Here is a 53,807-nt window from a genome sequence, read left to right on the forward strand (position 1 = left end):
GGGGGGCGCTGCCCCCCGGGGCCTGTGGCCCTCCCCCCGGGATACTTGAGCCAATGCGAAAGCAGGCAGGGCTTCCTATTGGCTCGAACAGTTCGAGACGTCGCTCAGTGGCGGGGCAGAGCCTCTTTCGCCTTTCAGGCGTTGGCGGCGAGGAGGCGGATCCGCTCGACCATCGCCCGCACGCCGTTCGAACGCTGGGCCGAGAGATGTCGGTCGAGGCCGAGGCGCGACAGCTCCGCCGTGGCGTCCACCTTCAGCACGTCCTGCGCGCTGAGGCCCGCGTAAAGGGCATGCAGCACCGCGATCAGGCCGCGCACGATCATCGCGTCGCTCTCGCCCTCGAAATCGAACCGCGCGGCGGGGCCCTCGCCGGTGAGGCGCGGCACCAGCCAGACCTGGCTCGCGCAGCCCTCGACCTTGGTCGCGGGCACCCGCAGCGCCTCGTCGAGCGCGGGCATCGCCTTGCCCAGTTCGATCACGTGGCGATAGCGGTCTTCCCAGTCGTCGAGGAAGTCGAAGGTCTCGGCGATCTCTTCGAAGGCGGGGCTGGCCATCGCATCTCTCCTGCAGGCGGTCTTGCCCCCGACTAGCGCCCGGGCGCGGCTGCGTCCAGCCCGCCTGGGGCCTGTCTCGGTCATGGGTTCCCTTTTCAAGCGGTTGCGGATCGGCTACCCAATGGGCCAAAGCCCGAGGAGAGCCGATGACCACCTTCAGGACCCTGACCATTGCCGTCGCCTGCGCCGGCCTCCTCACCGGCTGCGGCAGCCGGCTGAACCCGATGAACTGGTTCGGCGGCAGCCGCAGCGAGGCCGTGACCACCGCGCCGGCCGCGCCCGTCGACGGACGCCCGCTGGTGCAGCAGGTCACGAAGCTCGAGGTGCTGCTCGCCTCGCCCGCCGGGGCCATCGTCTCGGCCACCGGCCTGCCGGCGACTCAAGGTTACTGGAACGTGGACCTCGTGGCCGAGCCGCTGGGCGCCGACGGGGTGCTGACCTACCGCTTCGTCGTGGCGCCGCCGACGGAGGCCCGCCGCGTCTCGACCCCGCAATCGCGCGAGGTCACCGCCGGGGCCTTCATCAGCGGCAAGGATCTGGAGCGCGTCCGCCAGGTCGTGGTGATCGGCCAGACCAACCGGATGACCAGCGCGCGCTGATCCGCACGCCAGCACCGGTGCCGGGCAACCGGGGCCGCGACCGGCCCCGGAAGTGCATCAGATGGAAAGCACCCGGACCGCGCCGCCGATCGCCGACAGCGCGACCTCGCCGCGGCAGAGCCTGAGCGCGTCATCACCGAAGACCTCGGCCCGCCAGCCGGTCATCGCCGGGCCGGCGCGCTCGCCGGCGGCGATGGCGTCAAGCTCGGACGCGGTGGCGATCAGCTTCGGCGCGACGCCGGTCTCTTCGGCCTTGGCCTTCAGAAGCACCCGCAGCAGGTCCGCCAGCGCGCCGTTCACCTGCAGCTGCTCGCGGTTTTCCGGCACCTTCGGCAGATCCGCCTGCGGACACTCCTGCCCGGCCTTCACCGCGGCAAGGATGCCATCGGCGATGTCACCCCGGCGCGCCTCGCGCAAGAGCAGCCGCGAGCGGCCCAGATCCTCGAGAGTGGCGGGCTTGGTCGATGCCAGCTCGAGCAGCGCGTCATCCTTGTAGACCCGGCTGCGCGGGATGTTCTTCGCCTGGGCGTAGCTCTCGCGGAAGCGGGCCAGTTCCCGCACGATGCCGAGGAACCGCCCCGAGGTGGTGCGGGTCTTCACCTTCTCCCAGGCGGTGGCCGGGTCGGTTTCATAGGTTGCCGGGTTCAGCAGGGTACCCAGCTCTTCCTCGACCCAAGTGGTCCGGCCGGTCTTGCGGATTTCCTTCGACAGGAATTCGTAGATCACCCGCAGGTGGGTCACGTCGGCGATGGCATAGGTCTTCTGCGCATCGGTCAGCGGCCGGCGCGACCAGTCGGTGAAGCGCGAGGTCTTGTCGAGGTTCTCGCGCGCGATCTTGCGCACCAGCGTCTCGTAGCCGACCTGTTCGCCGAAGCCGCAGACCATGGCCGCGACCTGGGTGTCGAAGAGCGGCACCGGGAAGACCTTGCCCTCGACCCAGAAGATCTCGAGATCCTGGCGGGCCGCGTGGAACACCTTCACGGTGCCCTCGTGGCGGAAGAGGTCGTAGAGCGGTTCGAGCGAGAGCCTGTCGCCGCCCGCGATCGGGTCGACCAGCACCGCCTCGCCCGACTTTCCGGGCAGCGCCAGCTGGATCAGGCAGAGCTTCGACCAATAGGTCCGCTCGCGCAGGAACTCGGTATCGACGGTGACGTAGGCTTCGGCCTTCGCGGCCTCGCAGAACCGGGCGAGGTCCTCGGTCGTGGTGATCGTTTGCATCCGGGCTTTCGCTGTCAGGTGCGGGGTCATCCCGCAGGATATCCATCCCTCTTAGGAGCGGAATTGACCGAAGGGAAGCAAAACGCGCCATTTCCCGTCCCGACGGCGCACGGAGCGTGACGTTCCGGTCGGGCACCGGTCGCAGCGCGGCCGCGGTTGCGCGGCCCGGACCGAGCGGCTAAGCCTCGGGCGACGTCGCCGGGACTGCAGGCGCGCGTGCCCCCGCCCCGCGGCTTCCAGCGACAGGACTGCCCCGTTGACCCGATCCCCCTCCGCGCCGGCCCCTATCCCCCAGAGCGGCACCGCGCAGAGCGTCCCGCCGCCCGGCCGGGCCCTGCGCCGCGGGCTGTGGATCGTGGGGCTGCTGCTTGTCGCGCTGTTCGTGATCCGGATCCTGCCGAACCTTGGCGGCGGCACCTTCCAGAGCCGCGACGAATACCTGACGCTGGACCGCACCTACAGCATGCTGAGCACCGGCGACTGGACCACGGTCTGGACCAACCACGAGCCCAGCTTCCGCAAGCCGCCGCTGCAGTACTGGGCCGGGGCCGCTCTGCTGGCCGCGGGACTGGACCGCGAAGTGGCGCTGCGGGCGATGCCGCTGCTCTACGGGCTGGGGATGCTGGGGCTGACCGGGCTGCTGGCGGCGCGGATGGCGCGCGACCTGCTGCCGGCGCGGCGCTGCTGGCTGGTCGGGGTGGCGGCCATGGTGATGCTGTGCGGCTCGCGCGGGTTCTGGCGCTATTCCACCGAAGCGATGCTGGACGCGGGCACCGGCTTCTGGCTGGTGGCGACGGCGACCGCCTTCCTGTCGGCACTGCACCGGCCGGCCCGGATCTGGCTGGTGGTGCTTTGCGTGCTGCTGGGGGCGCTGCAGAAGGCGCCGGTGGCGGGACTGCTGGCGCTGGCGGGGCTGGTTGCCGCCGCCGTCGACCGCCGCGTCGGCAACACACCCGACCTGCCGCTGCTGCGTCCCAGGGCGCGCGCGACGTTCTCGGCCGCGCTGATCTGCCTCGTGCCCGCGACGCTGATCTGGCCGATCCTGCAGGTGGGCGTCCACGGGTTTGACGCCTTCCGCCTGCTGGTGATGGACGAGATGGTCGGCCGCTTCGCCCCCGAGGTCGAGGCCGCGGCCGGCGATGTCGACTGGCCGACATGGGTGATCCATGACAGCGCATTGCTCTGGCTGCCGGGGCTGGCGGCGCTGGCCGCGCTGCCCTTCTGGCTGCGCAGCGTCGGCGCCCGGATGATCTGGATCTGGGGGCTGTGCTTCTTCCTGGCCCTGACCTTCGCGCGGGGCGAGACCTATGCGCGCTACCTGCTCAGCGTCTCGCCCTTCGTGGCGGTGGCACTGGCGCTGAGCCTGTTCCGTCTGCTGCGGTTTGAAGGGCGCGCCTTTGCGGCGGCCGCCACGATCGGGCTGCTTGCACCCGGCCTACCCAGCGCAGAGGTCGGTCACAGCGATCGCCGCCGGCTTGCCGCCGAACAGGCGCTGACCCTTTTCGCGGCCACCGCCGCGCCCGAAGACAGGCTGCTGGCCTGCCAGACGTCCAGCCGGGCGCGCGAGGTGCTGATCACCGGTGCCGTGGGCTTCTTCGGCAGCGCCGGCCAGCCGGTCGGCATCTTCCGCGACCCGGGCGATCTGGCCGACTACGTGCAGGACACCCCGCCCGGCACCGTCCTGCGCGGCATCTGCCTGGAACACGACATGGCGCAGATCCGCGCCCTCAGGCCCGACCTGACCGAAACCCGCGACGGCGAATTCGTGCTGTGGAGCGCCCCCGCCCGGCCCTGAGGCCCGCGGAGGCGCTGACTGTTCAGGCCAGGACCTTGAGGTCGGCCGCGTCGAAGCCCTCGACCGCGGCGCCGGCCTTGACCTTCGCCACCCAGTCTGCGTCCGAGATCAGCGCCCGTCCGACGGCGATCAGGTCGAACTCGTCGCGCGCCATCCGCTCGAGCAGGTTGTCGAGCTTGCCCGCGCCCGAATTCTCGCCCTTGAAGGCGCCGCCGAAATCGCTGTCGAGCCCGACCGAGCCGACCGAGATCGTCGTCGCGCCGGTCAGCTTCTTGACCCAGCCCGCGAAGTTCAGCCCGGCCTCGCCGTCAAGCTCGGGGAACTCGGGCACCCAGAAGCGGCGCTGCGAGGCGTGGATCACGTCGACCCCGGCCTCGACCAGCGGCGCGAGCCAGGCGGTCATCTCGTCGGGGGTGTGCGCCAGCCGCGCGGCATAGTCCTGCTGCTTCCACTGGCTGACGCGCAGGATCAGCGGATAGTCGGGCCCCAGCGCCGCGCGCACCGCCTTCACGATATCGGCCGCGAAGCGCGAACGCTCGGCGATGGTCGCCCCGCCCCAGCGGTCGTCGCGCAGGTTGGTGCCGTCCCAGAAGAACTGGTCGATCAGGTAGCCGTGGGCCCCGTGCAGCTCGACCACGTCGAAGCCCAGCTCTTTCGCCGCCTTGGCCGATTTGGCGAAGGCCGCGATCGTGTCGGCGATGTCTTCATCGCTCATCGCGCGGCCGCGCGGATCGCCGGGCCCGACGAGACCCGAGGGGCTTTCGACCTCGCCCGGTTCCCAGGCGCCGGCGCGGGTCGAGCCGGTGTGCCAGATCTGCGGACCCATTCGGCCGCCGGCGGCATGGACGGCGTCGATGACCTGTTTCCAGCCGTCAAGTGCTGCGCCATGGAAGAAGGGAATGCCCGGCATGTTGCGCGAGGCCGGGCGGTCGATCACCGTGCCCTCGGACAGGATCAGGCCGACGCCACCGGCCGCGCGGCGGCGGTAGTATTCGGTCTGCGCCGCGCCCGGCAGGCCGTTCTCGGCGAAACCACGGGTCATCGGCGCCATGACGATGCGGTTCTTCAGCGTCACGCCCTTCAGGGTCAGGGGGCGGAACAGCACTTCGCTGGCGGAAAGATCGTGGAACGTATCCAGCATGGGAGGGGCCTCTTTCGTTGGGGAGGATTGCCTTTGGGCCTAAGAGGTATATTTTGGAGACCTGGTGTCAATGAGGCACCGAAACCGCACCAGGTCACCCCGAGGTAACCCCATGAAGGATCTTTCCGGACGCTGCGAGGTCGAGCATTTCTCGGTCGACTGCCCCTGCCGGCTGCTGTTCGACCAGATCGCGGACAAGTGGTCGATGATGATCCTGAGCGTGCTCGACGCCGGGCCCCAGCGCTTCAATGAAGTGAAGCGGCGGCTCGAGGGCGTGTCGCAGAAATCGCTGACCCAGACGCTGCGCAAGCTGGAACGCAACGGGCTGATCGAGCGGCGGGTGATCGCCTCGTCGCCCGTGGCGGTCGAATACGCGATGAGCGAGCTTGGCCAGACGCTGCTGCCGCCGTTCCGCGCGCTCTATGTCTGGACCAAGGAGATGTTCCCGCAGGTCGAGGCCGCCCGCGCCGCCTTTGACGCCAAGGCGGCCTGACAGGCGCAGGCCAGCACAGGCCGTCCCTTTCACCCTGCCCTGTTCACGCGGTCCAGCCCGGCGATCAGCTTTTCCAGCAGCGCAACCAGCTGCGCCGCCTCGGCGGGGGTGAACTCTGCCAGCACCTCGCGGTTGCCGTTCAGCTGGGTTTCGATGGCCTCGGGCAGCCGCGCCCTTGCAGCCTCGGTCAGGCTGACGGTGCTGCTGCGCCCGTCGGCGGGATCGGGGGCGCGGGTGATTAGCCCGTCGCGCTCCATCCGCGCCAGCATCTGCGCCATCGGCGGCTGTTCCACCCTTGCGAAGCGCGCAAGGTCGCGCTGGGTCTGCGCCCGCCCCTCGGCCAGCGCCACCAGCACCGGCAGATGCCCGACGCCGAAGCCGAGCGGCTTCAGCCGCGCCTCGCTGAGCCGCGCGAAAGCCCGCGCCGCGAGGCTGATCAGATGCCCCGGTGTGGTCAGAACCTGCATCGATCCCCCTGCTTCTGCCCTTGTCGAAGATTTATATATGGGCATATGTAATTTGATGCCAGCCGGAATCGCCCTGCGCAGGAGCCCCACACACGATGAACCTCATGGAAGACAGGATCGCGCTGCTGCGCCGGATCTACGCCGCCTTCAACGCCCGTGACATCGACGCGGTGATGCGCGAACTGGCACCCGATGTGCTTTGGGCCAATGCGATGGAGGGCGGACACGAGGCCGGACAACCGGCGGTGCGCGCGTATTGGACGCGGCAATAGGCGATGGTGCGCCCGACGGTGACGCCGGTCGGGTTCACCACGCGTGGGGACGACGTGGTGGTGGCAGAGGTCGTGCAGGAAATCCGCGATCTGGACGGGCAGCCGATCGCCGCGCTTCTGGCCTGAAGGACAAGACCGTGGGCCATGTCTTCACCTTCGCGGGCGCGCAGGTCGCCCGCTTCGATGTCGAGGATCCGGGTTAGGCCAGCACCGGCGTCCGGTCGCCCGCAGCATAGCGGCGCAGCACCGCCGGATAGAGCAGATGCTCTTCCACAAGCACCCTTGCGGCCAGCGTGTCGGCGGTGTCTCCCATCAGCACCGGCACCCGCGCCTGCCCGAGGATTGGCCCGGCGTCGAGTTCGGCGGTCACCTCGTGCACGGTGCAGCCGGCCTCGGCATCGCCGGCCTCAAGCGCGCGGGCATGGGTGTGCAGCCCCGGATATTTCGGCAGGAGCGAGGGGTGGATGTTCAGCATCCGCCCTTCGAAGTGCCGCGTAAAGTCGGGCGTCAGGATCCGCATGAAGCCCGCAAGGCACAGGATGTCGGGCTTGGCCGCAAGGATCGGCTCCAGCAGCGCTGCCTCGAAGGCGGCGCGGTCGCGACCGAAGGGCCGGTGGCTGACCGCGGCCGTGGGCACGCCCATCGCCGCCGCCTTCGCCAGCCCCGAGGCTTCGGGATCGTTCGAGGCGACCAGCACGGCGCGGCCCGGGTGATCGCCGGTCATGCTCTCGACCAGCTTCACCATGTTCGAACCGCTCCCCGAGATCAGGATCGCGACGCGCTTCATAGGGGCGGTCACGGTCAGAGGATCCGGCCCGTGTAGCGCACGCCCGAGCCGGCGGTGACGGTGCCCAGCGTGAAGACCTGCTCGCCGGCGTCCGCGAACAGCGCCTTGAGGGCGTCCGCGCGGTCGGCGGCGACCACGGCGATCATGCCGATGCCCGAGTTGAAGGTCTTCAGCAGTTCCGCCTCTTCCATCCCGGCCGTCTCGGCCAGCCAGCGGAAGACCGGCGGCAGCTGCCAGGCGGTCAGGTCGATGCTGGCCCCCAACCCTTCGGGCAGGACCCGCGGCAGGTTCTCGGTCAGGCCGCCGCCGGTGATATGCGCGAGGCCATGCACGCCGCCCGCGCGGATCGCGGCGAGGCATTGCTTGACGTAAAGCCGGGTCGGCGCCAGCAGCGCATCGCCCAGTGCACCCTCGCTGAACGGCGAGGGCGCGTCCCAGCCGAGGCCGGCCAGCTCGACCACCTTGCGCACCAGCGAATAGCCGTTCGAATGCACCCCGTTCGAGCCGAGCCCGATCAACACGTCCCCCTCGGTCACGCCCTCGGGCAGCGCGGTGCCGCGCTCCATCGCGCCGACCGCGAAGCCGGCAAGGTCGAAGTCGCCGCCGTGATACATGCCCGGCATCTCGGCGGTCTCGCCGCCCACCAGCGCGCATCCCGACTGTTCGCAGCCCAGGGCGATGCCCTCGATGATCTTGGTCGCCTGGTCCACGTCCAGCTTGCCGGTCGCGAAATAGTCGAGGAACAGCAGCGGCTCGGCCCCCTGGCAGACGAGGTCGTTCACGCACATCGCGACAAGGTCGATGCCGATCGTGTCGACCCGCCCGGTGTCGATGGCGATCCGCAGCTTGGTACCGACGCCGTCGGTCGCGGCCACAAGGATCGGGTCGTTGTAGCCTGCGGCCTTGAGATCGAAGAGCGCGCCGAACCCGCCAAGACCCGAGACGGTGCCCGAGCGGTTGGTGCGTTTCGCCGCCGGTTTGATCCGTTCGACCAGCGCGTTGCCTGCGTCGATGTCCACGCCCGCTGCCGCATAGGTCAGCCCGTTCTTGCCGCCGCTCATCGCCCGGTCCCCGCTGGTCTGTCGTGCCATCCGCGCCCCATGCGCGCGGCCGTCGGGGACCCGATAGCCGAAGTCGCGCCGCGCCGCAACGTGCGGGCGGTGTTGGGCAGGTTCCCGCCATGCGCCCAAATTAAAGTGAACGGAAAGGTACAGCCGCGGGGAACGCATTCCGGCGCGCTGGTGTTGTCTGGACATACGACGCAACGAAGCGAAAGGAAACCGAAATGAACGGCTTCAAGAAAACCGCCCTCGTCGCCACCGCTCTGTCGCTGACCCTCGGCGGCGCCGCCTTCGCGCAGGAAAACGTGGCCCCGGCCAAGGCCGAAAAGCAGCAGACCCAGACCGAGATGAAGGTCGACGCCACCACCGGCGCCCCGACCGCAGTCACCGGCGCTGCCGTCCGCGCGGGTTCGGGTGCGATGGCCGGCTGGCCGGTCTATGGCTCGGACGGCGTGCAGGTCGGCACCGTGGTCGATGCCGCGCTCGAGCCGGACGACAGCCTGAAGTATGTCGTCTTTGCGATGGAAGACGGCCGTCAGGTGCAGATGACCGCGGAATCGGTCGCCCGCATCAGCGAGAACAGCCTCGAGGTGCTGGTGCCGTCGGCCCAGATCGCCGCTGCGGCCCAGTCGGGCTACACCGCGATGACCGCCTCTATGCCCGAGGCGCTGAAGGCCGACCCGGTTCCTGCGGTGACCAACGAAACCCAGGAAGACGGCATGGCCCCGGCGAGCAACTGATCGCCCGATCCATCCCTGCAAACGCCCCGGCGCACTCCGCGCCGGGGCGTTTCGCATTTGCGCGGCCCATCCGCGACTTGATCGCGCGGCCGGAACATCCTAACCATCCGGACGGCCGGGCCTGTAGCTCAATGGTTAGAGCAGGGCGCTCATAACGCCTTGGTTGGGGGTTCGAGTCCCTCCGGGCCTACCACTTCCCCGCCGGTGACGTTTGTTTTCAAGTGGTTAAGCTTCATTTTGTCAAACCTCTCTTGCGGGTTTGACAATTTCCGTTCTGTCTTCGTCCGCGTCGAGCTGTTTTTGGACTGCCTGCCGGGCCAGCTTCAGTCTGTCCGCCGAGTCGATGTAGGTCTGCACTTCCTTCAGATTACGGTGGCCTGAAATGGCCATGATTTGCGGCCCGCTGCATCCCGCTTCGGCCAGTCGGCGGCAGGCGGACTTGCGCAGCCCATGCGCGGCCAGCCCCAGCGGCAGGCCCGCTTCCGTCACGCGGTCACGAAACCAGTTGCCGAAACCGGCCACGGCGAAGGGCTTCCCATACTCGGTCAACAGGAACGTCATGTTCTTGACCGGCAGGGCGTCCAGAGACGCCCGCAGGACCGGGTGCAGGGGGATTTCCAGCTCTGTCCCTGTCTTGGACTGGCGAAGCCGCAAAACGCCGTCCCTGAGTTGCTGACGACCCATGCGCACCACGTCCGAACGCCGCTGGCCCGTATAGAGCAACAGGTCGAGTGCGAGCCGCGCCCGGCTGCCCGTCGGGTGGCGGGCATAGAAGGCTTCGATATGCTCTTCATCCCAAGACTGGTAGCCGGAAGAGCCTGTCCGCAGCTTCCTGATGCCAAGGCTCGGATCGTCGGGGCGCATTCCCGCGTCAATGGCATGGCGCATCAGAATCTTGATGGTCTTCAGCCAATTGTTCGCCACTGCCGGGCGCTCTGCCAGGTTGGCGATGATCGCCTTGACGTGTTCCCGCTTCAGCTTGGCCACGATCTTTTCGCCATGCTGTTCCCGGAACGGTTCGATGGTGCTGCGATAGGTGCGTTGCGTGATGGGCTTCAGGTTCCGGTATTCCGAAGAGCGGTAGTAGCTCGCCACTAGAGCCGCCACGGTGCCGGGAACGGTCTTCGCGGCCCCTGCCCCAAGGTTGTTCGGCTCGCCCTTCGCTGCGGCCTCATAGGCAGCCATGAATTCGGGACTCCACGGCAGGCCCGGCAACGCCACGCGGTCAAAGCCGGGGCGGCGGAAATACCAGCGGGGGCTTCCGTGCCGGTCAAGAAAGCCTTGGCAATACTTGGGTGGCTTACGCATCATCTCAGCACCTCATCCCAGCCGCCGTCGTCATGGTCATGTTGGGCCGGGTCTTCGCCACCCGGCAAAGCTTCAAAGGCGCGGTCCACCGCTCGAACGTCCCAGACATTGCGACCATAGATGCGCTTGGGGCCGGGCATACGCCCCTCCGCCACCAGACGGTCAAAAGTACTGGGGCTGACCCCAATAAGATCCGCCGCCTCTTTACGATTCAGCCCCCGCCGCGTGGGCGGCGGAAGGGCGCCGTGAGGTGTGGCGACGGCCTTAGTCATTGGCTCAGAACACCCCGTTCAGACGCACGGTGACGGTGCCCGACGGGTTGCCCGCCCCCGCGACGGCCACACCGATCTTGGTGTTGCCGCTGGTGGTGCTGGTCAGCAGCTTGGCGGTATCGTCCCAATAGACGGCAGCCCCGACGGCAAACACGTCGGTCGAGACCTTGGGCAGATCGAAGACGCCGACGGTCACAAGGTCCACGTCGGCCCCGGACAGGGCGTCACCAGCGGCAACGCCGAAGATCAGGCCCGACATTGCCCCGCCGCCGCTGGCGACGTTGTAGGGCGCGGCAATGGTCAGGTTCTCGCCCTTCTGTACATAATTTTTCACGGTCAGAGTCCTTTCAAAGTTCTGAAGAGGATGGTGGAAGCGGGGCGCTTGGACGCCGCCGCGATTTCCGCATCAAGCGCCGCCAGCGCCCGCGCCATCTCGGCATCGCTCTTGTAGGTCACAAGCTCGCCGTTCTGGTCGCGGAAGGTCATGACGCCGCCCGCTCTTGCCCTGAAGAGCATGTCACGGGCGGCGGTCAGCTCTACCAGCGTGAGGGCCATATCAGGCCCCCGGATTCAGGTAAGCACCGCGCCAATCCACGGCCCCGCAGCCGAAGTCTAAGACCACGCGGAATTCCATGCCCAGCACATCCCAGCCTTCGCGGGATGCCATCTGCGGCCCTTGGGCGGAGGACAGGTAAGCGTATTCCAGCACGGGTAGAACGGCGGGGTCCGCGAAGAGGTAGAAGGACTCGTCGGTGATGCGCGGTTCCACCAGCAAGGTCAGCTTGCCGCTGAAGGCGTTCACGTCTGCCACGGTGGCGGCATAGATCGAAGCCAAGACCTGTTCCGCCGTGGTTTCCAGCTCCGGCCCCACAACAAGGAAGCGCGGGGTCGCGTTGATCGGGGTCACGCCGTCCAGCCCCTTCATGCCGCGCATGGCCCTGCGGGCCGCGTCCAGCGCCGCAACGTCCAAGGCAGCCCCGGTGGCAAGGTTGCCGTGGGTGGCGTGGAAGAGGGCCAGCCCGTCTTCGCCCATGACCGGATTGGACAAGAGCTTGGTCAGCAGCAAGTTGGCTTCGGTTTCCGCCGCCATGCGGCCCGCCGTCGCGCCCCAGTCGCGGAAGGCCCCCAGATCGTCATTAATGAGGGCCTTGCGGCTGATAGCGAATTGGGTGGCGTAAGTGTCTAGCGAATAGGACTCCTTGGCCTCGCCACGCGTGTTGGACTTGATCTCGCCCGACTCGCTGACCTTTTCGAGCAACCCCACGTCCGACAGCTTCAGCGTGGACAGGGCGCGGAAGTCGGGCGCGGTGGCCTGCCGGGCCAAAGTGGTCTTGATCGGGCTTTGCGCTGTCTGATACCCGGCCATCAGGGTCCGGTTGCCCGTGCCCGTCAGCAGGTTCGGGAAGTCGCTGGTAGTGTGCATCGCCGCCCGGAAAAGCTGGTCTGCATCCATCCCCCGCGTCGAGACGCCCGTGGCCTCCACTGCGGCGCGGGCGTGATCGCGCAGCGTGTCCCCCATGTAGGGGGCAGCTTCCGGCTTGGGTGCCGTGCCCGATACGCGGGCATAGAGGGCATCGGCGCGACGCTGCATGGCGGTGGCCGGGTCATCTTGGGTGGCCACGGTGCGGATGCGGGGGGTCTGCCGGGCGCGGGCCTGAAGAGCTTCAGCAGCAGCCGCCCGACCGTCTTCGCGGATTTCGTCGTCGGTCAATTCGTCTTCCGCCGCAGCCATGCGGGCCTGCCACTCTTCGGGCAAGTTGTGGGCGGCGGCGACACGCTGGATTAGCGCGGCGCGGGGATCGTCTTGGTTATCCTTGGGCATGGGATCGCTCCTGAAGGTTGCGCCGGGATCGGCAGGGATCGGAACGGCAGAGACTTCGGAAATTGCCCAAGCCGCCGCCGTCCGAACGCGGGCCTTGGTCGCGGGATCGAAGGAGTCGGCCCAGCGGGTGACGCGGTAGCCGATGGAAACGCCCTTCAAGGTGCCTTCCTGAATCCGGGTGATGATCGAGGCGGCGTCGGTTGCGCTGGACAGGCGGATGGTGGCCACAAGGCTTCCGCCTTCCATGCGATGCGCGATAATCACGCCAATCACGTCGCGCGCAGAGCCTTGGCGGTGCCCGTCCAACACGGGCGAGCCGTTAAGGCCGGACAGATCCAGTGCGGCGGGGTCCAGCCGTTCGGTGTAAGGCCCCCTGGAGTCCCGGCGGGTGACGCTCGCGAAGGTGCTAACCACGGCTTCAACGGTCATCGCATCTGCATTGAATGAGTCGGGCGTGAAGCTGGCCCGACGGATCATCAGGTCATCGAGCGGCATTGCTGCCCCCTTTCGGTTTGAACGTGTCAGCGGCAATCTCGGCGTCGAGGTCTTCCAGCGCCCAGCCGCGCGCCGCCACCAGCTTGCGGCGGCTGGTCAACCCGGCGTTCATTTCTGCCACGTCGGCCTGAACCTGCTTGGCAGGGTCAACCTGCGTAAAGGCCGGGGGCAGCCATTCGCAGGCCAGATAATCGCGCGGGCTCGCCTCGAAATCCGGGGCTGCAAGCTCTCCCGAGAGGACGCCCCACGTCACCACGCGCCGCCAGATCGGGCGCAAGAGCTGGGGCACCAGAATTCCGTATTGGATTTGCTCCACCCGTTGACGGAAGGGCAGAAGCCCCGCCCGCAGGCTGGAATAGTTGGCCCCGGTCAAGTCACCCGACAGAAGGTGTTCGGGCAGGCCAAGCCCGGCGGCGAGCTGTTGCAGGTTAAGGCGCAGAAAGGCGGCAACCTCTTGGGTCTGGCCGGGGGAGTTGAATTTTATGTCAACGCCGGTCGGCAGGCGCTTCAGGGTGCCCGGTTCAAGGCCGGTTTCCAGAATGCCGCCCGCCTCTTCGCCCGTGTAAGGCTCGCCCGCCGTACCGTTCTGGTCGATCAGGAAGCCCGCGTGCATCGCGGCAATCTTGACGCCCATGAGCAGGGCATCGCAGAGCTGGTCGAATTCGGACGCGGGCAGGATGACCGGGGCCAGCCAAGACACGCCCCGGACCTGCCCGGCGGCAAGCGGTTTGAAGACGTGAAGAATCTGGTCCGCCGGAATACGGACGGGCGGCGCGTGGGTCGCAAAAAGGTCATGGGGCCGCGACGGCAGGACGTGGTAGGCCACCCGCTGCCCGTCTTGGTCGAATTCCACGCCTTGGACGATCACCCCGCCGTCGCTCAACTCACGGGTCATCGACTCGTCCACCAGCTCCGGCGGGATCAGACGAACCTTGGGGCCGTCTTCGGTTTCGATGACCTGAAGGAAGGCTTCGCCGTCAATCACAAGGCCCCGCGCCACGTCGGCTTGCTGGCCGTAGGCGTCGGTTCGGCCATCCGCGTCCGCCTCTTCCGTCCAGCGCCCCCACAGATCGGATTGGGCCTTGCGGATGGTGGCATCGGAATGCTTTGGGGTCGGAACGATGCCCGCGCCGATCAAGGCCCCTGCCCAGTTGACCACGGCCTGCGAAAGCCAAGGATTGTTGTTCGCCAGATACCGCGCGCGGGTCCGAACGCTCGCCCCCGCCCCGGCAACCTCACTGTTGATCCTGCCGAACGTGCCCATGCCCCAGCCGCGCCGCCCGCCCGCCGCGCCGTCGAAGCGGCGGACAGCCCTGGCCTTCGCGGGCCGGGTGAAGATGCGGGTCAGCGTCTGGCCGAAGGGGAAAGCCATGTCAGTCGCTCAGCTCTTCCAGCAACTCCGCAATGAGACGCGAAGCCGGGATGACAAAGGCGGCGTCCATCGGCTGCGCCAGTCCCGAGTCCGCCAGAATAACTTCAGCTTCCGCCTTGGCCTTCGCGTCGATCATCGACTCGTCGGCTGCCCAGTCCATCCGCGTTCGGGTCGTGCCATCGCGCCGCAGTTCGATAACGAGATTAAACGCTTCACCCGCCTTCGCCCGCTCAATGGCTTCATCAATCGGGCGCAGGACTTTCCAGCCGCCGGGAATCTTGACCCGACGGCCTTGGCCTGTCTGGGGCTGTTGAAGAAACTGGGCAGCGATTTCCAGCTTCGCCCGATCAAGCCCGAACGCTGCGGCCTTATGGACCAGCCGAAGGGCACAGATGGTCTCAAGGGCGAAGTGATCGGTGCGCCCGTCCCTTTCGACAGGCGGAAAGTAGGTCCGCTGCGTCAGGTTGCGCAGCGTCTTGTCGAGTGTCGGCACACGATCTTTCGGCAAGCGGTCGATCTTTGCGAAGGCATCAGTTGCTTCACGGATGGCGAACATACACGGGCTCCTAGATTGCTTATCGACTCAATAACTCATCTGGAGTTGACTTGGCAAGCTCTTTCGAGCATCTTCCGACTCACAGCGATGGACACGCTGTTCCTTCGGGGCGAAGCCCCATCGGGCCACCACGCCTCCCGGCTGGTGTGGTGGCCCGACCAACCTCAAGCGAGAACAAATGATGCAGGTGAGACTGGATGTGCGGCAATGCCGCAAGCTGCCGCTTGAACGGCGGGCGAAGACCTTCGAGTTGATCGCCGGTCAGCTCATGCGCGAATACACGATCCGAACCGGCATCGAAGTCCCGCAGGACATGGACTTGGAAGTTGTCGAGGCGTTCGCGGAAGGCAATCCCACGTTCGCCAAAGTCTACGAAAAGATCATGGAAGTCCGGGAAGCCCTTCTGGGATTCTAGCGGCGAAGGGGGATGTTGGACACGCGGACTTTCTTGCTCGCGTCGTCAACGCCCGCGTCGGTAAGCTTCTGGACCAAGGCATCCCAAATGGGCCAAGGGTATTGAGTCGGCCCGATTATCACTTCCTCTAGTAACTCTGGCAGGGTCGCGCCAAGGAAGTCTTCTTCCGGGTAGTTATTCAATTCGAGCTTGAAAACCCTTTGCGGAACGCCGGAAATTGTTAGGACTTCCGACTTCAGCTTGTCTGACTTCTTTCCGGTTAGGGAGAAGTTGGGGGAAAATATAATCCTCCATTCTTTCTCTTCCCAGAATCCCGGATGCTTGGTCGATAGAGCGGCGAAGTGCAATGCCGAATTCATATAAAACGCTATGTTCTCCGCCCCTAAACGGGGCAACATAGCCTTGTATTTCTCAAGGCCCGAAATGACCTCCAAGAATAGTGGCTTGAAAGTCTCTTGGTCGGCGTAAAGCACAGGACTGGTATAAGCCTGCAAGGCATCGCTTTCCGCGAGAAACGGCGTGCTATTGAAGACGAAAGCGACGTTGGTGTTCCCCCCGTATGCGCGCCACATAGAAAGCCGCCCATACAAGTCTTCCCTGCTGTTGCTGTCGCTGTTGCCGTGGCTGTCGCTGTTGCCGTGCTCGCTTATGGCAATCATGAACGTATCAAGGCTCCGAACCCGCTCGCCTGCCAGATACCGTTCGAGAATCTTTTCCGTCAATCCGGCCTCAACGCCATCCAGAACGCCGACAAGCCGCGACCGAAGTTCTTCATCGTTGAACGCGCCAACAATACAATTGTTGCCGTGCTGGACTTCAGAGAAGTCATTCATCAAGTTTGTATTTCTGAGATATATGCAATTCCCATCGATAATTCGGATTGCGTTTTCCGCGCTCGTATAGTGAACGAATTTCGTGCCATTAGCGCGGAGTTTATCCATCTTCCGTGAGGCATACGGAAAGAAGGTTTCACGAACGATCTTTGAAATTTCTTCTTGGGAAAAGCCGCTCATTGGGTCCGCCTATTATTTTTCCAACCACTTTGACTTGATAACTGCCGGGGATTTCTTCGGCAAGGTTACTCTGGTCAGTTCCTCTTCACGGCGGTCCAAATTCAGCCCGACAAGCTGCCGCGCTGCCAGCGCATAAACCGTCGCGTCCAGCGTCTCGGCTCGCTTGCCAGGAATCCGCTCGAAACGCCGCTGGGGCTGGCCCTTGTAGTAACGGACCACGCGGCGTTCGCTGGTCAGTTGCTCAAAGAAGATCGGGGCAAGGTCGGAAGAGAACCGGAAGGCCCCGCCTCTGGACAGCCGGTTGAAGAGCTGCGCCTTGATCGCATCCACGCCCACAAGGAAGAGCGGCGCGCCCTTCATGCTGGACCGTTGCAGGAAGGGCCGCGCCATGCCCGACACGCCCTTGCCGCTGACCACGCGCCGCCCAAACCGCGACCGGGTGAAGCCGTGGACAAGATCGGCGTGGCCCCCGTCGCCCGAGTCGATCACGGTGGCATCGCAGGTCAGGATACCGCCCGTCGGGTGCCGCCAGATGGTCTTCAGGGCGTCGTCCAACTCGGCCCAAGTGGGATCGGCTTCAATCGCCCCCCAGATCACGCTATGGCCCAGAATGAAGACTGCATCGCCTTTGCCATGGCCAAGGAAGACCAGTTCAAGCCGGTCGTCTTGGCAGTCCACCCCCGCCGTGATGACCAGCACTTCCGGCGGGATGCGGTCGGGCAGCCCGAATGGCTCGCGCTTTGCTGCCAACTCATGTTCGTCAAGATCGTCCTGGGCTTCGCGCCACGCCTCGCCCAAGACCAGATTGACGAAGGTCTGAAGGGTGGACGGGTTGTCCTTCGCCCGGATGAATTCCGCAGCCAGCGTGGCCCAAGAGGCGTTGGCATGAGGGCTGACAAGGGCGTTGATCCTGAAGCCCGCATGGCCCCGGACATGGGGCATGGTGGCCCGCCAGCGGCCTTCCGCCACCAGCGCCGCCTTGTGCCGCTCTGCCACGACAGAACCGCAGCAAGGGCAGGCCCAAGCCGCCTCTTCCGGCCTGCCGTCCGGCCAAGTGATGTTCGCCCATAGGACTTCGGAAAAGCCGCCGCAGTCCGGGCAGGGAATTTCAAAGATGCGCTGGTCAGACTCGGCATATAGGCGGCTGACAGGGCCGAAGTCGAAAATCGGGGTGCTGCCCGCGATGATCTTCCGATCCGGGAAGGCCAGCGTCCGCATTTCGGCCAGCTTGATCGGGTCGCCTTCCTGCCCGATCTCGAAACCGTCGATTTCGTCCAGAAGCAGAATCTTGGCATTGTGCCGCCGCAGGTTCCGGGGGCTTTTCGCGGCCACCAGCTTCAGGCTGCCCCCGGCGAACCGCTTGGACATGAGAGTCGAGCGGCCCGTTTCGTCGGCCTCAGGATCAAGGATGCCCCGCAGGACCGGGGAAGCGTCAAAGGTGCCTTCAATGTCGCCCACGGCATAGTCGCGGCAATCGTCCTGCGTCGGCAGGACGGCCAAGATCGGGCACGGCTGATTGGCGACATAGTTGCCGATGACGGCGGTCAACAGGCTGGTGTAGCCGATCCGGGCAGATTTCTGGACGGTGATCCGGCTGATTTCCGGGTCGTCAATCGCATCGCAGATTCCGCGCTGATAAGTCCAGAGCCGGACCTTGCCCGGCAGAGCCGACACGGTGGCGGGGAAATGGACGGTCGACTCGATCCAGTCGGCCAATGGCAGGACCGGCGGTGGCTTCAGGGCTGCCAGCGCGCGGCGGCGGGTCAGGGTCAGGGCATTATTCATGGCTGGCCAGCTCCTCTAGGACGGCGCGAACCTCGCGGTCGATTGTGGCCACGTCATGCGGGGTCAGGTGGCCAAGGCGGCTTGCCGCCCGCGACGGCAGGGCCAGAAGCGCGGCGCGAACGTCCCGCAAAACGCCCGCCCAAGCCTTCTCCACGTCCGCTAGCGGGGCCAGCTCGCCCTTGGCCTTCAGGTTCGCGGTTTCCAGCTTCTCGGCTGTGGCACGGGCAAGGCGGATTTTCTCGGCGTTCAGTTCGGGGTTGTTCGCCAAGGCGCTGTTGCCCTTGCTGACCTTCAGGTCGGCCACATAGGCCCGGACAGCCGGGCGCAGATCGAAGAGCTTGTCCGGGCGGCGGGGAATGCGGCCTTCCCGTGCCAAGGTGTTGATCCGGGGGGCGGTGGTACCCAGCCATCCGGCCACCGTGTCGGCGGTCACGGGGCAATCGTGGGGGCTGCCCGCCAGCTCTTCGATTTCTGCCAGCTCATGGGCGGGGATCATGCGTCAAATCCTTCGGTAAATCGAATTCCCGAAGGAAAACCGAATTTGGGGATTTCGATTTTTTGTGTCGGGGGTGATATGCCGGGGCTCCGCGCCCCCCGCAGTCCAACAGCCGGGCAAGGACCCACGCCCGCCCGGCTGACCTTGCATCTGGTCTTGCCAAGCCATGCTTCGGACAGCACGGCAGAGGGCAGGCATCCCATCCGGAATCTCGGAACGCCCCTAAAGGGGCGATTCCGGATTTTCCGGGTTATGGGGGTGGTTTTCCCCCGGAAGGAATCCGGAAGATTCCGAGTTTTTCCGAGATTCCGGCTGGTCGGTTCACCCTTCATCATCACCCCCAAGTGCATCGCTGAATCGTTCCATGGGATCGTCGGGCAGATGGTATGCACCCCCGCTGAAGTGCAACTTGCCCTTGGCCACCAGCCCCTTCAGGGCGATTTCCATGGTTCGCCGCCTATTGTCGGGCACGTCGGATTGCGAGACGCGCCGCCCGTCAATGCAAGCCTTCCGCAATTCGGCTTCGGGCAGAGACGAGTCCGCCGTCAATTCGCGGAAGTGGCCCATGACCGCCTCTTCGCCACGGGTCAGCTTGGGCAAAGCCTTGGTAGTGGCGTGCAGATCGTCTTCCGCAATCGCCGCCGTGATCGGGTCGCCGTCTTCGTCCACCCCGACGTTTCGCGTCCCGATGCTGAAGGCAATGGACAGGGCCGTGGGGCCGTTCCGGTTCTTGGACAGCTCGCAGGCCACGGTGTCTTCGCCGCGTTCGCGGGTCAGGGCAATCGACACGTCCAGCGCCCCGTTCAAGAGGCTATGGCCACGGGGCAGCCTGTCGCCTGCCTTGGTGTCATGGTGGATCAGGATGACCGCCGCGCCCCACTTGGTCAGGGACCGCGCCGCCGCCACAACCTGCCCCATGCCTTCCGCCGTGTTCTCCTCCAAGCCGGGGAAGGCCACGGCCAGCGTGTCAATGATGACCAGAGCCGGGCGGCAAGCCTTCACGGCAGCCCGCAATTCGGCCAGCTCGCCCTTCTTGGAAAGCAAGTCGGACACGCCCGAAACAAGGTGGAAGGCATCCGCTTCGCCGTGGTCTTGGCGAAGAGCTGACAGCCGCCCGCGCATCCCGTGCCCGTCTTCCACGGCCACATAGAACACGCCGCCTTGCCGGGTCCGCCGTCCGAAGACTTCGGCCCCTTGCGCGACGGCATAGCCCAAGCGCGGGGCCAGAAGGCTTTTGCCTGCCCCCGGTGCCCCGACAATGGCGGCAACGTCGCCTTGGGCCAGAAGCCCCTTGATGACGTAGGGACGGGCGGGCAGCGTGTCGCATTCGGCGGGGGTCAGGAAGGTCAGCCGGGATGCCGCGCCGCCCGCTTGGTCGGCAGTCGGGGCATCGGACGCCACGCCTAACAGAGCCTCAATTTCGGCCAGCTCGGCTTCGTCCGGGCCGGTGAAGAGGGCCAGCTTCCGTTCCAAGTCAAACTGGCGGTGCAGCTCGGCCACGGTGGCATTCTTCCAGCCATGGCGTTCGGCGTCGGTGACGATGGTCCAGCCCGTCACGCCGCCGTCGGGCTTGAAGGAGTCCCAGGCGGCATCGGTCGCGCCGGGTTCATAGCCCGGCCATTGGCCCGACCAACCGTGCCAAGCCTCGCGCCCGTCTTCGTCGCCGTCCGTTTCACAATGCAGGGCCATGCCGATCTTCAGCCATGCGTCCCGGCTGGCGTATTCGTCGCCGTCATTGGGCAGCGCCATGAGGGCTTCGCGCATGACATGGAAGGGCAGACCCGTCGGCTCCCCTTGGCCCGGTTCCTTGGCCTTCCGACGCGGCTTCAGGGCTTCGGGCAAGGCCAGTGGATCATCGACCAAACTGCCCGACAGAAGGCGATATGAGCCGCCCGCATGGGTCGCGCCGGGTGCAGCGATGTAGCCGCCTTCGCCTCGCACATCAACGCCAACGGGCAGCCCGACGGCGCTGTTGCCCATACCCTCGTCCCACCGGAAGATCGCGTGACGCCCGCCCGAAGGCGTGGCCACCATGGTCGGCGAGAGGGCTTCAGGATCGAAGCCGATGGCCCGAAGGCCAGCGAAGCCGTCCTTGCCGTTCTTCTGGTCAATGTCCAACGTCAGAAGGCGCGTTCGCGGCCCCATCGGAATGCCCGGCATGGCGTCGGGCCATTTGCCGAACCAGCGACGGATTTGGGCTTCGTCGGTTGTGGCCCGGTTCTGCCAGTCTTTGATGCAGGGCTTCTTGCGGGGGTCTATTCCGGGCAGCGGATTGGGCACCAGACGGAAGGGAAAGACAGGGATGCCCTTACGCGCCAAATCAAGGGCGGCTTGAAGATTTTCTTTGTTTGTTATAGGTTTGGCTTGCGACACAGCTGGTTCCTTTGTCGTGCGAAGACAGGCCCCCGGTGGTGATGACACTGGGGGTTTCGCATTTGCGGGGACTGGCGGATCAGGGCGGCGAGACGCCACCCGTCAGCGGGCGCTTCAGGGCAAAAGGGTTTGACAGACACGGAAAAAAGCCTTGGAAAACATTGGCTAAATCCCGGGCGGGTTGACACTCTAAGGTGCTGAAATCACGAAAGGCCCGGAGTCCCTCCGGGCCTACCAACGGACTGGACATGCCGTTCGCTTTCAGAACGTTGATCCGGACGTGCCCCACGAAGAGGAATGGCGTGGGGCACTTTGCCGTGAAAGCCCCGCACCGGATCACCCGAGGGAACGCGTGACCGCCTCCAATCCCCGGATCGTTTCGTCATACGAGTCGAGCGCCTTGGGGTGCTCCTCTCGCTGACGGATGTAGAAGCGCAGCCAGGCGTCCAACTGCTCGAGGGGATAGGTGTTCGACCAGATCTTGCCGGTCAGCGTGAAGGTGCCGGCCGCGGCATCGTGAGTGACTTGCATGGCACATCCCATAGTGCCTTCGCGGTCGGCAAGCAACGCGCCCCACATGTGCGGATCGGTGATCGGGCACGCCCCCAGCGCCCGTGACCTCTGCGCCGCGATCCGCTGCGAAAGCGCCAACGCGATGCGGCGGTTCAGCCTGTGCTTGCGCCATGGCCGATGCGGCGCGTTGGAGATCGCCAGCATTTCAGCGGCAGACTCGAACGCGGCGCTGCTGACATCACCGCCCCGTGCTGACGACCCCAGCCTCGATCCGCGCAGGCCGACGCACGAAAAAGCCCGCCCAGATCTCTCCGGGCGGGCCCTCCGACGCAAGCGTCGTTCCGGGTCACATCTGCTTCTTGGCCTCGGCGGCCGTCATGCCGATGTTGATCTGCTCTTCCGGCACGAAGTTCGGCGGGACCACGAGCGAGAAGATGCCCCCGCCCATCGCTTCGGTGCGGGTGATGTAAATGCGCTCGCGGTTGCCGGCTTCGGGTGCGACGCTGCCGACGACGCCCACGACCTCGCCGTCCGAGGTGACGACGGTCTTGTCCATGAGCGGGTTGCCCTGAGTGGTCATGGCCGGCATCTCGGTGGCTTCCGACTGCGCGTCGCGCACGAAGCCGCCGGCGTCGTCGCTGCCGTCTGCGGTCGTCTTCGAGGGCGTGGACGGCGAGGGCATGGTGGTCGCGTCCGACTGGGCGTCACGGACGAAACCGGTCGGATCATCGCTGCCGTCGGCGGTGGTTTTCGATTGGGCATAGGCGCCGCCCGCCATCAGCGAGAGCGCCGCGGCACCTGCCAGGAATTTGTTCGCGAACTTCATTTGGGGTCCTCCTCAATCCAAACTGGCCGGGCACGCGCGCCTCGGGTGGGTCGCGCCCGGCTTCGGAAAAGAAACAATCTGACCGCATCATTCGGTCCGTGCTTCAGGCCCCAGTCCCCCTGCGCGCTGACGCGCGGACCTTCCGTGCCTGATGCGCGTTGGGGAATCGCTCAATACTTGACCCAACCGCCTTCGATCCGCGTCCCACGGTCATCGACAGCTGCGCCGGCGACATCGGGGCCAGCACCGGGATCGAGCTGGCCCTCGGCCGCAGCGCCGGTTGTTGGCATCGATCACTCTGCTGCCGCGCTTGCGCTGCCCGGGGCGACAAACCTCAGCCTCTGCACCTCGACAGGAACATCTGCGGCGTCGAATACGCGGGCTGGTCAAGGGTCACCTCGTCGGGCTGCGCTCGGCCAGCCCGGACGGCAAACACCTCTTCGGGGCCAAAGACAGCGCGGTCCGCGCAGGGCTGGCTCGCATCCGTCACCGCGCATCTTGAAGACGGACGCCTTGGGCAAAACCGGTGCCGCGCCACTGCGCGGCGGGCTCTGAACGGAAGCTGCGGGCCCTGCCCCGTCACAGGGACAAGCCCCCCGAACAGGCGGGCTCATTTCGCACCCTGCCAAATGAGTCCTTGCTTTATGCGGCGCAAGCGCCCATGTGTCTGGGGCTGACGTTTCTTCTCTTCGTAATGCTGTCGCCGCTGACACGGTTCCGGTTGATCGACTTGGATCGACCTTTGCCGGGCTGTCGCGATCCTGCGGACAGCATTATCACAGGAGACCACGGATATGGCCAATGGCACCGTGAAATGGTTCAACACCGAAAAAGGCTTCGGCTTCATCCAGCCGGAAGATGGCCGCAAGGACATCTTCGTCCACATCTCGGCCGTGGAACGCGCCGGGATCAGCCGTCTCAATGACGGCCAGGCCGTGACCTTCGACATCGAGACCGGCCGCGACGGGCGTGAATCGGCGTCCAATCTGGCGCTCGCGTGAAGACGACACTGGAAGACCTGCTCGCAGGTCTTCCGGCTCAGGAGGGAAACGGCGGGCAGCCCCTGGGCACCGACGTTTCCGCCTCGAAGTCGAAGGCGTCGACTTCCGTGACGCAACTGGACCGGACGACGGCCAATGTCCGGCGCGTGCTCGATGACGAGGCGCTGCTGAGAACCGAGAAGACCGCGAAGCTCAAGGCCGCCCGCGAAAAACGCGATGCGGGCCGCAAGGGCTGAAAACGCCCGCGTGCCTATCGACGATACGGCCCGCACCGCAGTGTCCACCATGTCCGTGCGGGCATCCCGCAACGACATGAGGAGACGGCCATGGGATATTCCACGCCGAAGAAGCAGCTGGATCTCAAGGAATTCCTGAGCACTCCGGCGAAGAAGAAGCCTTACGTGCGCAAGTTTGCGGCCACCAAGCCCAAGGCAGAGGCCGCCGCGCCCGATACGTCCGAAGACACGGCGTCCTGAAGGGCCCTGCTTCGGCATCACGACGTGATCGGCACCGTTCCCGACCGGAGGCGGCGCGCCCGCCAAAGGGCGAAGTCGCGGCACAGGCCGCGCACAGACAGAAGATCCCCCGAACCGAGAGGTCTTGCGCAGTCAGCCCGAAGGGGTCGTCGCGCCACAAACGGTTCGGGCGGGATCACCACACAAAGGATATGACCATGATGGAAGTCCAATGGGGCCTCCCTCTCAACCTGCATCAGCCGCTCGAGGGCGAACCCGAGCGGTTCAGCACGATCGAGAAGGCGCGCTACTGGCTGCGCCGCAGATGGCCGGTCTCCGACACGGCGCGCAAGGTCGCGCTCGAGAAGGTCGAAGCTGCCATGGAGTGCATGAGCCCGGTCGAGGACGCCCGCCGCGCCTTCTGCGTTGCCGCGCTTTCCGCAGGTTTCGTGCCCAGCATCGACGCCTGAGAGACCGGGCGACGGTGTGGCGGGGGCGCTGATGACACCGTTCGCCGCTGTCGCCCCGCTGCCGATCCAAGTCGCGACCATCCTGCGCGGTTGGTCGAACGGCGGCTTCCGGCAAGGCCGCTCTGCGCAGATCCGCTGAGCCAGCCTGATCCGCTGCTTGACTCACTGACCCCCACCACACGAGGTTGACTGGGCGTGGGGCACCCGCGCCCTGAAAAGATCAGCACATCTGCGAAGCGGCGCGGCATTCCGCGTCTGCAACTTTCCGAACGCGGCTTCACTCCAAGGGCTGCGCCGCGGTTCGCGCCGCAGGTGCGCATGGCCTGATGGGTCTGCCCGGTGGAACGCGCGAGGCCGATGCATCCCTGAACCCGGCTTGTGGTCTGAGCGCCGACGTCCCGCCCCGGTTAGGGGCCAGACCGTGGACGACGACGAGGCGCGTCTGCCACGCCGGACAGCCCGTCTTGGCCGCTACGGCTGGCGGCTGCGATCCGGATCAACGCGGTCAGGTTCGCAGCATCAGTAGCGCCCCCGGCCGCTCCGCACAGGGGCGCACTCAGGCGGCGTCGCGGGGATCCTTCTTGGGCCCTTCGGCGAGGTTGCGCCAGCTTTCGTCGCTCTGTTCCTCTGTCTCCGGACGCCGGCTCCATTGCGCCAGAAGGTCCTCTTCCGCAGCCTGATCCGTGGCCCTCTCCGACCGCCGCACGCCGATCGCACTGCGCAGGCGCAGAAGCCGGGTCTGAAGCTGGGCCAGCGCCGCGCCAAGCTCGAGCGCGTCGCGCGACGTGCGGCTGGCCAGCGGATAGTCGATCTCGCCCACCGCCAGCTTGCGGGCGCTGGCGACAAGCTGTTCGATCGGGCGCGTCGTCCGGCGGATGATCAGGACGAGAACAAGCACCATGGCCAGCCCGATCCCGATCAGGGCCAGCACCGTCTGCGTCGCCGTCATTCCCGGCACCGCGGCCGAGATCTGCGCCGGCGACCGGACGATCAGGCTCCAATGCAGCGGCAGGTCCTCTCCGAACACTCCGGGCACCGAGGCGTTGAACAGTTCCTCGCCGTTCTGATGGCTGTAGCCGTAGTCGCGCGAGATCCCGCGCGCGGCGGTGGCGATGGCTTGGGACGAGGGCGGGGCCGTGCTGTGCAGCGCCGCCTGCGCCGGCACCTCGCCCGACCGCGTGACAAGGAAGCTGTCGAGCCCGAGATCGGCAGACGTCTCGACCAGCATTTTCTGAAGCCAGGACAGCCGCAGCTTGTAGACCACGACGCCGGTCAGGAAGCCGTCCGCGTCATAGATGCCGCGGGACATGTCGAGCACCGGCTCCGGATTGTCCCCGAAGCGATGCCGGTGGACATCGCTCAACGAGGGGCGCGTGATCGCCGCCTTGAACCAGTCCTCGTCGCTGACATCGCGTCCCTCGCCCACGCGGTGCGAACCGGCCAGAAGCCAGCCGTGCACGTCTGCGACCCCGGCCCAGGCGATCTGCCCGCCAGAGGCGACCACGGCATCGGTGAAGTTCTGCAACCCCGAGGACGAGTTGATGCGCACGTTCTTCGACACCGCGTCGAGACTGGACCATTCGCGCATCATGGCGTTGCGCAGGACCAGCGCCACCGCCTCGCCGCCGCGGATCGTGGCCTCGGCGCGCGCGGCGCGCAGGAACCCGTCCTGGTAGCGGGCCACCACGATGGCCCCCGCCCCCAGGGCACCGGCCACCACGCAGAGGATGCCGATGATCAGCACCATGCTCAGCGAGAGCCCTCCGGATTTCCTGCGAAACATGATCAAAGCTCCACTCGTCGACGCCTTTACACTCGTTCAGGAAACGGAAATCACTGTGGAAAAAATGTGGCGAGAACCGGGCCGCGCCCGTCCGCACAACCTTTCCGGTCCTGACGCGCGTCCGCCTTCGACGTCCCGGCTGCATCCATCCGCCCCGGCGGGCCCGCGCAGGCATCGGCTTCGCAATCGGAAGCCGACGCTCTGCGAAGGCTGCGGCAAAACGGCCGGAGGACCAAGGACCAGCGGACCCGTTCGCGACGGACTGGCCGCGGTCTCGAGTTACCCATCCGGCCACGTCGTGACCGGCCTGCGCGGGGCATCCGGCACTCCTTCATCCGTGCCGCGCCGAGAGACTGGCCCCCTCACAGCAGGACCGCCAAGCCGGTGCGCCTGCCGATGATGTGGGACCGGGCGGGTCACGAGACCGCCGCCCCCCGGCTGTCATCGCATCGTCGCTTTGGCCGATGTCGGGCGGGGCCGTGCGCGCCGACATCTAACCACCCTTCATCGGGCTGCGCGCGAAGGCGCGCCTTCGCGCGGCCGACCATCGCCAGGGCAGCGAACGGTCGCGGAGGATTCTGGGGGCCGTGCCGTCTCACCCTTCGGCGACAACGCGGCGCAGTCATCGGCTGGGGCGCGCGGTTATCCTGCCAGTCAGCGCCGCGACCGCGCAACAAGCGACCGCAGCGGGTGTGCGGGCCGCCATTCGCAAATCGACACGTCCATACGACCGAACCGGTGCGCGGGCCCAAATGCAGAAGGCGCCGCACGAACGTGCAGCGCCTTCCGGGAATGATGGTGGGTGATAAGGGATTTGAACCCCTGACATCTTCGATGTGAACGAAGCGCTCTACCACTGAGCTAATCACCCGGTGGCGGTGCTGATACCGGCTGTCGCGGCACAGCGCAAGGGGGGTGTTGCGCAGATTTTCACCCTGCCCCGGCGGAAGCCGGAGCCGCCACAAAAAACGGGCGCGGCCTGCGCCGCGCCCGTCCCTCTCATCCGATCAAGGCGCTCAGTGCGCCGTCGCGCTCGGGCCCTGCGGCTGGGCAGCGGCGCGGGCCGCGGCGGCGGCCTCTTCGGCCGCCTCGTCCCAATCGATCGGCTCGGGCTGGCGCACCAGCGCGCGGGCCAGAACCTCGCGCACATGGGTCACCGGCACCAGCTCCAGCCCCTGCTTCACCGAGTCGGGGATCTCGGCCAGGTCCTTCTCGTTCTCCTCGGGGATGAACACCGTCTTGATGCCGCCCCGAAGCGCCGCGAGAAGCTTCTCCTTCAGCCCGCCGATCGCCATCGCATTGCCGCGCAGCGACACCTCGCCGGTCATGGCGATGTCCTTGCGCACCGGGATGCCGGTCAGCACCGAGACGATCGAGGTCACCATCGCCAGCCCCGCCGAGGGGCCGTCCTTCGGGGTCGCCCCGTCCGGCACGTGGACGTGGATGTCGATCGCGTCGAACTTCGGCGGCTTCACCCCGATCGAGGGCGCGATGGACCGAACGTAGCTCGAGGCCGCGTCGATCGATTCCTTCATCACGTCCCCAAGCTTGCCGGTGGTCTTCATCCGGCCCTTGCCCGGCAGCTTCAGCGCCTCGATCTGCAGCAGGTCGCCGCCCACCGAGGTCCAGGCCAGACCGGTGACGACACCGACCTGATCCTCTTTCTCGGCCAGGCCATAGCGGTGCCGCTTGACGCCAAGGAACTCCTCGAGCGTCTCGGGCGTGACCACGACCTTGTCGGTCTCCTTCTTCAGGATCTTGGTCACGGCCTTGCGCGCCAGTTTCGCCATCTCGCGCTCGAGGTTCCGCACCCCGGCCTCGCGGGTATAGCTGCGGATGACCTCGTCCAGCGCCGCATCGGTGATCGCGAACTCGCCCTTCTTCAGGCCGTGGTTCTTGATCTGCTTCGGCAGCAGGTGCTGCTTGGCGATCTCGCGCTTCTCTTCCTCGGTGTAGCCGGCCAGAGAGATGATCTCCATCCGGTCGAGAAGCGGCCCCGGCATGTTGTAGCTGTTGGCCGTGGTCAGGAACATCACGTTCGACAGGTCGTATTCCACCTCGAGATAGTGGTCCACGAAGGTCGCGTTCTGTTCCGGGTCCAGCACCTCGAGCATCGCCGAAGCCGGGTCGCCGCGGAAGTCCTGACCCATCTTGTCGATCTCGTCGAGAAGGATCAGCGGGTTGGTGGTCTTCGCTTTCTTCAGCGCCTGGATGATCTTGCCGGGCATCGAGCCAATGTAGGTCCGACGGTGGCCGCGGATCTCCGACTCGTCCCGGACACCGCCGAGCGAGATGCGGATGAACTCGCGCCCCGTGGCCTTCGCCACGCTGCGACCGAGCGAGGTTTTACCGACGCCCGGAGGACCGACGAGGCAGAGGATCGGGCCCTTCAGCTTGGTCGAGCGCGCCTGCACGGCCAGATACTCGACGATGCGCTCCTTGACCTTCTCAAGCCCGAAGTGGTCGTGGTTCAGCACGTCCTCGGCCAGTTTCAGGTCCTTCTTGACCTTCGACTTCACGCCCCAGGGCAGCGACAGCATCCAGTCGAGGTAGTTGCGCACGACCGTGGCCTCGGCCGACATCGGCGACATCGACTTCAGCTTCTTCAGCTCGGCCTGCGCCTTGTCGGCGGCCTCCTTGCTGAACTTGGTTTTGGCGATCTTCTCCTCGAGCTCGGCGATCTCGTTCTGGCCATCCTCGCCATCGCCCAGCTCGCGCTGGATCGCCTTCATCTGCTCGTTCAGGTAGTACTCGCGCTGGGTCTTCTCCATCTGCGACTTGACGCGGGTCTTGATCTTCTTCTCGACCTGAAGGACCGACATCTCGCCCTGCATCAGGCCATAGACCTTCTCCAGCCGCTCGGCCACGTCGAGCGTCTCCAGCAGGTCCTGCTTCTGGCCCACGTCGATGCCCAGATGCCCGGCCGACACGTCGGCCAGCTTCGCGGGATCGCGCGCCTCGGACACGGCGGTCAGCGCCTCTTCGGGGATGTTCTTCTTGACCTTGGCATAGCGTTCGAATTCCTCGGCGACAGAGCGCACGAGGGCCTTGACCGCGGCCGGATCGCCGTCGGTCTCGCTCAGCAGTTCGGCCTTGGCCTCGAAATACTGGTCGTTGGGCAGGAACTCGGTGATCTTCACGCGGGCGCGGCCTTCGACCAGCACCTTCACGGTGCCGTCGGGCAGCTTCAGCAGTTGCAGCACGGCGGCAAGCACGCCGGTGCGATAGATGCCCTCTGCGGTCGGATCATCGATCGCCGGGTCGATCTGCGACGACAGCAGGATCTGCTTGTCATCGGCCATGACCTCCTCGAGCGCCCGCACCGATTTCTCGCGGCCCACGAACAGCGGGACCACCATGTGCGGGAAGACCACGATATCGCGCAGCGGCAACACGGGGTAGCTGGTGGCAAGGGGTTCGTTCATGCTCATTCCTCTCTGGCAGGAGGGCATCCGGTCCCGTTCGTCGGCGACCACCGGCCCTCCCCGTCTGTCCGGCTCTTCTGAACCATCCGGTCCAATATCTGGGGGGTGCGGACCCCCGTTTCAACAGGACCCGGGCACGGGTTGACGGCCAGAGTAGCGCCGCGCCGGGGCCAAGGGCAAGCAGGACCGAGGTACGGGGCACACGCCCGCGCAGGGCCGGGCCGTTTGGGCACAATTTCTGTCCATGCAGTCAAATGTGATCGCCGTGGCGCGAAATCCCTCTTGGTGGTGACGCCACGGTGCTGATAGAAAATCTCCCGCGCCTGTGGGGCGGGTGCGTGAATCACGGGGTTGGCGGACGTCTGTCCGCCGGAGGGGAAACCATGCGCGCCACGCCCGGCCCGCGTGAGGCGGAACGCCTTGCGCAGCTTACCGAGTTCGCCGTGCTCGACACGCCGGCCGAACGGGATTTCGACGAACTCGCCGCCCTTGCGGGCGAAATCTGCGGCTGTCCGATCGCCCTCGTGTCGCTGGTGGCCGAGGGCCGCCAGTGGTTCAAGGCGCATCAGGGCCTCGATGTCAGCGAGACCGATCTTGACCGCTCGGTCTGCGCCCATGCGATTCTGGGCGATGGCCTGCTGCAGATCCCGGACACCACACTCGATCCCCGCACCGTCGACAACCCGCTGTGCGGGCCCGAGCTTGGCATGCGATTCTACGCGGGCCAGCCGCTGGTCACCCCCGAGGGGCTTGCCCTGGGCACGCTCTGCGTCCTCGACACCGCCCCGCGCGAGCTGACCGAGTTTCAGGCCCGGGCGCTGGGCGTGCTGTCGCGGCAGGTGATGGCGCAGCTGGAACTGCGCCGGTCGCTGGCGATGAAGACGATGATGGCCCGCGAGGTCGATCACCGAGTGAAGAACTCGCTGCAGCAGATCTCGTCGCTGATGCGCCTGCAGGAGAACGCGGCCGAGCCCGAGGCCCGCGCCGCCATCGCCGCCGCGCGCGGCCGCGTCGGCGCGGTCGCCCGCGTCCACGCTGAAATGCAGCGCAGCGGCACCGGTCTTCTGCCGCTGGGCGATTTCCTCGACCACCTGATCGCCGATGTCGGTGAAAGCATCGGCGGCCGGGTGACGCTGTCGGTGCAGGGACCGAATGTCTCGGTGCCGGTGGCGCTGGCCTCGGCGCTGGCGATCATCGTCAACGAATTCGTGGCGAACTCGGTCAAGCACGGCTTCCCGGGCGACCGCTCGGGCCGGGTCAGCATCGACTGGGCGACGACGCCCGAGGGCGGGATCGGCTTCACCTTCGCCGATGACGGCGTGGGCCACGAAGGATCGAAGCCCGGCCTCGGCAGCCGCCTGATGCTGGCCTCGGCCATGCAGCTGGGCGCGGCCTACGAGACCGACAGCCGCCCCGGCACCGGCACCTCGGTGCGGTTGCACCTGCCGGCCTCGGCCTTGGTGGCAGTCCGCGCCGCCTGACGCCACGGCGTTCGCAGACTGCCCTGCGGGCGCCGCATGGCCGCCATGCGCGGCACGCCGCAGTGCGGAAATCGTGGATTGCCGCCCTGCGGAGCCGCGCCTAGCGTCCGCCCCGACGACGAGGTCGGGAGGACGACATGGCGATCCACGAACGCATCCGCAACCACGCCCTGCGCGACAGGGTGGTGACCGCCGAGGCCGCGGCCGCGCTGATCCAAGACGGCATGGTGGTGGGGATGTCGGGCTTCACCCGGGCCGGCGAGGCCAAGGCGGTGCCGCTGGCGCTGGCCGCCCGCGCACGGGCCGAGCCGCTGAAGATCACGCTGATGACCGGCGCCTCGCTCGGCAATGACATCGACCGGCTTCTGACCGAGGCCGGCGCGCTGGCCCGCCGGATGCCCTTCCAGTCGGACGCAGGCCTGCGCCGCGCGATCAACGCGGGCGAGGTGATGTTCATCGACCAGCACCTTTCGGAAACGGTCGAGCAACTGCGCTCGCGCCAGATCGCGCCGGTGGACATCGCCGTGGTCGAGGCGGTGGCGATCCTGCCCGACGGCGGCATCGTGCCCACCACCTCGGTCGGCAATTCGGCCTCTTTCGCGATCCTGGCGGAAAAGGTCATCGTCGAGATCAACCTGAGCCAGCCGATGTGGCTGGAGGGCCTGCACGACATCTACATCCCGCAGCGCCGCCCGGCGCGGATGCCGATCCCGGTCGTTTCGACCGACAGCCGCGTGGGCCTGCCCTACATCCCGATCCCGGCCGAGAAGATCGCCGCGATCGTGGTGACGCAGAATGCCGACAGCTCCTCGACCGTGCTGCCGCCCGATGCCGAGACCGCGGCCATCGCCGGCCACCTGACCGAACTGCTGAAGCACGAGGTCCGGCAGGGCCGGCTCGACGAGACGCTGGCGCCGCTGCAGGCCGGGATCGGCACCATCGCCAACGCGGTGATGCACGGGCTGATCGACAGCCCGTTCCACGACCTGCGCATGTATTCCGAGGTGCTGCAGGATTCGACCTTCGAGCTGTTCGACGCGGGCAAGCTCGGCTTCGCCTCGGGCGCCTCGATGACGCTGTCGGCACCCTGCCAGCAGCGGGTGATGGCCGATTTCGGGCGCTACAAGAACCGGCTGATCCTGCGCCCGCAAGAGATCTCGAACCACCCCGAGGTGATCCGGAGGCTGGGCATCATCGCCGTGAACACCGCGCTGGAGTTCGACCTTTATGGCAACGTGAACTCGACCCATGTCGCGGGCACGCGGATGATGAACGGAATCGGCGGCTCTGGCGATTTCGCGCGCAATGCCTGGCTTTCGGTCTTCGTGACGAAATCCGTGGCCAAGGCCGGGGCGATCTCTTCGGTGGTCCCCTTCGTCAGCCACGTCGACCATACCGAGCATGACGTCGACATCCTGGTGACCGAACAGGGCCTGGCCGACCTGCGCGGGCTTGCACCGCGCGAACGTGCGCCGCTGATCATCGCCAATTGCGTGCATCCCGACTATCGCGACATGGCGCGCGACTATCTCGACCGGGCGACGGCGCGGGGCGGCCATACCCCGCACCTGATCGAAGAGGCGCTGGGCTGGCACCAGCGGCTCGAGGCGACCGGGTCGATGCGCGGCTGACCGCCGCAACAGGCGCCGGCGCGGAACCCCGCGCCACAAGCCGCCGTTGCCCCATATGCCTCCCCCTCCCGCCTCGCTTGCCGAACCTTCGCCCACCGCAGCCCCCGGGGGCCTCACGGCGCTGATCGACCGTCTGCGCGGCCTTTGCCGCCACGAGCGGGTCACCGTCGCGGGCGTGCTCGACGCGCTCGGCCATGCCTCGTTCACGCCGGCGCTGCTGGTCCCGGCGCTCGTGGTGCTGTCGCCGGCCTCGGGCATCCCGCTTCTGTCGTCGGTCTGCGGGCTGACCATCGCGCTGATCGCGGCGCAGATGCTGGTGGGCAAGCGCAGCCTCTGGCTGCCGGGGATGCTGCGACGCCGGGCCGTACCCGGCGCGCGTCTGGGCGCGGCGCTCGACTGGCTGGACCGGCCGGCCCGCGCATTCGATCGCTGGACGGCGCGGCGGCTGACGGTGCTCGTGCGGCCGCCGTTTTCCTGGGTGCTGCTGCTGGCCTGCCTGATCTGCGGACTGGCGATGCCGGCGCTGGAGCTGGTGCCCTTCACCTCGTCGATCCTGGGCGCCGCGGTCAGCCTGATGGCGCTGGCGCTGCTGGTGGGCGACGGGCTGCTGGCGCTGTGCGGGATCGCGGCCATCGCGGGGGCGGTGACGCTGGGCGTCCGGCTGGTGGCACTCGGGGTCTGAGGGCCGAACCGAACCCGGCCCCGGGGCGCTGCCCCGGACCCCGGAGTATTTCAACCAATGAGAAAGGGTCAGAGCGGCTCGATGTCGCCCTCGGCGCGCAGGGCGTGGAACTCGGCGACGAAGGCCTGCAGGCGGCCCTCGGCGATGGCGGCGCGCAGGCCCGCCATCAGCTCCTGATAGTAATGCAGGTTGTGCCAGGTCAGCAACATCCCCGCAATCATCTCGCCGGCGCGGTAGACATGGTGCAGGTAGGCGCGGCTGTAGCCGGTGCAGGCCGGGCAGGTGCAGGCCGCGTCGAGCGGGCGCGGGTCGTCGGCGTGCCGCGCGTTCTTCAGGTTCACCTGACCGCGGCGGGTCCAGGCCTGCCCGGTGCGGCCAGACCGCGAGGGCAGGACGCAGTCCATCATGTCGATGCCGCGCTCGACCGCGCCGACGATATCGTCGGGCTTGCCCACGCCCATCAGGTAGCGCGGCTTGTCCGCGGGCAGCATCCCGGGCGCGTAGTCGAGCACGCCGAACATCGCCTCCTGCCCCTCGCCAACCGCCAGGCCGCCGACCGCGTAGCCGTCGAAGCCGATCGCCTTCAGCGCCTCGGCGCTCTCGCCGCGCAGCGCTTCCGTCACCCCGCCCTGCATGATCCCGAAGAGAGCATGACCGGGGCGGTCGCCGAAGGCATCGCGCGAGCGCTGCGCCCAGCGCATCGACAGGCGCATCGACTTCGCGACCTCGTCCTCCGTCGCGGGCAGCGCCGGGCATTCGTCGAAGGCCATGACGATGTCGGAGCCCAGCAGCTTCTGGATCTCCATGCTGCGCTCGGGCGTCAGGTGGTGCTTCGAGCCGTCGACATGGCTGGCGAAGGTCACGCCCTCTTCGGTGAGCTTGCGAAGCCCCGCGAGGCTCATCACCTGAAAGCCGCCCGAGTCGGTCAGGATCGGGCGTTCCCAGTTCATGAAACGGTGCAGCCCGCCAAGCCGTGCCACCCGTTCCGCACCGGGGCGCAGCATCAGGTGATAGGTGTTGCCCAGAAGGATGTCGGCCCCGGTCGCGCGGACGCTTTCGGGCAGCATCGCCTTCACCGTCGCGGCGGTGCCCACCGGCATGAATGCCGGGGTGCGGATCTCGCCGCGCGGGGTCGAGATCACGCCGGTGCGGGCGCGCCCGTCGGTCGCATCGAGGCGAAAGCTGAAACGGTCGGTCATGTCGGTTCCCTCGGGCAGAGCCGCGCCCTTCTAGGACCCGACGGCGCACAAGGGAAGACCGGTGGAGCGGGGCTCTGCCCCGCACCCCGGGATATTTGCACCAATGCGAAAGACGGAAGGGCCCTCAGAACCCCAGCGCCATCCCGTCCTTGCGGCTGTCCGATCCGCCATGCAGCACGCCCGCCGCGTCGATCCGGATCGCCTGGCTGCCGCCAATGGGCGAGGTCGCGACCTTCACCACATGGCCGCGCGCCGCGAGATCGGCGCGGACCTCCTCGGGTACGCCGGGCTCGACCTCGAGCACGCCGCCGAAGCAGAAGCTGCGCGGCGCGTCCATCGCCGCCTGCAGGTCCATGCCGCGGTCGAAGACGTTCGAGAGGAACTGCGCATGGCCCGAGGCCTGGTATTGCCCGCCCATCACCCCGAAGGGCATCACCGCGCGCCCGTCCTTCACCGCCATGCCGGGGATGATCGTGTGCATCGGGCGCCGCGATGGGCCGATCGCGTTCGGATGCCCCTCGATCAGCCGGAACGAGGCGCCGCGCGAATGGAAGAGCACCCCCGAGACCGGGTCGAGCCGGCCCGAGCCGAAGGCATGGAAGATCGAGTTGATGAACGAGATCGCATTGCCCTCGTCATCGACGACAGTGAGATAGACGGTGTCCTTGTGCTCGGGCTCGTCCCAGAGCGCAGGCGGCAGCGCCCGGTCCATGCGGATCCGCGCCCGCAGCGCGCCGATCACCTCGTCGGACAAGAGCTTTTCGGCCAGGCCCTCGCAGGCGGCGGGATCGGCGATCAGCGCGTCGCGGTGGTGATAGCCAAGCTTGCCGGCCTCGGCATGCAGGTGCAGACGGTCGGCCAGCGGCACCTCGGGGCCGAGATCGAAGCCCTCGAGCACCTTCAGGATCACCAGCGCCGCGAGCCCCTGCCCGTTCGGCGGGCATTCGTAGATGTCATGCCCGCCGTAAGAGGCATGGATCGGGTCGGTCCAGAAGGCGGCATCGGTGGCGGCGGCGAAATCCGCCGCGGTGTGCAGCCCGCCCAGCGCGGCCAGCCGGTCGGCCATCGCCTGCCCGGTCGCGCCTTCGTAGAAGGCTGCGGCGCCGCCCGCCGCGATCTCGCGCAGCCGTGCGGCCAGCAGCGGCTGGCGGATCACCTCGCCGGCCTGCGGCGCGCGGCCTTCGGGCAGGAAGACCTGCGCGGCCGCCTCATCCGCGGCGACGATCCCGGTGTTGCCCGCCCAGTCCTGCGCCACCCGCGGCGTCACCGGGAAGCCGTCCTCGGCATAGCCGATCGCGCGTTCGAAAAGCTGCGCCAGCGGCAGCGTGCCGTGGTCGCGGTGCAGCAGGCACCAGGCCGAGATCGCCCCCGGCACCGTCACCGAATGGGGCGAGCCCTGCGGGATCTCGTCTTCCAGCCCCGCCGCCTTCAGCGCCGCGACCGTCGCGGCCGCGGGCGCGCGGCCCGAGCCGTTCAACGCCTTCACCGCTCCGCCGGCGGGCGCATAGAGCGCGAAGCAGTCGCCGCCGATCCCGGTCATCAGCGGATCGACCACGCATTGCACCGCCACCGCCGCCAGCGCCGCGTCGACCGCCTTGCCGCCCTGCGCGAGGATCTCGATCCCGGCCGCGGTCGACAGCGGATGCGAGGTGGCGATCATCGCCTTGGACGCCAGCGTCTCGGGGCGGCGGGCAGAGAAGAAATCGTGCATGAAGGGCCTCGGTCCGGGAACGGTCCCCGCCCCCTCCCTCGGGCGCGGCTCGACCGGGCGGGGTGCGTGCCCCGCCGGCCGCGATCCTGCCCCAGCCGGGCCCCCGGTGCAAATCCCCGACCCCGCGTCATCCTCGACGCTTGCGCGCTTGGCCGGGCCCCGTTCCGGCGCAGACGCGATCAGCCCCGTTCGAGGATCAGCTCGATCGGCGCGATGATGCCCTCGGCCAGCGCCGCGATCATGTTGCCCACCTTGACCGGCGCCTCGGGGCCCAGAAGGCTGCCCAGACCGGGCGGCGCCGAGCGTCCCTCGGCCTTCGCGGCCTCGAGCTCGCGCTTCATCCGGGCGAAGAACAGCTTCGCGGCCTCGGCCCGGTTGTCGGCCGCGACGACCGTGAACCCCGCATCCTCGGCCAGCGTCCGGTAGGCCACCGGCGTGTCGAGGAACGATGTCTCGGGGCCGGCAGCCCAGGGCACCGGGAAGGCGGGCTGCGCGGCCCCCATGCGCATGACCTCGTAGACCACGAAGCGCCCGCGCGGCTTCAGCACGCGCGCCGCCTCGGACATCACGCCGGCCTTGTCGGCGATGTTCATGCCGACATGGAACATCATCGCCGCGTCGAAGCTCGCCGCCTCGAACGGCAGCGCCGTCGCGCTGCCCAGCACGAAGCGCGTCCGCTCGCCCAGACCCGCAAGCTCCGACAGCGCCTCGGCCACCTCGCGATAGGCCGGCGTCAGGTCGACCCCCGTCACCAGCGCCCCCGTCTCCTCGGCGACGTGCCGCGCCGGGCCGCCCACCCCCGACCCGAGGTCGAGCACCCGCTGCCCCGGCCCGACCATCAGCTCGGGGATCAGACGCTCGGTCGCCTCGGCGCCGTTGATGTGGAATTCGTCCACCGCGCGCAGCCGTGCCGCCGACAGGCTGCCCGGGCGCCGGTCGGTGATGCCAAGGCTGGCCAGCATCCGCTCCAGCAGGCCCTCGATTGTGTAATGGGACGTGATCTCCGATACGCTCGCCATGGCCGCCTCCTCCGTGCGACAGATCCGGGCGCATGCTACCACAGGCGCAGGCCGATGCGACCACCCGCGAAGGGGCACGCCTCCCGCGACCGGCCCGAGGCGGGCACCCGCCCCCACGCCTCGCCGCCCGTGCGCAGGCGAATTCCCTGCCGGAAGCCGACGGACTCCTGCCCTTTCCTCCTTGGAAGGGCTGGCGTATAACCCCGGCCCAGAACGGCAGAGCCCGCGCGCAGAGCGGGTCGCATCACCCGAGGACGGCATGACCAAGAACCCCAACGAACAGGACGTGGCCTTCATCCAGGCACTCGCGGAGCTTCTGAACAAGAACGAGCTCACGGAACTCGCCGTGATGCGCGAGTATGGCGAGCATGACAGCCTCGAAGTTCGCGTGGTCAAGCAGCCGGCCGTCGCGGCCCCGGTCTACATGGCCGCGCCCGCCGGTGCCCCGATGGCCGCCGCCCCTGCCGCAGCGCCCGCCGCCGCCGCCGCCGCCGCCGCCGCTGCCGCCGCACCGGCCGCCGCCCCCGAGGACCCGGCCAAGCACCCCGGCGCCGTGACCTCGCCGATGGTCGGCACCGCCTATCTGGCGGCCGAGCCGGGCGCCACGCCCTTCGTCACGGTCGGCACCACGGTGACCGAGGGCCAGACGGTCCTGATCGTCGAGGCGATGAAGACCATGAACCACATCCCCGCGCCCAAGGCCGGCACGGTGAAGCGGATCCTCGTCGAGGACGGCACCCCCGTCGAATACGGCGCCCCCCTGATGATCATCGAGTGAGGGCAGCCTCGTGTTCGAGAAGATCCTGATCGCCAACCGTGGCGAGATCGCGCTCCGCGTGATCCGGGCCGCCCGCGAGATGGGCATCAAGTCGGTCGCGGTGCATTCCACCGCCGACTCGGATGCGATGCATGTCCGCATGGCCGACGAATCCGTCTGCATCGGCCCGCCGTCGTCGTCGCAAAGCTACCTGTCGATCCCGGCCATCATCTCGGCCTGCGAGATCACCGGGGCCGAGGCGATCCACCCGGGCTACGGCTTCCTGTCGGAAAACGCGAGCTTCGTGCAGGCGCTGGAAGACCATGACATCGCCTTCATCGGCCCGACGGCCGAGCATATCCGCATCATGGGCGACAAGATCACCGCCAAGGACACGATGAAACGCCTTGGCGTGCCTTGCGTCCCCGGCTCGGACGGCGGCGTGCCGACGGTCGAGGATGCGAAGGTCGTCGCGGCCGAGATCGGCTATCCGGTGATCATTAAGGCCACCGCCGGCGGCGGCGGCCGCGGCATGAAGGTCGCCAAGACCGAGGCCGATCTGGAAGTGGCCTTCCGCACCGCGCGCTCGGAATCCAAGGCCGCCTTCGGCAACGACGAGGTCTATATCGAGAAATACCTGCAGCGCCCGCGGCACATCGAGATCCAGGTCTTCGGCGACGGCAAGGGCAATGCGGTGCATCTGGGCGAACGCGACTGCTCGCTGCAGCGGCGTCACCAGAAGGTGTTCGAGGAAGCCCCGGGCCCGGTGATCACGCCCGAACTGCGCGCGCAGATCGGCAAGACCTGCGCCGAGGCGGTGGCGGCGATCAACTACATCGGCGCCGGCACCATCGAATTCCTCTACGAGGACGGCGAGTTCTACTTCATCGAGATGAACACCCGCCTGCAGGTGGAACATCCGGTGACCGAGGCGATCTTCGGCGTCGACCTGGTGCGCGAACAGATCCGCGTCGCCGCCGGCCTGCCGATGTCCTTCGGCCAGGACGATCTGACGATCAACGGCCACGCGATCGAGGTGCGGATCAACGCCGAGCGTCTGCCGAACTTCGCGCCCTGCCCGGGCCGCGTGAACGTCTTCCACGCGCCGGGTGGTCTGGGCGTCCGGATGGATTCGGCCCTTTACGCCGGCTATGCGATTCCGCCCTATTATGACAGCCTGATCGGCAAGCTCATCGTGCATGGCCGCGACCGGCCCGAGGCGCTGGCGCGTCTCAAGCGCGCGCTAGGCGAGCTGATCGTCGATGGCGTGGACACCACGGTGCCGCTGTTCCACGCGCTGCTGGAGGAGCCTGACATCCTGAACGGCGACTACTCGATCCACTGGCTCGAAAAGTGGCTGGCAGAGGCTTTCGCCTGAGCCCGCCCCTTGGGGCCAGACAGAAAACCGGGCGGGCCGCGGCATGAGCGGCCTGCCCTTCGCTCTCCGCGTGCTGTCGCTCTATGCGCAGGGCACCTTCCCGATGGCGCAAAGCCGCGATGACGGCGACCTGCATGTCATCGACCCAAAGGTCCGCGGCATCCTTCCCCTCGACGGTTTCCACATCTCGCGCTCGCTCGCCCGCCGCCTGCGCCGGGGCGAGTTCACCGCCACCACCGACACCGCCTTCGAAGAGGTGGTGACGCTCTGCGCCGACCGCGACGAAACCTGGATCAACGGCACCCTGCGCGAGGTCTACACCACCGCCCATCGCCTCGGCCGCGCCCATTCTGTCGAGGTCTGGAAAGAGGGGCGCCTCGTCGGCGGCAGCTTCGGCATCAGCCAGGGCGGCGCCTTTTTCGCGGAATCGATGTTCTCGCGCTCGACCGACGCGTCGAAGGCGGCCCTCGCCTGGCTGACCGCACGGCTCGCCAGCCGCGGCTACGCGCTCTGCGACACCCAGTTCCTGACGCCGCACCTGTTGAGCCTCGGCGGGATCGAGATCACCCGCACCGACTTCCGCGCCCGCCTTGCCGACGCCCTGTCGCTCGACGTGACCTTCGGCCCCGCAGGCCCACTCTGCGCATCGCAAAGCCTCTTGCCTCCGCCAGCCCCCTGAAGGGCTTCGGTCTTCGTCTTGGCAAAAATACTCCGGGGGAGTCGTCCGTCAGGGCGACGGGGGCAGCGCCCCCATGACCGTCGCAAGCCTCAGCGCGCGCAGGTCAGCGCCCAGACATCGTATCGGGCATTGTCCATCGCCGAAAGCGCCGGGCTCGCCGCGACCATCCAGCCGTTGAACACCACCTCGCCGCGCTCGCGGATCGTCAGATGCGCATAGGCGTTCGAGGCGGGATCGTTCACCGGATAGCGGCAATCGCTGAGCGAAACTTGCAGGCGGAACAGGTCGGCGGTGGCCCCCACCCGCAGCGGCAGGTCCTGCGTCTCGCCCGTCACCCGGTCGAGCCCGCGCAGGATCGCGGCCGGGGCCGAGGCGACGGCACTGGCCGCGCGGCTGTCGGTCGAGCTTTCGGGAGCCAGCGCCTCGGGCGTCGAGGGCACGTCGGGCAGCGCCTCGCCGTCCTGCAGGATGCTTTCGCCGGTACCGTCCGCCGAGTCCGGCTCTGCCGGGGCGTCCTGCGCCAGCACAGGCCCGGACAGCATCGGCCCGGCCAGCAGCGTCGTCACGGCAAGGGCAAGACCGGCAGCGCGCAGCATCACTGCGAGGCTCCCTCCGCGGCCGCCCCTTCGGAGCCGCCGTTGCCTGAGCCCCCCACGAAGCGCATCAGCAGCGACATCAGGCTGACGGCGCCCTGGGTATCGGTGATCTCGCCGCCGGGTTCGATGTTCATCGGGCTGCCGCCCGGCACGATCTCGACATAGGCGCCGCCCAGCAGACCGTCCTGCGACACGAGGATCGCGCTGTCGTCGGGCAGCTGGATGTTGCTCTGGATCGCGACGGTGGCATCGGCGAAGAAGGTCTGCGGGTTCAGCACGATCTTGGTGATCTCGCCCACCGCGACACCCGACATCCGCACTTCCGACCCCGGCGCGATGCCCTGCAGCGACCGGAACGAGGCCTTCAGGTCATAGGTGCCGCCGGTCTTGCCAAGGCTTGCGCCGACGCCCGCCCAGACCGCGAAGGCCGCGGCCGCCAGCAGCACCACACCGCCGGTGACGACTTCTGCCCGAGTGTCCGCCATGCGCTTATTCCGGCTGCCAGGCTTCGTAGTCGCGCCGCTCGAGCAGCTCGGGCCGCTTCAGCGAGCCCGGCGGCACATAGGCGCCCAGCGTGCCGGTCAGGTTCTCGACATGCGGCTGTTCCCAGGCCTTGTGGGCCAGCGGCGCCTGGCTCGGCGTCTGGTCCCAGGTGTGGTGCAGCCAGCCGTGCCAGTCGGGGGCGATGCGGCTGCCCTCGATCTCGCCGTTGTAGATCACCCAGCGCTTCTTGCCGTCCTTGGACTGGTAATAGACGTTGCCCTGCTCGTCCTCGCCGACCTTCTGGCCGAAGCGGCGGGTGAAGAGCTGCGTGCCGATCGTCTGGCTGTTCCACCAGGTGGCCGCGCGAAGCAGGAACGACATGGGCAATCCTCCGAAGACCTTGCGCCCCTTATACAAGAGCGGATCGCGAGGTCCAGTGCCAAGCCCGTGTGGCAGGCACCGGCCACCGCGAAACCGCCGCGATGCAGGGCCCACGGGGCCCGCCGCGCCCAGTTCCGGGCATCGAAAAGCGGATGGCCGGCAGGCCCCCCGCGTGCCACAATGTCCTCGCGGGAATTCCCCCGCGCGTTCGTTGTGTGATTTTCAGGAGCATTCGATGCATATTTCCGCCAGCGCCGCCGTCGCGCTGCTGATCTCCCTTGCCGCCGCCACCACTGCCTCGGCCGCCTGCGATGGCGGGCTGGGCCGTGGCTGGGCCTCGGGCAAGGGCGATGGCAAGTTCACCATGGTCGCCGCCGACAAGAGCTGCCCGATCAGCTACCCCGCCTTCATCTACGACACCAGGAAGGTGCCCGCGACCGAGATGAAACTGACCCGCGCGCCGAAGTCGGGCAAGCTGAGCCTCAGCGCCAGCGGACCGGTCTACACCCCCAATGCAGGCTTCAAGGGTGCCGACAAGTTCTGCATTCGCAACACCGCCAAGGGCGAGAAAGGGTCGCTCTCGGGCTGCGTCACCGTCACCGTGAACTGACACCGTGAACTGACACCTTGAACTGACCGGCCCCCGAAACGGACCGGGGCGCCCGAAGGCGCCCCGCTCTTGTTTCGGTTCCGCAGGCAGCCGGTCAGCCGGCCGAGGCGGTTTCCTTCTTGCGGCCCTCGGTGTGGACCAGAAGCGGCTTGGCCGAACCATCGACCGCCTCTTCCTTGACCACGACCTCGCTCACGCCATCCAGACCCGGCAGCTCGAACATCGTGTCCAGCAGGATGTCCTCCATGATCGAGCGCAGGCCACGGGCACCGGTCTTGCGCTTGATCGCGCGCTTGGCGATCGCGGTCAGCGCGTCGTCGGTGAAGGTCAGCTTCACGCCCTCGATGTCGAAGAGCCGCTGGTATTGCTTGACCAGCGCGTTCTTCGGCTCGGTCAGGATGGTGACCAGCGCGGACTCGTCCAGATCGGTCAGCGTCGCCAGAACCGGCAGACGGCCGACGAATTCCGGGATCAGGCCGAACTTCAGCAGGTCTTCCGGCTCCAGCTCCTTGAACAGCTCGCCCACGCCGCGCGCATCCGGGTCCTTGACCTCGGCGCCGAAGCCCATGCCCGAGCCCTTGTTGCGCTGGGCGATGATCCGGTCGAGACCCGCGAAGGCGCCGCCACAGATGAACAGGATGTTCGTGGTGTCCACCTGCAGGAATTCCTGCTGCGGATGCTTGCGGCCACCCTGCGGCGGCACCGACGCCACGGTGCCTTCCATGATCTTCAGCAGAGCCTGCTGCACGCCCTCGCCCGACACGTCGCGGGTGATCGAGGGGTTGTCCGACTTGCGGGTGATCTTGTCGACCTCGTCGATATAGACGATGCCGCGCTGCGCCCGCTCGACGTTGTATTCCGAGGCCTGCAGCAGCTTCAGGATGATGTTTTCCACATCCTCGCCGACATAGCCGGCTTCGGTCAGCGTCGTCGCATCGGCCATGGTGAAGGGCACGTCGAGGATGCGGGCCAGCGTCTGCGCAAGCAGCGTCTTGCCGCAGCCGGTCGGACCGATCAGCAGGATGTTCGACTTCGCCAGCTCGATATCCGCCGCCTTCGACGAGTGATTGAGCCGCTTGTAGTGGTTGTGGACCGCGACCGAGAGCACGCGCTTGGCATGTTCCTGGCCGATCACGTAATCGTCCAGCACCTTGCAGATGTCCCGCGGCGTCGGCACGCCGTCGGTCGATTTCAGACCTGCGGATTTCGTCTCTTCACGGATGATGTCCATGCAGAGCTCGACGCATTCGTCGCAGATGAACACGGTCGGACCCGCGATCAGCTTGCGAACCTCGTGCTGGCTCTTGCCGCAGAACGAGCAGTAGAGCGTGTTCTTGCTGTCGCTGCCGGAATTGTTCGCCATTCGCTTTCCTCTGCGGCCTGCCCCGGGGGGCGAACCCTCGGTGCCTGTCCCGGACCTGTCGGGGGCCTTTCGGCCCAAAGACTAGGCCAGCCCCCCCGTCATCTCAATGTCAAAAACGCGGCGCTTCGGCGGCTGTGGCCGCAGCGCCGCGAAACGTTACTTCTTCTCTTCGACCTTGCCGCGATCGGCGAGGATGTCGTCGATCAGGCCCCAGCCCTTGGCTTCCTCGGCCGACATGAAGTTGTCGCGCTCGAGCGCCGCCTCGACCGTGGCATAGTCGTTGCCGGTGTGCTTCACGTAGATCTCGTTCAGCCGGCGCTTCAGCTTCTCGGTCTCGCGGGCGTGGATCATGATGTCCGTCGCCTGGCCCTGGTAGCCGCCCGAGGGCTGGTGCACCATGACGCGGCTGTTGGGCAGGCTGAAGCGCATGCCCTTCTCACCAGCGGTCAGCAGCAGCGAGCCCATCGAGGCCGCCTGGCCGATCACCAGGGTCGAGACCTTGGGCCGGATGTACTGCATCGTGTCGTAGATCGACAGGCCCGAGGTGACGACGCCACCGGGGCTGTTGATGTACATCGAGATTTCCTTCGAGGGGTTCTCCGCCTCGAGGAACAGCAGCTGCGCGCAGATCAGCGTCGACATGCCGTCGTGCACGGGGCCCGACAGGAAGATGATCCGCTCCTTCAGGAGCCGCGAATAGATGTCATAGGCGCGCTCGCCGCGGCTGGTCTGTTCGACCACCATCGGGACGAGCGTGTTCATGTAGAGATCGATGGGGTCTTTCATGCCGCCGCCTGCCTTCTCTCTTGCCCCGGACCCGGCCCGGAGAGGTGTTAGTCCCGTAGTCTTGAAGGAGTCTTATGCATCCGCGCGGGGGGCCGCAAGAGGCCCACAGGTCGTGGATCGGCTCCCCCTGCGTCGCTAGGGGCAGTTGCCCCCGCACCGGACCAGCCTGCGCCCAAAGGTTTGACCGAGGGGTAAAAATGCAAGGGCCCGCCAGTGGCGGGCCCCGTGGCACATCGGTTGACCGTTTCCGGCGCGCGGCGGCCGAGCTTTCAGGACGTCCGGCTCATTCCTCGACCAGTTCGCAGGCCAGCGGCGCACCGCCGTCCTGCGGCAGGGCGAGCATGCCGCCCGACACCGCCAGCACCTTGCCTCCGAGCGCACCGCCCTTGAAGGTCACCTTGCCGTCGGCCACTGCATATTTGCCGGCGACCGCGCCGTCCTGGCTGTAGGTGCCCTCGTCCGAGATCTCGACCTCGAAGCCCGTCGCCTCCTCGCCGCAGACGTAGTAGCCGGTGACGAGGTCGGCATCGCCGGCGACCGGCGTCGCCACCGTCTCGACCGCGCCGAAATCGGGCATCAGCGCCTCGGGGGCGACAAGGCTCACCGCGCCATCGGGCGCCTGCACCCGGCACAGGTCGCCCTCAGCGCCCAGCACGGTCGAGGACCGGCCGTCCGGCGTGACCACGCCGGTGCCAGAGGCGCAGGTTTCGATCGCGGCGGCGGGCAGCGCCAGCGTCACCGCAAGGAAGAAGACGGAAATTCCGCGCATCATCATGGTGTTGCAGGCCGGTCTTGCGATTGAACGCGAAGACCGCGCCCTCCTCCTTGTCCGGTCAGGCGATATCGATGGTGTATTTTTCGATTACGGTGTTGGCGAGCAGCTTCTCGCACATCGCCTTCACCTCGGCCTCGGCGGCCGCCCGGTCGGTCGCGGCCAGGTCGAGCTCGATCACCTTGCCCTGGCGGACCGCCTCGACGCCCGCGAACCCGAGCGTGCCCAGCGCATGGCGCACGGCCTCGCCCTGGGGATCGAGAACGCCGTCCTTCAGCATCACATGCACCCGCGCCTTCATCGGCCAGTCTCCTTCGTGGCGGTCAGTCAGTTGATGAGCGTCGGCTTGCCGCCGTGCCCGACATTGGTCGGCAGCACGCCCAGGCGCCGCGCGACCTCGGTATAGGGATCGGCCATCGGGCCCGCGCCTTGCTGGCGCATCGCGTCGCGGTCGAGCTTCTCGCCGGTCTTCACGTCCCACAGCCGGCAGCAGTCGGGGCTGATCTCGTCGGCGACGATCAGGCGCATGAAGTCGCCATCCCAGATCCGGCCGATCTCGATCTTGAAGTCCACCAGCTTGATGCCGACGCCGTAGAAGACCCCCGACAGGAAGTCGTTCACCCGCAGGGCCAGCGCCACGATGTCGTCGAGATCCTGCTGGTTGGCCCAGCCGAAGGCGACGATGTATTCCTCGGACACCATCGGATCACCGAGATCGTCTGACTTGTAGCTGTATTCCACGATCGGGCGCGGCAGCGGCGTGCCTTCTTCCAGCCCGAGGCGCTTGGCGATGTTGCCGGCCGCGAAATTGCGCACGATCACTTCCAGCGGGATGATCTCGACCTGGCGGATCAGCTGCTCGCGCATGTTCACGCGGCGGATGAAGTGGTTCGGGACGCCGATGTTGGTCAGGCCCTGCATGAAGAACTCGGACAGCCGGTTGTTCAGCACGCCCTTGCCCTCGATCGAGGCCTTGCGGTGCGCCGGGATCTCGGTGCTGTCGTCCTTGAAGTACTGGATGAGGGTGCCGGGCTCGGGGCCCTCGTAGAGGATCTTCGCCTTGCCCTCGTAGATCTTCTTGCGGCGCGGTGCCATGGCTCATCCTTCGGGTCGCAGACGGATCGTCGGCGGGTCGCGGGACGACAGCGACCGCGGCCCGGGCGGAGCTCCGCCGGACCGCGGTGCGAGGTCCCCGTTGCGGCCCGCTATAAGCCAGCGCCCCCCGCGCTGCAAGCATCCGGGGGCGCGGGCTGCGCGCCCGCGACATTTGCGCCCGCAGGAACCGCGTCCAAGCCAGGTCAGAGGCGCCAGAGCCGGGGGGGCAAGAGACAGTCTGCAGGGGGCCTCGCAGGCCCCCCGACCCTGTTTCCTGCGGAACGCGTCAGCCGCGCACTTCGGCCACCACCTGGCGCATGCCGTCCAGCGGCAGGTAGCCGCGCAGCATCTGGTCGCCCAGCACGAAGGTCGGCGTGCCCTGGATCTGCAGCTTGCCCGCCAGCTCGTGGTTGGCCTTGATCACCGCCTCGACCTCGGGCGCGTTCATCCGCGCGACCGCGGGCGCCGGGTCGAAGCCCAGCGAGGTTCCCAGCGCCTTCAGGTTATCGACCGTCATCTCGCCGCGGAACGAGGTGTAGAAGGCGTTCTTCAGCTTCTCGTAGGCCTCGGGACCAGCGGTCTGCAGCACGCCGATCGCGAAGCGCGAGGCGGTAATGCTGTCGGGCCCGAGGATCGGGAATTCCTTGACGACGTAGCGGATGTTGCCGTCCGACTTCACCAGCTCCTGCACCTCGGAATGCGCCTTGCGGCAGTAACCGCAGCGATAGTCGAGGAATTCGACCACGGTGATGTCGCCGTCCGGATTGCCGCCGACCCACGAGGCCGGGTCCTTGAAGATCTGCGCGTCGTTGGCGGCGATGATGTCGCTGTCGGACTGCGCCTGCTGCTGGGCCTGCTTCGCCTCGAGCGCCGACATCACGTCCAGCATCACCTCTGGGTTCTTCACCAGGTAGTCGCGCACCTGAGTGCCGAAGGCGGCGCTTTCGGCGGGGGTCATCTTGGTGATGTCGAAGGCCAGCGCCGGGCCAGAGACACCGGCGGCAGCAAGGGTCAGCGCAAGCAGCGGCGCGGCGATCTTCGGCAGGGACATCCGTCTTCCTTCCTCTCGGCGGCGGTGCCGCGGTTCGGTCCTCGGGATCGCATGCGCCCGGTCCTGTTGCAAGCCGGCCCGGGCGCCGTCCGCGGCCGCGACAGCGGGCCGGGTTGACGAAGCCCGCCCAAGCGGGAACAAGCGGGGCCGAGCATGGAGAGCGAATATGCGCGTATCAAGGCGAAGCGATGTCGATCCCTTCATCGTGATGGACGTGATGGAGGCCGCCCGGCAGGCCGAGGCCGCGGGCCGTCACATCATCCACATGGAGGTGGGCCAGCCCGCGACCCCCGCCCCCGCCGCCGCCCGCGCCGCCCTCGCCCGCGCGCTTGAAGAGGACGCGCTGGGCTACACCGTCGCGCTCGGCCTGCCGGCGCTGCGCCGGGGCATCGCCCAGCTCTACCGGCGCTGGTACGGGGTCGATCTGAACCCCGAGCGGGTGATCGTCACCGCCGGGTCCTCGGCCGCGTTCCTGCTGTCCTTCACCACGCTCTTCGACGCGGGCGACCGGGTGGCCTTGGGCGAACCCGGCTATCCGAGCTATCGCCAGATCCTGAAGGCGCTGAGCCTGACCCCCGTCGGCCTGCCAAGCCGCGCCGAGGACCGGCTCCAGCCCGTCCCCGCCGCCGTCGCCGCGGCCGAGGACATCCAGGGCCTGATCGTCGCCTCGCCCGGCAACCCTTCGGGCACCATGCTCGACCGCCCGGCGCTGGCCGGCCTGATCGAGGCCGCCGCCGCCCGCGGCGCCGCCTTCATCTCGGACGAGATCTATCACGGCCTGCATTACGGCGCGCGCGCCGTCTCGGCGCTCGAGATCTCGGACGAGGTGCATGTCATCAACTCCTTCTCGAAGTATTTCTCGATGACCGGCTGGCGGATCGGCTGGATGGTGGTGCCCGAGGCGCAGGTCCGCACCGTCGAGCGGCTGGCGCAGAACATGTTCATCTGCCCGCCGCATGCCAGCCAGGTGGCGGCGCTGGCCGCGCTCGACTGCGTGGACGAACTGGAGGCGAACCGCGCCGTCTATGCCCAGAACCGCCGGCTGATGCTGGAGGGGCTGCCCAAGGCCGGCTTCACCCGCATCGCGCCGCCCGACGGCGCCTTCTACATCTACGCTGACGTGTCCGAACTGACGACCGACAGCCGCGCCTTCGCGGCCGAGATCCTCGACGGCGCGGGGGTGGCGGTGACGCCGGGGCTGGACTTCGATCCCCATCGCGGCGGATCGACGCTGCGCTTCTCCTACGCCCGTTCGACCGCCGACATCGCCGAGGGGCTCGACCGGCTGCAGCGCTTCATGGCCCAGCGCGGATGATCCGCACGGCCCTTGCCCTTTCGCTGCTGCTGGGCTCGACCACGCTTGCCGCGGCCCAGAGCCACCCCGCGCAGACCCGCCCCGCCCCGCAGGGGCAGGAGCTGACGGCGCTGGCGCGGCTCGACCCCACGCGGTCCGAGATCGCGGATGCCGAGGGCGCGATCACCGCGCGGCTCGGCCTCAGCCAGCCGGTGCCGTTCCGGGTCTTCGTCATGGACGACCCGCCGCGGCTGGTGATGGACTTCCGCGAGGTGCAGTTCGACGGCATCGACCCCGCGCAGATCCTGCGTTCGGCCCATGTGAAGACCCTGCGCTGGGGCGCGTTCCGGCCCGGCTGGTCGCGACTGGTGGCCGAGCTTGACGCCCCCTATCTGGTGGCCTCGGCCTGGCAGGAGACGCAGCCCACGCGGATCCTGCTGCGGCTGGTGCCCACCGATGCCGCAGGCCTCGCCGCCGCAGCCGCCGGTCCCGAGGCGAGTGCCGGTCCCTGGGCCCTGCCCGCCCCGGCCGTCGTCGCCCCCGGCCTGCCCCGGCAGGACGGCAGCCGCCCGCTGCGCGTGCTGCTCGACCCCGGGCATGGCGGCCTCGACCCCGGGGCGCAGGCCGGCGGCCTCGACGAGGCGCCGCTGGTGCTGAGCTTCGCGCTCGAATTGCGCGACCTGCTGCTGCGCGCGGGCATCGAGGTCGAGATGACCCGCTACGAGGATGTCTTCGTGCCGCTGGAAACCCGGCTGTCGGTGGCGCGCGCCTGGGGCGCGGACCTCTTCCTGTCGCTGCATGCCGACGCGATCCCCGAGGGCGAGGCGCATGGCGCCACCGTCTACCTGCTGGCCGCCGGCACCGCCGATCAGGCGGCCGAGCAGCTGGCCGAGCGCCACGACCGCGACGACCTGCTGGCCGGCGTCGATCTGGAGGGCCATGACGACGAGGTGGCGGGCGTGCTGATGGACCTCGCCCGGACCGAAACCGCCCCGCGTTCGGCCCGGCTCGCGCAGGCGCTGGCGACCAGCCTGAAGGCCGCGGGGCTGCGGACCCATACCCACCCGGTGCAGCGCGCCGATTTCACCGTGCTGAAGGCGCCCGACATCCCCTCGGCGCTGCTGGAGCTGGGGTTCCTGTCCTCGGACGAGGACCGCCGGCAGATCTCGGATCCGGCCTGGCGCAGCCGGGCGGCGGCTGCGGTGCTGAAGGCGCTGGACGACTGGGGCGCCGCCGATGCCGCAGAGGCGCGGCTTCTGCGACAATAGTCCCGCCCCCGCGCAACCTTTCCCTGCCCCGGCGCTTGACGGGGAGTTGCTTTGACCGCCCCCGCGCCCGCCTGTATAGGGGGCCCACCCAAGACCCGGAGTCCGTCCCCCGTGATCCGTTTCCTGCTGAACATCGTCGGCGCCCTCTTCACGCTGGTCACCATCGGCGCCGCCTTCGGCGCGCTGACCGTCGGCGCGATCTTCTGGATGTACAGCCGCGACCTGCCCAGCCACGAGCAGCTCGCCCAGTACAGCCCCAAGACCATCAGCCGGATCTATTCCGGCGAGGGCCGGATCATCGACGAATTCGCCGAGGAACGCCGGGTCTTCGTGCCGGCCGAGGACATTCCCGACCTGATCAAGGAAGCCTTCATCTCGGCCGAGGACAAGAACTTCTACCAGCACCACGGCTTCGACGCCGGCGGCATCGCCGCGGCAGCCTTCCAGGCGGTGGCCTCACGCGGGGAAAGCGTCCGCGGCGCCTCGACCATCACCCAGCAGGTCGTGAAGAACTTCCTTCTGGACAGCTCGCGCTCGGCCGAACGGAAGGTGAAGGAGCTGATCCTCGCCACCAAGCTCGAACAGGCGATGTCGAAGGACAAGATCCTCGAGCTGTATCTGAACGAGATCTTCCTGGGCCAGAACAGCTACGGCGTCGCCGCGGCCGCGCAGGTCTATTTCAACAAGCCGCTGGCCGCACTCGCCCCGCACGAGGCGGCGATGCTGGCCTCGATGCCGCAGTCGCCCTCGAACTTCCACCCGGTGCGCAACCACGACCGGCTGCTTGCCCGGCGCAACTACGTGCTGCGCGAGATGGAGCAGAACGGCTACATCGACCAAGCCACTTACGAGCACGAGGTCGCGCTGCCGATCCGCTCGGTGCAGGGCGGCGACTTCCCGGCCTTCCGCGAACAGCTGCCGCCGCGCAACTATTTCACCGACGAGATCCGCCGCCAGCTGTCGCGCAGCTTCGGGCAGGACGAGTTCTTCGGCGGCGGCCTGTCGATCCGCGCGACGATGGACCCCGAGATGCAGGACGTCGCGGCGAAATCGCTGCAGACGGCGCTCGAGAAGATCGACCGCAACCGCGGCATCTGGCGCGGCACCGGGATCAAGCTTCCCGCCGAGGCGCTGAAGACCGAAGACGGCTGGCGCGAGGCGCTGTCGAACAGCGGCGCGCCGCGCGACGTCGACGGCTGGTTCCCGGCGGTGGTGCTGTCGCTCGGCGATCGGGATGGCACGCTGGGCGTCGAGGGCTTCCGCGAGACGGTGACCATCCCCGCCGACGACGTCACCTGGGCGCGCAAGCGCCGCGAGGACGGCTCGCTCGGGCCCCGCGCGAACCAGGTCAGCGACCTTGTCGATGTCGGCGACGTGGTGCTGGTGCGGCGGATGACCAAGGACGGCGACGGCAGCCTGATCCGCTGGACCCTGCGCCAGGTGCCCGAGGTCGAGGGCGGCTTCATGGCGATGGACGTGCAGACCGGCCGCGTCGTCGCGATGCAGGGCGGCTTCTCCTACCAGTCCTCGGTCTTCAACCGCGCGACGCAGGCGATGCGCCAGCCGGGCTCGTCCTTCAAGCCCTTCGTCTATGCCGCGGCGCTCGACTCGGGCTTCACCCCCGCCACGATCGTCGTCGACGCCCCGATCGAGGTCGACACGCCGCAGGGCCTGTGGCGGCCAAAGAACGCCTCGAACAAGTTCTACGGCCCGACGCCGATGCGCACCGGGATCGAGCAGTCGCGGAACCTGATGACGATCCGCATCGCGCAGGAAGTCGGCATGGACACCGTCGCCCGCTACGCCGAGCGTTTCGGGGTCTACAACCCGATGAAGCCGTTCCTTGCGAACGCGCTCGGCTCGCAGGAGACGACGCTGTTCCAGATGGTCGCGGCCTATGCGATGTTCGCCAATGGCGGCGAGCGGGTCGAACCCACGCTGGTCGACCGCGTGCAGGACCGCTGGGGCCGCACCGTCTATCGCCACGACCAGCGGATCTGCGAGACCTGCGGCAACGACACCCTGCCCGCCGGCCAGCCGCCGCGGATCGATTCGAACCGCGAGCGGGTGATGAACGCGATCACCGCCTACCAGCTGACCTCGATGATGGAAGGAGTGGTCCAGCGCGGCACCGCGCGCGGCATCCACCTGCCGGTGCCGATCGCCGGCAAGACCGGCACCACCAACGACAGCAAGGACGTCTGGTTCATCGGCTTCTCGTCGAACCTCGTCGCGGGCTGCTACATCGGCTACGACAATCCCCGCTCGCTCGGCTCGGCCGGCGGCGGCTCGACCTGCGGGCCGGTGTTCCAGGCGTTCATGGAAGAGGCGATCAAGAAGTATGGCGGCGGCAAGTTCGCCGTGCCCCCAGGCGGCTACTTCGTGAAGATCGACCGCTTCACCGGCGCGCGTCTGCCCGACAACGCCTCTGGCCCGAACGTCGTCGCCGAATACTTCCGCGAGGGCGAGGACCCGTTCGGCATGATCGGCTCCTATGTCGACGGCGGCTTCGCGATGGGTCAGAACCTGCCGCTGTACGGCTATGGCGAAACCGGCGGCGGCGAGGGCCGTACCGTCACCACCTCGTCCGGCAAGCAGGCGGTGATCCCGGGCAAGGCCAACTTCGGCACGCTGAGTTCCGGCGGGCTTTACTGAGACAGACCGAGGGAGGGGGCGCTGCCCCCTCGGACCTGCGGTCCCCCCCCCCGGAGTATTTGAGCCAAGTCGAATGCGCTTTCGGCTTGGCCCAAATACTCCCGCCGGAGGCGCCTTCGGACGGGCCTGCGGCGGTGCTCGCACCCTTGCCCCTGCGCGCCCCAGCGACTATGTCCGGCGCTGACCATCCGAGAGGCCCCACCCCATGCGCACCGAGATCCAGAACATCTGCGAAGCGATCCGCAAGTCGCTGAAGCTCGTGGGCCAGCGCATGGACTGGGAAACGGCGCCGCACCGGCTGGAAGAGATGAACGCGATGATCGAGGATGGCGACCTGTGGTCGGATCCTGCGCGCGCGCAAAAGCTGATGCGCGACCGCACCACGCTGATGGGCCAGATCGAGACCTATCGGAAGATCGACAGCGGGCTGAAGGACAACATCGAGCTGATCGAGCTGGGCGAGATGGAGGACGATCAGGAGATCGTCGCTGACGCCGAGCAGTCCCTGCGCGACCTAAAGGACTTCGCCGCCCAGCAGGAGCTCGAGGCGCTGCTGAACGGCGAGGCCGACGGCAATGACTGCTTCCTCGAGATCAACGCCGGCGCCGGCGGCACCGAGGCCTGCGACTGGGCCGAGATGCTGCAGCGGATGTATGTGCGCTGGGCCGAGAAGCGTGGCTTCAGCGTCGAGCTTCAGTCAGAGGAAGCCGGGTCGGAAGCCGGGATCAAGTCGGTGGCCTACAAGGTCTCGGGTCCGAATGCCTATGGCTGGATGAAGTCGGAATCGGGCGTGCACCGGCTGGTGCGGATCTCGCCCTTCGGCAAGGGCACGCGCGAGACCTCGTTCGCCAGCGTCTGGGTCTATCCGGTCGTCGACGACAACATCGAGATCGACATCCCGGCGAACGACATCCGCATCGACACCTACCGCTCGTCCGGTGCCGGCGGCCAGCACGTGAACACCACCGATTCTGCGGTCCGGATCACCCACTTGCCCACCAACATCGTCGTCACCTCGTCGATGAAGTCGCAGCACCAGAACCGCGAGGCGGCGATGAACGCCCTGAAGGCGCGGCTCTACCAGCTGGAGCTGGACCGCCGCAACGCCGAGATCAATGCCCAGCACGAGGCCAAGGGCGATGCCGGCTGGGGCAACCAGATCCGCAGCTACGTCCTGCAGCCCTACCAGATGGTCAAAGACCTGCGCACCCAGCACGAGACTTCGGACACGCAGGGCGTACTCGACGGCGATCTCGACGCCTTCATGGCCGCGACCCTGGCGATGGATGTCTCGGGCAAGTCGCGCGCCGAGGCGAACGCCGAGGACTGAGCCCCGCCCGCCCGCGGCGCCATCTGATCAGGCGGCCGGCCGATGCCGGCCCCTTTCGCTTGTCCGCCCGAGGTTCAGC

At 67.6% G+C, this 53,807-nt stretch carries 56 protein-coding genes and 2 tRNA genes (1 of these 58 cut by a window edge); 23 read left to right on the forward strand and 35 right to left on the reverse strand.

Annotation, left to right across the window (positions count from 1 at the left end; all coding sequences use genetic code 11):
* Positions 1 to 134 precede the first annotated feature (134 nt).
* Positions 135 to 554, reverse strand: coding sequence for a SufE family protein (locus V8J36_RS09120; RefSeq protein WP_336466983.1), 420 nt, complete (start codon positions 552 to 554; stop codon positions 135 to 137).
* A 146-nt stretch (positions 555 to 700) separates the two neighbouring features.
* Here V8J36_RS09120 and V8J36_RS09125 point away from each other — a divergent pair, with 146 nt between their 5' ends.
* Complete coding sequence (locus V8J36_RS09125; RefSeq protein ID WP_336466984.1) at positions 701 to 1,153, forward strand: hypothetical protein; 453 nt, start codon at positions 701 to 703, stop codon at positions 1,151 to 1,153.
* 57 nt (positions 1,154 to 1,210) lie between these two features.
* On the opposite strand, the gene rnd is transcribed toward V8J36_RS09125, so the two are convergent.
* The gene (gene rnd, locus V8J36_RS09130; RefSeq protein ID WP_336466985.1) at positions 1,211 to 2,371 is read right to left on the reverse strand and encodes a ribonuclease D; all 1,161 of its coding nucleotides are present in this window, start codon (positions 2,369 to 2,371) and stop codon (positions 1,211 to 1,213) included.
* Positions 2,372 to 2,627: 256 nt separating this feature from the next.
* Here rnd and V8J36_RS09135 point away from each other — a divergent pair, with 256 nt between their 5' ends.
* Positions 2,628 to 4,166, forward strand: coding sequence for an ArnT family glycosyltransferase (locus V8J36_RS09135; protein WP_336466986.1), 1,539 nt, complete (start codon positions 2,628 to 2,630; stop codon positions 4,164 to 4,166).
* A 22-nt stretch (positions 4,167 to 4,188) separates the two neighbouring features.
* Here the strand turns inward: V8J36_RS09135 and V8J36_RS09140 are convergent, their stop codons facing one another.
* Positions 4,189 to 5,307 (reverse strand): NADH:flavin oxidoreductase, encoded by a 1,119-nt coding sequence (locus V8J36_RS09140; RefSeq protein WP_336466987.1) that lies wholly within the window; start codon positions 5,305 to 5,307, stop codon positions 4,189 to 4,191.
* A 112-nt stretch (positions 5,308 to 5,419) separates the two neighbouring features.
* Here V8J36_RS09140 and V8J36_RS09145 point away from each other — a divergent pair, with 112 nt between their 5' ends.
* Positions 5,420 to 5,800, forward strand: a complete 381-nt coding sequence (locus V8J36_RS09145; RefSeq protein WP_336466988.1) for a winged helix-turn-helix transcriptional regulator — start codon at positions 5,420 to 5,422, stop codon at positions 5,798 to 5,800.
* A 29-nt stretch (positions 5,801 to 5,829) separates the two neighbouring features.
* On the opposite strand, the gene V8J36_RS09150 is transcribed toward V8J36_RS09145, so the two are convergent.
* On the reverse strand, positions 5,830 to 6,267 hold the full coding sequence (locus V8J36_RS09150; RefSeq protein WP_336466989.1) for a MarR family winged helix-turn-helix transcriptional regulator: 438 nt from the start codon (positions 6,265 to 6,267) through the stop codon (positions 5,830 to 5,832).
* Between the two features lie 95 nt (positions 6,268 to 6,362).
* Between V8J36_RS09150 and V8J36_RS09155 the strand changes: the two genes are divergently transcribed.
* Both V8J36_RS09155 and V8J36_RS09160 read left to right on the forward strand, forming a co-directional pair.
* Positions 6,363 to 6,539, forward strand: a complete 177-nt coding sequence (locus V8J36_RS09155) for a nuclear transport factor 2 family protein (RefSeq protein WP_336466990.1) — start codon at positions 6,363 to 6,365, stop codon at positions 6,537 to 6,539.
* A gap of 3 nt (positions 6,540 to 6,542) precedes the next feature.
* Positions 6,543 to 6,665, forward strand: a complete 123-nt coding sequence (locus tag V8J36_RS09160) for a hypothetical protein (RefSeq protein WP_336466991.1) — start codon at positions 6,543 to 6,545, stop codon at positions 6,663 to 6,665.
* 73 nt (positions 6,666 to 6,738) lie between these two features.
* Here the strand turns inward: V8J36_RS09160 and purN are convergent, their stop codons facing one another.
* Complete coding sequence (purN, locus tag V8J36_RS09165) at positions 6,739 to 7,326, reverse strand: phosphoribosylglycinamide formyltransferase (protein ID WP_336467547.1); 588 nt, start codon at positions 7,324 to 7,326, stop codon at positions 6,739 to 6,741.
* A gap of 14 nt (positions 7,327 to 7,340) precedes the next feature.
* Positions 7,341 to 8,387, reverse strand: coding sequence for a phosphoribosylformylglycinamidine cyclo-ligase (purM, locus tag V8J36_RS09170; RefSeq protein ID WP_336467548.1), 1,047 nt, complete (start codon positions 8,385 to 8,387; stop codon positions 7,341 to 7,343).
* Between the two features lie 224 nt (positions 8,388 to 8,611).
* Here purM and V8J36_RS09175 point away from each other — a divergent pair, with 224 nt between their 5' ends.
* Both V8J36_RS09175 and V8J36_RS09180 read left to right on the forward strand, forming a co-directional pair.
* A complete protein-coding gene (locus V8J36_RS09175) occupies positions 8,612 to 9,127 on the forward strand; it encodes a hypothetical protein (protein WP_336466992.1) in 516 nt (171 codons plus the stop codon).
* A gap of 117 nt (positions 9,128 to 9,244) precedes the next feature.
* A tRNA-Ile gene (locus V8J36_RS09180) sits at positions 9,245 to 9,320 on the forward strand.
* 47 nt (positions 9,321 to 9,367) lie between these two features.
* Here V8J36_RS09180 and V8J36_RS09185 read toward each other — a convergent pair.
* From V8J36_RS09185 to V8J36_RS09215, 7 genes are all read right to left on the reverse strand, one after another.
* Positions 9,368 to 10,438, reverse strand: a complete 1,071-nt coding sequence (locus V8J36_RS09185) for a tyrosine-type recombinase/integrase (RefSeq protein WP_336466993.1) — start codon at positions 10,436 to 10,438, stop codon at positions 9,368 to 9,370.
* Entirely contained in the window at positions 10,435 to 10,575 is a 141-nt protein-coding gene (locus tag V8J36_RS09190) for a hypothetical protein (RefSeq protein WP_336466994.1), read from the reverse strand. Before V8J36_RS09190 ends, V8J36_RS09185 begins: the two co-directional genes overlap by 4 nt.
* Positions 10,576 to 10,711: 136 nt before the next feature.
* Positions 10,712 to 11,041 (reverse strand): DUF2190 family protein, encoded by a 330-nt coding sequence (locus V8J36_RS09195; protein WP_336466995.1) that lies wholly within the window; start codon positions 11,039 to 11,041, stop codon positions 10,712 to 10,714.
* 2 nt (positions 11,042 to 11,043) lie between these two features.
* Positions 11,044 to 11,262 (reverse strand): phage head-tail joining protein, encoded by a 219-nt coding sequence (locus V8J36_RS09200; protein WP_336466996.1) that lies wholly within the window; start codon positions 11,260 to 11,262, stop codon positions 11,044 to 11,046.
* A gap of 1 nt (position 11,263) precedes the next feature.
* Entirely contained in the window at positions 11,264 to 13,024 is a 1,761-nt protein-coding gene (locus V8J36_RS09205) for a prohead protease/major capsid protein fusion protein (RefSeq protein WP_336466997.1), read from the reverse strand.
* Complete coding sequence (locus V8J36_RS09210; RefSeq protein WP_336466998.1) at positions 13,011 to 14,396, reverse strand: phage portal protein; 1,386 nt, start codon at positions 14,394 to 14,396, stop codon at positions 13,011 to 13,013. Before V8J36_RS09210 ends, V8J36_RS09205 begins: the two co-directional genes overlap by 14 nt.
* Before the next feature lies 1 nt (position 14,397).
* Positions 14,398 to 14,952 carry a hypothetical protein gene (locus V8J36_RS09215; protein WP_336466999.1) on the reverse strand — a complete coding sequence of 185 codons (555 nt, stop codon included), beginning with the start codon at positions 14,950 to 14,952 and terminating at the stop codon, positions 14,398 to 14,400.
* Positions 14,953 to 15,130: 178 nt separating this feature from the next.
* Between V8J36_RS09215 and V8J36_RS09220 the strand changes: the two genes are divergently transcribed.
* A complete protein-coding gene (locus tag V8J36_RS09220) occupies positions 15,131 to 15,367 on the forward strand; it encodes a hypothetical protein (RefSeq protein WP_336467000.1) in 237 nt (78 codons plus the stop codon).
* On the opposite strand, the gene V8J36_RS09225 is transcribed toward V8J36_RS09220, so the two are convergent.
* The 6 genes from V8J36_RS09225 to V8J36_RS09250 all read right to left on the reverse strand — a co-directional run bounded on the left by V8J36_RS09225 (position 15,364) and on the right by V8J36_RS09250 (position 22,373).
* Positions 15,364 to 16,380 (reverse strand): DUF2971 domain-containing protein, encoded by a 1,017-nt coding sequence (locus V8J36_RS09225; protein WP_336467001.1) that lies wholly within the window; start codon positions 16,378 to 16,380, stop codon positions 15,364 to 15,366. The genes V8J36_RS09220 and V8J36_RS09225 overlap by 4 nt on opposite strands.
* 12 nt (positions 16,381 to 16,392) lie before the next feature.
* Entirely contained in the window at positions 16,393 to 18,165 is a 1,773-nt protein-coding gene (locus V8J36_RS09230; RefSeq protein ID WP_336467002.1) for a phage terminase large subunit family protein, read from the reverse strand.
* Positions 18,158 to 18,661 carry a DNA packaging protein gene (locus V8J36_RS09235; protein ID WP_336467003.1) on the reverse strand — a complete coding sequence of 168 codons (504 nt, stop codon included), beginning with the start codon at positions 18,659 to 18,661 and terminating at the stop codon, positions 18,158 to 18,160. The genes V8J36_RS09230 and V8J36_RS09235 overlap by 8 nt, the downstream gene beginning before the upstream one ends.
* A gap of 321 nt (positions 18,662 to 18,982) precedes the next feature.
* Complete coding sequence (locus V8J36_RS09240; RefSeq protein WP_336467004.1) at positions 18,983 to 21,034, reverse strand: AAA family ATPase; 2,052 nt, start codon at positions 21,032 to 21,034, stop codon at positions 18,983 to 18,985.
* 336 nt (positions 21,035 to 21,370) lie between these two features.
* Complete coding sequence (locus V8J36_RS09245; RefSeq protein WP_336467005.1) at positions 21,371 to 21,751, reverse strand: hypothetical protein; 381 nt, start codon at positions 21,749 to 21,751, stop codon at positions 21,371 to 21,373.
* A 142-nt stretch (positions 21,752 to 21,893) separates the two neighbouring features.
* The gene (locus V8J36_RS09250; RefSeq protein WP_336467006.1) at positions 21,894 to 22,373 is read right to left on the reverse strand and encodes a hypothetical protein; all 480 of its coding nucleotides are present in this window, start codon (positions 22,371 to 22,373) and stop codon (positions 21,894 to 21,896) included.
* Between the two features lie 794 nt (positions 22,374 to 23,167).
* Between V8J36_RS09250 and V8J36_RS09255 the strand changes: the two genes are divergently transcribed.
* From V8J36_RS09255 to V8J36_RS09270, 4 genes are all read left to right on the forward strand, one after another.
* Entirely contained in the window at positions 23,168 to 23,374 is a 207-nt protein-coding gene (locus V8J36_RS09255; protein WP_336467007.1) for a cold-shock protein, read from the forward strand.
* Entirely contained in the window at positions 23,371 to 23,610 is a 240-nt protein-coding gene (locus tag V8J36_RS09260; RefSeq protein ID WP_336467008.1) for a hypothetical protein, read from the forward strand. Before V8J36_RS09255 ends, V8J36_RS09260 begins: the two co-directional genes overlap by 4 nt.
* Before the next feature lie 90 nt (positions 23,611 to 23,700).
* Positions 23,701 to 23,850, forward strand: coding sequence for a hypothetical protein (locus V8J36_RS09265; protein WP_336467009.1), 150 nt, complete (start codon positions 23,701 to 23,703; stop codon positions 23,848 to 23,850).
* Positions 23,851 to 24,047: 197 nt separating this feature from the next.
* The gene (locus V8J36_RS09270; RefSeq protein WP_336467010.1) at positions 24,048 to 24,299 is read left to right on the forward strand and encodes a DUF982 domain-containing protein; all 252 of its coding nucleotides are present in this window, start codon (positions 24,048 to 24,050) and stop codon (positions 24,297 to 24,299) included.
* Positions 24,300 to 24,855: 556 nt separating this feature from the next.
* Here the strand turns inward: V8J36_RS09270 and V8J36_RS09275 are convergent.
* The 3 genes from V8J36_RS09275 to lon form a co-directional block, all read right to left on the reverse strand.
* Positions 24,856 to 26,082 carry a cache domain-containing protein gene (locus tag V8J36_RS09275; protein ID WP_336467011.1) on the reverse strand — a complete coding sequence of 409 codons (1,227 nt, stop codon included), beginning with the start codon at positions 26,080 to 26,082 and terminating at the stop codon, positions 24,856 to 24,858.
* A gap of 796 nt (positions 26,083 to 26,878) precedes the next feature.
* A tRNA-Val gene (locus V8J36_RS09280) sits at positions 26,879 to 26,953 on the reverse strand.
* Between the two features lie 145 nt (positions 26,954 to 27,098).
* The gene (lon, locus tag V8J36_RS09285; RefSeq protein WP_336467012.1) at positions 27,099 to 29,507 is read right to left on the reverse strand and encodes an endopeptidase La; all 2,409 of its coding nucleotides are present in this window, start codon (positions 29,505 to 29,507) and stop codon (positions 27,099 to 27,101) included.
* Between the two features lie 383 nt (positions 29,508 to 29,890).
* Between lon and V8J36_RS09290 the strand changes: the two genes are divergently transcribed.
* From V8J36_RS09290 to V8J36_RS09300, 3 genes are all read left to right on the forward strand, one after another.
* Positions 29,891 to 30,988, forward strand: coding sequence for a histidine kinase dimerization/phosphoacceptor domain -containing protein (locus V8J36_RS09290; RefSeq protein ID WP_336467013.1), 1,098 nt, complete (start codon positions 29,891 to 29,893; stop codon positions 30,986 to 30,988).
* Positions 30,989 to 31,125: 137 nt separating this feature from the next.
* A complete protein-coding gene (locus V8J36_RS09295; protein ID WP_336467014.1) occupies positions 31,126 to 32,619 on the forward strand; it encodes an acetyl-CoA hydrolase/transferase family protein in 1,494 nt (497 codons plus the stop codon).
* Between the two features lie 55 nt (positions 32,620 to 32,674).
* The gene (locus V8J36_RS09300) at positions 32,675 to 33,301 is read left to right on the forward strand and encodes an exopolysaccharide biosynthesis protein (protein WP_336467015.1); all 627 of its coding nucleotides are present in this window, start codon (positions 32,675 to 32,677) and stop codon (positions 33,299 to 33,301) included.
* Positions 33,302 to 33,369: 68 nt separating this feature from the next.
* Here the strand turns inward: V8J36_RS09300 and tgt are convergent, their stop codons facing one another.
* The 3 genes from tgt to V8J36_RS09315 form a co-directional block, all read right to left on the reverse strand.
* Complete coding sequence (gene tgt / locus V8J36_RS09305; protein ID WP_336467016.1) at positions 33,370 to 34,500, reverse strand: tRNA guanosine(34) transglycosylase Tgt; 1,131 nt, start codon at positions 34,498 to 34,500, stop codon at positions 33,370 to 33,372.
* Positions 34,501 to 34,624: 124 nt separating this feature from the next.
* Positions 34,625 to 36,211: a gamma-glutamyltransferase family protein gene (locus V8J36_RS09310; RefSeq protein WP_336467017.1), complete on the reverse strand. Its 1,587-nt coding sequence runs from the start codon at positions 36,209 to 36,211 to the stop codon at positions 34,625 to 34,627.
* A gap of 179 nt (positions 36,212 to 36,390) precedes the next feature.
* Positions 36,391 to 37,230 (reverse strand): class I SAM-dependent methyltransferase, encoded by an 840-nt coding sequence (locus tag V8J36_RS09315; RefSeq protein WP_336467018.1) that lies wholly within the window; start codon positions 37,228 to 37,230, stop codon positions 36,391 to 36,393.
* 259 nt (positions 37,231 to 37,489) lie between these two features.
* On the opposite strand from V8J36_RS09315, the gene accB reads away from it, so the two are divergent.
* From accB to aat, 3 genes are read left to right on the forward strand one after another with little or no spacing between them, the layout of a single operon-like run.
* Positions 37,490 to 38,008, forward strand: coding sequence for an acetyl-CoA carboxylase biotin carboxyl carrier protein (gene accB / locus V8J36_RS09320; protein WP_336467019.1), 519 nt, complete (start codon positions 37,490 to 37,492; stop codon positions 38,006 to 38,008).
* A 10-nt stretch (positions 38,009 to 38,018) separates the two neighbouring features.
* Complete coding sequence (accC, locus tag V8J36_RS09325; protein ID WP_336467020.1) at positions 38,019 to 39,365, forward strand: acetyl-CoA carboxylase biotin carboxylase subunit; 1,347 nt, start codon at positions 38,019 to 38,021, stop codon at positions 39,363 to 39,365.
* Between the two features lie 43 nt (positions 39,366 to 39,408).
* A complete protein-coding gene (aat, locus tag V8J36_RS09330) occupies positions 39,409 to 40,044 on the forward strand; it encodes a leucyl/phenylalanyl-tRNA--protein transferase (RefSeq protein WP_336467021.1) in 636 nt (211 codons plus the stop codon).
* A gap of 89 nt (positions 40,045 to 40,133) precedes the next feature.
* Here aat and V8J36_RS09335 read toward each other — a convergent pair whose 3' ends face one another.
* From V8J36_RS09335 to V8J36_RS09345, 3 genes are read right to left on the reverse strand one after another with little or no spacing between them, the layout of a single operon-like run.
* On the reverse strand, positions 40,134 to 40,640 hold the full coding sequence (locus tag V8J36_RS09335; protein ID WP_336467022.1) for a DUF2155 domain-containing protein: 507 nt from the start codon (positions 40,638 to 40,640) through the stop codon (positions 40,134 to 40,136).
* Positions 40,640 to 41,125, reverse strand: a complete 486-nt coding sequence (gene mlaD / locus V8J36_RS09340; RefSeq protein ID WP_336467023.1) for an outer membrane lipid asymmetry maintenance protein MlaD — start codon at positions 41,123 to 41,125, stop codon at positions 40,640 to 40,642. Before mlaD ends, V8J36_RS09335 begins: the two co-directional genes overlap by 1 nt.
* Positions 41,126 to 41,129: 4 nt before the next feature.
* The gene (locus V8J36_RS09345; protein WP_336467024.1) at positions 41,130 to 41,504 is read right to left on the reverse strand and encodes an NADH:ubiquinone oxidoreductase subunit NDUFA12; all 375 of its coding nucleotides are present in this window, start codon (positions 41,502 to 41,504) and stop codon (positions 41,130 to 41,132) included.
* 235 nt (positions 41,505 to 41,739) lie between these two features.
* Here V8J36_RS09345 and V8J36_RS09350 point away from each other — a divergent pair, with 235 nt between their 5' ends.
* Positions 41,740 to 42,114, forward strand: coding sequence for a hypothetical protein (locus tag V8J36_RS09350; RefSeq protein ID WP_336467025.1), 375 nt, complete (start codon positions 41,740 to 41,742; stop codon positions 42,112 to 42,114).
* A 94-nt stretch (positions 42,115 to 42,208) separates the two neighbouring features.
* Here the strand turns inward: V8J36_RS09350 and clpX are convergent, their stop codons facing one another.
* The 6 genes from clpX to V8J36_RS09380 form a co-directional block, all read right to left on the reverse strand.
* Positions 42,209 to 43,477: an ATP-dependent Clp protease ATP-binding subunit ClpX gene (gene clpX / locus V8J36_RS09355; RefSeq protein ID WP_336467026.1), complete on the reverse strand. Its 1,269-nt coding sequence runs from the start codon at positions 43,475 to 43,477 to the stop codon at positions 42,209 to 42,211.
* A 156-nt stretch (positions 43,478 to 43,633) separates the two neighbouring features.
* On the reverse strand, positions 43,634 to 44,263 hold the full coding sequence (locus V8J36_RS09360) for an ATP-dependent Clp protease proteolytic subunit (RefSeq protein ID WP_336467027.1): 630 nt from the start codon (positions 44,261 to 44,263) through the stop codon (positions 43,634 to 43,636).
* A gap of 283 nt (positions 44,264 to 44,546) precedes the next feature.
* Positions 44,547 to 45,038 carry a hypothetical protein gene (locus V8J36_RS09365; protein WP_336467028.1) on the reverse strand — a complete coding sequence of 164 codons (492 nt, stop codon included), beginning with the start codon at positions 45,036 to 45,038 and terminating at the stop codon, positions 44,547 to 44,549.
* 58 nt (positions 45,039 to 45,096) lie between these two features.
* Positions 45,097 to 45,336 (reverse strand): phosphoribosylformylglycinamidine synthase subunit PurS, encoded by a 240-nt coding sequence (purS, locus tag V8J36_RS09370; RefSeq protein ID WP_336467029.1) that lies wholly within the window; start codon positions 45,334 to 45,336, stop codon positions 45,097 to 45,099.
* Positions 45,337 to 45,362: 26 nt separating this feature from the next.
* On the reverse strand, positions 45,363 to 46,130 hold the full coding sequence (purC, locus tag V8J36_RS09375) for a phosphoribosylaminoimidazolesuccinocarboxamide synthase (RefSeq protein ID WP_336467030.1): 768 nt from the start codon (positions 46,128 to 46,130) through the stop codon (positions 45,363 to 45,365).
* Positions 46,131 to 46,416: 286 nt separating this feature from the next.
* Complete coding sequence (locus tag V8J36_RS09380) at positions 46,417 to 47,181, reverse strand: DsbA family protein (RefSeq protein WP_336467031.1); 765 nt, start codon at positions 47,179 to 47,181, stop codon at positions 46,417 to 46,419.
* A 166-nt stretch (positions 47,182 to 47,347) separates the two neighbouring features.
* Between V8J36_RS09380 and V8J36_RS09385 the strand changes: the two genes are divergently transcribed.
* The 4 genes from V8J36_RS09385 to prfB all read left to right on the forward strand — a co-directional run bounded on the left by V8J36_RS09385 (position 47,348) and on the right by prfB (position 53,728).
* Positions 47,348 to 48,496 (forward strand): pyridoxal phosphate-dependent aminotransferase, encoded by a 1,149-nt coding sequence (locus tag V8J36_RS09385; RefSeq protein WP_336467032.1) that lies wholly within the window; start codon positions 47,348 to 47,350, stop codon positions 48,494 to 48,496.
* The gene (locus V8J36_RS09390; protein ID WP_336467033.1) at positions 48,493 to 49,743 is read left to right on the forward strand and encodes an N-acetylmuramoyl-L-alanine amidase; all 1,251 of its coding nucleotides are present in this window, start codon (positions 48,493 to 48,495) and stop codon (positions 49,741 to 49,743) included. Before V8J36_RS09385 ends, V8J36_RS09390 begins: the two co-directional genes overlap by 4 nt.
* Before the next feature lie 111 nt (positions 49,744 to 49,854).
* Entirely contained in the window at positions 49,855 to 52,398 is a 2,544-nt protein-coding gene (locus tag V8J36_RS09395) for a penicillin-binding protein 1A (RefSeq protein ID WP_336467034.1), read from the forward strand.
* Between the two features lie 205 nt (positions 52,399 to 52,603).
* On the forward strand, positions 52,604 to 53,728 hold the full coding sequence (gene prfB / locus V8J36_RS09400; RefSeq protein ID WP_336467035.1) for a peptide chain release factor 2: 1,125 nt from the start codon (positions 52,604 to 52,606) through the stop codon (positions 53,726 to 53,728).
* A gap of 74 nt (positions 53,729 to 53,802) precedes the next feature.
* Here prfB and V8J36_RS09405 read toward each other — a convergent pair whose 3' ends face one another.
* A protein-coding gene (locus tag V8J36_RS09405) for a VPLPA-CTERM sorting domain-containing protein (RefSeq protein WP_336467036.1) crosses the window boundary here: on the reverse strand, positions 53,803 to 53,807 show its 3' end. Its footprint extends 376 nt past the window's final position; only the last 5 of its 381 coding nucleotides appear in the window; its start codon lies off the right edge, out of view — the gene reads right to left on this strand; its stop codon occupies positions 53,803 to 53,805.

This window comes from Frigidibacter sp. MR17.14, assembly GCF_037095735.1.
In the GTDB taxonomy this organism is placed as follows: Bacteria; Pseudomonadota; Alphaproteobacteria; order Rhodobacterales; family Rhodobacteraceae; genus Frigidibacter.

Bases quoted from the DNA above. Each gene is read 5' to 3' on its own strand.
- V8J36_RS09120 (WP_336466983.1), bottom strand. From the start codon at position 554: ATGGCCAGCCCCGCCTTCGAAGAGATCGCCGAGACCTTCGACTTCCTC.
- V8J36_RS09125 (WP_336466984.1), top strand. From the start codon at position 701: ATGACCACCTTCAGGACCCTGACCATTGCCGTCGCCTGCGCCGGCCTC.
- rnd (WP_336466985.1), bottom strand. From the start codon at position 2,371: ATGCAAACGATCACCACGACCGAGGACCTCGCCCGGTTCTGCGAGGCC.
- V8J36_RS09140 (WP_336466987.1), bottom strand. From the start codon at position 5,307: ATGCTGGATACGTTCCACGATCTTTCCGCCAGCGAAGTGCTGTTCCGC.
- V8J36_RS09145 (WP_336466988.1), top strand. From the start codon at position 5,420: ATGAAGGATCTTTCCGGACGCTGCGAGGTCGAGCATTTCTCGGTCGAC.
- V8J36_RS09150 (WP_336466989.1), bottom strand. From the start codon at position 6,267: ATGCAGGTTCTGACCACACCGGGGCATCTGATCAGCCTCGCGGCGCGG.
- V8J36_RS09155 (WP_336466990.1), top strand. From the start codon at position 6,363: ATGAACCTCATGGAAGACAGGATCGCGCTGCTGCGCCGGATCTACGCC.
- V8J36_RS09160 (WP_336466991.1), top strand. From the start codon at position 6,543: ATGGTGCGCCCGACGGTGACGCCGGTCGGGTTCACCACGCGTGGGGAC.
- purN (WP_336467547.1), bottom strand. From the start codon at position 7,326: ATGAAGCGCGTCGCGATCCTGATCTCGGGGAGCGGTTCGAACATGGTG.
- purM (WP_336467548.1), bottom strand. From the start codon at position 8,387: ATGAGCGGCGGCAAGAACGGGCTGACCTATGCGGCAGCGGGCGTGGAC.
- V8J36_RS09175 (WP_336466992.1), top strand. From the start codon at position 8,612: ATGAACGGCTTCAAGAAAACCGCCCTCGTCGCCACCGCTCTGTCGCTG.
- V8J36_RS09185 (WP_336466993.1), bottom strand. From the start codon at position 10,438: ATGATGCGTAAGCCACCCAAGTATTGCCAAGGCTTTCTTGACCGGCAC.
- V8J36_RS09190 (WP_336466994.1), bottom strand. From the start codon at position 10,575: ATGCCCGGCCCCAAGCGCATCTATGGTCGCAATGTCTGGGACGTTCGA.
- V8J36_RS09200 (WP_336466996.1), bottom strand. From the start codon at position 11,262: ATGGCCCTCACGCTGGTAGAGCTGACCGCCGCCCGTGACATGCTCTTC.
- V8J36_RS09205 (WP_336466997.1), bottom strand. From the start codon at position 13,024: ATGCCGCTCGATGACCTGATGATCCGTCGGGCCAGCTTCACGCCCGAC.
- V8J36_RS09210 (WP_336466998.1), bottom strand. From the start codon at position 14,396: ATGGCTTTCCCCTTCGGCCAGACGCTGACCCGCATCTTCACCCGGCCC.
- V8J36_RS09215 (WP_336466999.1), bottom strand. From the start codon at position 14,952: ATGTTCGCCATCCGTGAAGCAACTGATGCCTTCGCAAAGATCGACCGC.
- V8J36_RS09220 (WP_336467000.1), top strand. From the start codon at position 15,131: ATGATGCAGGTGAGACTGGATGTGCGGCAATGCCGCAAGCTGCCGCTT.
- V8J36_RS09225 (WP_336467001.1), bottom strand. From the start codon at position 16,380: ATGAGCGGCTTTTCCCAAGAAGAAATTTCAAAGATCGTTCGTGAAACC.
- V8J36_RS09230 (WP_336467002.1), bottom strand. From the start codon at position 18,165: ATGAATAATGCCCTGACCCTGACCCGCCGCCGCGCGCTGGCAGCCCTG.
- V8J36_RS09235 (WP_336467003.1), bottom strand. From the start codon at position 18,661: ATGATCCCCGCCCATGAGCTGGCAGAAATCGAAGAGCTGGCGGGCAGC.
- V8J36_RS09245 (WP_336467005.1), bottom strand. From the start codon at position 21,751: ATGCTGGCGATCTCCAACGCGCCGCATCGGCCATGGCGCAAGCACAGG.
- V8J36_RS09250 (WP_336467006.1), bottom strand. From the start codon at position 22,373: ATGAAGTTCGCGAACAAATTCCTGGCAGGTGCCGCGGCGCTCTCGCTG.
- V8J36_RS09255 (WP_336467007.1), top strand. From the start codon at position 23,168: ATGGCCAATGGCACCGTGAAATGGTTCAACACCGAAAAAGGCTTCGGC.
- V8J36_RS09265 (WP_336467009.1), top strand. From the start codon at position 23,701: ATGGGATATTCCACGCCGAAGAAGCAGCTGGATCTCAAGGAATTCCTG.
- V8J36_RS09270 (WP_336467010.1), top strand. From the start codon at position 24,048: ATGATGGAAGTCCAATGGGGCCTCCCTCTCAACCTGCATCAGCCGCTC.
- V8J36_RS09275 (WP_336467011.1), bottom strand. From the start codon at position 26,082: ATGTTTCGCAGGAAATCCGGAGGGCTCTCGCTGAGCATGGTGCTGATC.
- lon (WP_336467012.1), bottom strand. From the start codon at position 29,507: ATGAACGAACCCCTTGCCACCAGCTACCCCGTGTTGCCGCTGCGCGAT.
- V8J36_RS09290 (WP_336467013.1), top strand. From the start codon at position 29,891: ATGCGCGCCACGCCCGGCCCGCGTGAGGCGGAACGCCTTGCGCAGCTT.
- V8J36_RS09295 (WP_336467014.1), top strand. From the start codon at position 31,126: ATGGCGATCCACGAACGCATCCGCAACCACGCCCTGCGCGACAGGGTG.
- V8J36_RS09300 (WP_336467015.1), top strand. From the start codon at position 32,675: ATGCCTCCCCCTCCCGCCTCGCTTGCCGAACCTTCGCCCACCGCAGCC.
- tgt (WP_336467016.1), bottom strand. From the start codon at position 34,500: ATGACCGACCGTTTCAGCTTTCGCCTCGATGCGACCGACGGGCGCGCC.
- V8J36_RS09310 (WP_336467017.1), bottom strand. From the start codon at position 36,211: ATGCACGATTTCTTCTCTGCCCGCCGCCCCGAGACGCTGGCGTCCAAG.
- V8J36_RS09315 (WP_336467018.1), bottom strand. From the start codon at position 37,230: ATGGCGAGCGTATCGGAGATCACGTCCCATTACACAATCGAGGGCCTG.
- accB (WP_336467019.1), top strand. From the start codon at position 37,490: ATGACCAAGAACCCCAACGAACAGGACGTGGCCTTCATCCAGGCACTC.
- aat (WP_336467021.1), top strand. From the start codon at position 39,409: ATGAGCGGCCTGCCCTTCGCTCTCCGCGTGCTGTCGCTCTATGCGCAG.
- V8J36_RS09335 (WP_336467022.1), bottom strand. From the start codon at position 40,640: ATGCTGCGCGCTGCCGGTCTTGCCCTTGCCGTGACGACGCTGCTGGCC.
- mlaD (WP_336467023.1), bottom strand. From the start codon at position 41,125: ATGGCGGACACTCGGGCAGAAGTCGTCACCGGCGGTGTGGTGCTGCTG.
- V8J36_RS09345 (WP_336467024.1), bottom strand. From the start codon at position 41,504: ATGTCGTTCCTGCTTCGCGCGGCCACCTGGTGGAACAGCCAGACGATC.
- V8J36_RS09350 (WP_336467025.1), top strand. From the start codon at position 41,740: ATGCATATTTCCGCCAGCGCCGCCGTCGCGCTGCTGATCTCCCTTGCC.
- clpX (WP_336467026.1), bottom strand. From the start codon at position 43,477: ATGGCGAACAATTCCGGCAGCGACAGCAAGAACACGCTCTACTGCTCG.
- V8J36_RS09360 (WP_336467027.1), bottom strand. From the start codon at position 44,263: ATGAAAGACCCCATCGATCTCTACATGAACACGCTCGTCCCGATGGTG.
- V8J36_RS09365 (WP_336467028.1), bottom strand. From the start codon at position 45,038: ATGATGATGCGCGGAATTTCCGTCTTCTTCCTTGCGGTGACGCTGGCG.
- purS (WP_336467029.1), bottom strand. From the start codon at position 45,336: ATGAAGGCGCGGGTGCATGTGATGCTGAAGGACGGCGTTCTCGATCCC.
- purC (WP_336467030.1), bottom strand. From the start codon at position 46,130: ATGGCACCGCGCCGCAAGAAGATCTACGAGGGCAAGGCGAAGATCCTC.
- V8J36_RS09380 (WP_336467031.1), bottom strand. From the start codon at position 47,181: ATGTCCCTGCCGAAGATCGCCGCGCCGCTGCTTGCGCTGACCCTTGCT.
- V8J36_RS09385 (WP_336467032.1), top strand. From the start codon at position 47,348: ATGCGCGTATCAAGGCGAAGCGATGTCGATCCCTTCATCGTGATGGAC.
- V8J36_RS09390 (WP_336467033.1), top strand. From the start codon at position 48,493: ATGATCCGCACGGCCCTTGCCCTTTCGCTGCTGCTGGGCTCGACCACG.
- prfB (WP_336467035.1), top strand. From the start codon at position 52,604: ATGCGCACCGAGATCCAGAACATCTGCGAAGCGATCCGCAAGTCGCTG.